The organism is Aquabacterium sp. (assembly GCF_050725395.1).
Taxonomy (GTDB): domain Bacteria; phylum Pseudomonadota; class Gammaproteobacteria; order Burkholderiales; family Burkholderiaceae_C; genus Aquabacterium.
In genome coordinates, this window is the sequence record NZ_JBOHHL010000012.1 from 1 (window position 1) to 54,792 (window position 54,792).

Here is a 54,792-nt window from a genome sequence, read left to right on the forward strand (position 1 = left end):
GGATCAGACCGCCGCGCACGGCGTATTCGCCGGGCGAGACCACCTGGCTGACATGCGTGTAGCCGGCCAGCGTCAACTGCGACTTCAAGGCCGCTTCGTTGAGCTTCTGCTTCTGCTTGAAGTGGAAGGTGTAGGCCGCCAGGAAGGATGGGGGCGCCAGCCGCGTCAGCGCGGTGGTGGCGGGCAGCAGCACCACGTCCACCCCGGTGCCCGAGCCCACGCCTTGCTGCACGCGCCACAAGGTGGCCAGCCGCTCCGAGATCAGATCCTGGTGCGGCGAGAAGGTGTCGTAGGGCAGCGTTTCCCAGTCCGGGAAGATGGCGCAGCGCAGGTCGGGCGCGAAAAACGCGATTTCGTCCATCAGCCTTTGCGTGTCGGCTGGGTCGGCGGCGATCAGGGCGGTGACCTGGCCCTCGGCCTTGCGGGCCTGGGCGAACTGGGCCACCAGCAGGGCGTCGGCCGATCCCAATGGGCGGGGCACGGTGTAGCGTTTGCCAACGGCGATGGACGGGAGCGGAAGCGAGGGCAACATGGGCGGCGCAAGAATGGCAAAGCGCCCGGCGGCGGGCTGCGGCCGGGCGTGATCTGAAGGAAAGCCGATTGTAGGTGGGCGACAATCTGGCATGCTCGACGCCCCGCCTTTGACCCCATTGAACTTCTCCGCCCACGGTTTTCAGCCACGTTGTTTTGCCTTGGTGCCCTGCGCTGGCATTGGCGCGCGTGCTGGCGTGGGCGGGCCCAAGCAATACCACCCGGTGGCGGGGAAGGCGGTGGTGGCGCACACCCTGGCGTCCTTGGCGTCGGTCTCCAGGTTGGCCGCGACCTTGGTCGTGCTGTCGCCCGACGATGCGGTGTTTGAGCGGCATGTGCCAGCGTTCACTGGCGACAGCGCCTGGGTGGCCCGTGTGGGTGGCGCTTCGCGCGCGGAAAGCGTGGCCCATGGCCTGGACGAGCTGCTGGCCAGAGGTGCCGATCCGCACGATTGGGTGCTGGTCCACGATGCCGCCCGCTGCCTGATTCAGCCCGGGTGGATCGATCGCCTGATCGATGAATGCCAGGACGATGAGGTGGGCGGCTTGCTGGCCTTGCCCGTGGCCGATACCTTGAAGGCCGCGGTGCCGGGCTCAGCCGGTGAGGCGCGTGTTCAATCCACGGTGGACCGTGCCGCCAAGTGGTCGGCTCAAACGCCGCAGATGTTCCGCTTGGGTTTGCTGCGGCCTGCCTTGATCGCTGCCTTGAGCGATCCGGCCAGGGCGGCGGCCATCACGGACGAAGCCAGTGCCGTCGAGGCCTTCGGCCATTCGCCTCGGCTGGTGCTGGGCGACTTCGAGAACTTCAAGCTCACTTGGCCGGGCGATTTCGCGCTGGCCGAGCGGCTTTTGTCGACGCGTCCGGCAGGTTGACCGAAGGCTGGGCCGTTTCCTTGAGGGCCGCGGCCACGAGAGGTTTGACCCAATCGGGCGTGTCTGCCAAAGAGGCTTGCGTGGGGGCAAGCACGCGTGCTGGTGCCGCCGGGTTGGCGGCGCGGGCGCTTTGCCAATGCAGCACCAGGCGAGGCTGTGGTGCCAGGCCGGCATTGGGGTCCGCTTCCGCTGTGTTGTCGTACACCCGCAGCTCGGTCAGGTGGGGCAGCAGCTGGATCAACTGCAGGCGGCTTTGGTCGAAGCGCCGGCGGATGTCGGCCTCGGGGATGTCGTGCCCGCCCTTGGCCACCCGCGCCTTGACCCGGGCGATGTGGTGGTCGGCCGTGAGCAGGCCCACGTACCAGATGCGCACCTCGAAACCTTGCTGGGCGGCTTCTTCCAGCAATCGCGTGAAGCTGCGTCCGCCCAGCGTGGTCTCGAAGTTGTAGTCCAGCCCTTGGGTGATGGCCTGTTGCAGCAGGCGCTTGCCCTCGTGCCAAGCGGCGCTGTTGGCCTGTGTGGCGCTCAGGTGCGGCTGCGCGCGACGGATGGCCGCGGCCGCTTCGTCGGGATTGAAATAGTGGCCCCCGCGGCGGCGGATGTTGGCGCCACCAATGCTGCTCTTGCCGGCACCGTTGGTGCCCGCCAGGACAAAAATACGGGGAACGTGGGCAACTGATGCCACGGCGTGGTCTCTCTCTGGGTATTTTTATGAAGCAGCGGCACGGCATGTTCCGTGGGCTGGGTGCGCCTCAGGCGCCGTTCGGGTGGGCGATGTAAGCCACTGCCGCCTGGCCCAGTTCTTCGGGCGGGGCGTCGAAAGCGTCCATCAGGGCATCGCGCGAGGCCGAGGTCTGCATGCGCTGCAAAAGGTGATCGAATTCTTGCGTCAAGCTGTCCAGCGGCTGGTGTTGTCCGTCCAGCAGGGCCTGGTAGGCGTCCATCGACAGCACCACGGCGGTGGGGCGGTCGCGCTTGGTGATGGCCACCATGCCCTGGCTGAAGGCCGTGTCCAGCACAAGCCCAAAGCTGTTTTTAGCCTCGGTGGCTGAAAACTCGGGGACTTCCACCTGTTCGCCGCGGTGGTTGCGCAAGGTCAGTGCGGTCATGTTGGACGCTTTCTGCGATCAATCTGGCGATCGGTGTGGCTATTTTAGCCATTTCGTCCAGAATGTCCAGTTCTTAAAGCCAGAATGGCCAATCCGCCCAGGGCATACAGGGCCAGGCTGGAGGGCTCGGGCACGCTTGAAACCCAGCTCACCTGCTGGCCAGAGCTCGCCATGGTCGAATTGATCCAGGTTTTGTAGCTGGCCACCTGGGTGAAGGCGGAGCCTTCGGAAGCCCCCGTGGTGTCGTTGGTCAATGCCGCCGAGGCGATGCCCAGCAGCACGGCGCCAGCGCTGTCCGTCACCGCGCCCTTGAACAAGGCACTGCCGCTGTCGCCGCTTTGCAAGTAGGCCTGGCCATTGGTGACCAGCCAGTTCACCGTGGAAGTGACGCCATGACTGGTGTTCGTGGAGACGGCCGCGGAAGCGGTCGTGGTGGCATAGCCATTGGGGATCTGGTTCTGCGCCGTGGCCATGGTGAGGGTGCCCAGGGCCGCGATCTGGCTGGACTTGACCACCAGGTCATTCAAGATGGGGGTGGCCGTGTCGAGCGCGCTGCTCAGGTGCACCAGGGCGATGTCGTTGTTGGGAAACGCCGCGCTCGAGAAGGTGTACACCGCATCGACCAGCGACGAACCGTCCAGCGTGCTGAAGCTGCTGGACCCCAGCGACAAGCCACTGGCCACGTGGGCGGCAGTCAGGACCCAGTTGTCCGCGACGAGCACCCCCGAGGCACTGCCCAGCGCTCCGACCGCGCTGAAGCTGCTGGTGTTCGTGCCATTGACGATCGCATGAGCGGGCAAGGCGCCACACAGTGCGACCGCCACGGCGCATGACGCCAGCAAAGGGCGGGAAAGGGCTGGGCGGTGGTGTTTCATGGGCATGTCTGATCGGGTTGGTTCGTGAGATTTTCCTCAGGCGCGCTGCCTGGACGGGCACGCGTTATCCCGCAGTTGATCACAGCTTTACCCTTCTTCACCACGAGACTTCTTGCTCCGGGGTGGCCTTGATGCGGTGGATCGACAGGTCGGCACCATCAAATTCTTCTTCCTGGGACAACCTCAAGCCCAAGACCTTGTTCAGCACGCCATAGACCACGAAGCTGCTCAGCAATGCAAAACCCACGATCAGCACGGTGCCCAGCACCTGGGCCCCCAAGTGGACCCCGCCAATGCCGCCCAGGCTGTGTTGCCCGAAGATGCCTGCCGCGATGCCGCCCCAGGCGCCGCACAGGCCATGCAGCGGCCACACACCCAGCACGTCGTCGATCTTCCACTTGTTCTGGGTCAGCGTGAACATGAACACGAAGATGGCGCCGGCGATGGCGCCCACGGCCAGGGCGCCCGCGGGGTGCATGATGTCCGAGCCTGCGCACACGGCCACCAGGCCCGCCAGTGGGCCGTTGTAGACGAAGCCCGGGTCGTTCTTGCCCAGCAAGGCCGCCACCAGCGTGCCGCCCACCAGGGCCATCAACGAGTTCACGGCCACCAGGCCCGAGATCTTGTCGATGGTTTGCGCGCTCATCACGTTGAAGCCGAACCAGCCCACCGCCAAAATCCATGAACCGAGCGCCAGGAAAGGGATGCTGGAAGGCGGGTGGGCAGACATCCCGCCATCTTTGCGGTAGCGGTTGCGCCGCGCACCCAGGATCAACACCGCCGGCAAGGCCAGCCAGCCCCCGAAGGCGTGCACCACCACCGAGCCGGCGAAGTCGTGCATCTGACCACCCGTGACCTGTTCCAGCCACGTCTGAAAGCCGAACTTGTTGGCCCAGACGGCGCCTTCGCACAGGGGGTAGAACAGCCCCACGATCACGGCCGTGGCCAGCATTTGTGGGTGGAATTTGGCCCGTTCGGCAATGCCGCCCGAGATGATGGCGGGGATGGCCGCCGCGAAGGTCAACAAGAAAAAGAACTTGACCAGTTCGTAGCCATTCTTCTGGGCCAGAACATCGGCGCCGCTGTAAAAATCAACACCGTAAGCCACGGTGTAGCCCACGAAGAAGTAGGCGATGGTGGACACGCAAAAGTCCACCAGGATTTTGACCAGGGCATTGACCTGGTTCTTGCCACGGACCGTGCCCAGTTCCAGAAATGCGAATCCGGCGTGCATGGCCAGGACCATGACCGCGCCCAGCAGGATGAACAGCGCATCCGTGCCTTGTTTCAATGACTCCATGAAGCGTCCAAAAACTGAATGAATTGAAGAACAAAAACCGCACCGATTTGGGGTCGAGTGCGGCGCTTTGATGAAAACCGCACCAATAAAAGCAATTTATGGGCCAGTTTTGGGCGTCAATGGGCCGATGTTGTGCGTCATGCGTGCCCTGTATTGGGGCTTTCAAGCGACGTCAGGCTGAAAGTTGCACACTGATGGTGCGTTCTGAGCCAGGTGCGGATGGGTTCAAAATAGAGCTTGCTTGGCGGCAAGGCCAGTCAGAGGAGCACCATGACGATTCGAGTTGGAGAAGGTTGGGACACGCACGCGCTGGTCACAGGGCGGCCGCTGGTCCTGGGTGGCGTCACCATCGAGCACACGCACGGGCTGCTGGGGCATTCCGACGCCGACGCCCTGCTGCATGCCATCACCGATGCTGTCTTGGGCGGGGCGGGCCTGGGCGACATTGGCCGTCACTTCCCCGACACCGATCCCACTTTCAAAGGGGCGGATTCCATGGTGTTGCTGCAAGAAGCCGTGCGCCGCGTGCGGCAGGCCGGGTGGGAGGTGGGCAATGTGGACAGCACCATCGTGGCTCAAGCGCCCAAGATGGCGCCTCACATCCCGGCCATGCGTGAACGGATCGCGGTGGCCCTGGGCGTGGGCATCGACGCGGTCAATGTGAAGGCCAAGACCGCCGAGAACATGGGGCCGGTGGGCGAGGGCCGGGCCATCGAGGCCCGGGCCGTCTGCCTGCTCTTGAAAAGAGCCTGACCAGGCATGCCTTGACTGGGATCAAGGCGCCCGTTTCAGCCGGATGTGCGCGACCAGGCCCCCCCCGGGCGCGTTGCCCAGGTCCAACTGGCCACCCATGCGTTGAAGCGCTTTCTCGACAATGGCCAAGCCCAGGCCGGCTCCGGTGGCGGCCGTGCGGGCGGCATCACCCCGGAAAAAGGGCGTGGTCAGCTGGGCCAGTTTTTCAACGGCCACCCCGGGTCCATGGTCGCGCACCGTCAACAGCACCCACGACCCTGAACGCGTGTAGCTGACCTCCACGTTCGCCACGCCCGTGTAGGTGTTGCGGCCATAGCGGCGCGCGTTCTCGAACAGGTTGGTCAACACGCGGCCCAGTTCGGTCTCATCGGCCATCACCTTGGTGTCGATGGGCAGCTTGGCCCCGATGCGGATGCGTTTGGTGTCGCGGAACTGGCTGATCGCCTTGTCCACCACCGAGGACACATGCACCGGCACCAGCGTCACGTCGCCGGGGCGCGCGTAGTCCATGAACTTGTCGATGATGGCGTCGAGCTGGTCGATGTCGGCCGCGATGTTGCGCTTGGCCTCCTCGTCGACCACGCTCATCTCGGCCTCCAGTCGGATGCGGGCCAGCGGCGTGCGCAGGTCGTGCGAAATACCGGCCAGCATCACCGCGCGGTCTTCTTCCACCTTGGCCAGTTCGCGCGCCATGCGGTTGAAGCCCTGGTTCACCTCGCGGATCTCTCGGGTGATCATGGACTCGTCCAGCACCGAGTCGTATTCACCCTCGCGGATGCGGCTGGCCGCGAACGACAGCTCTTTCAGCGGCTGGTTGATCAGGCGCGCGATGGCGGCCGATCCCAGGATGGTCGCGATGAAGGCGATGCCCACCCAGATGAACCAGGTGCGCCCCGTCATGGGTTCGACGCGCGCGGTGTCCGCCTGCAGCCAGTAGTTGTCCCGCTCGATCTGGAAGCCCACCCACAGGCCCGGCACGTGGTTCACGCTGCTGGCGACCACCGTGGTGGGGCCCAGGCGCGAGCGCAGTTCCTTGCCAATGGCATTGGTGAAGCGGTTGACCTCAAACGGTTCGAACTGGTCGGCCGGCTCCCGCGCCCTGAGCATGATCGACTCCTGCTCGGACATCGTCTTGATCAAGGTGACGCGGTTGATGCTGTCGGCATAGTGCAAGGCGGCGCGCGACAGGTTCACCAGGCTGGCGATCTGCTGCGCGGCTTGCACCGTGCGGGGCTCGAACTCCAGGGCCTTGAAGGTCTGGACCCAGGCCACGATGCCTGCGGTCAACAACAGGCTCAGAAGGATGAATGTTCGCCAGAAGAGGCTGAGTGCAAAACGGTTTCTACGCATGCGCCACCATCAAGCCCCACCGTCCGGCACGAACACATAGCCCACGCCCCACACCGTCTGGATGTAGCGGGGCTGTGAGGGATCGGGCTCGATCATCTTGCGCAAGCGCGAGATCTGCACGTCCAGGCTGCGGTCGAAGGGCTCGAACTCGCGGCCGCGGGCCAGTTGGGCCAGCTTGTCGCGCGAGAGGGGCTGGCGAGGATGGCGCACCAGCGCCTTGAGCATGGAGAACTCGCCGGTGGTCAAGGCCAGGGGTTCGCCTTCCTTGCTCAGGCGGCGCAGGGCCAGGTCGAACTCGAAGGGGCCGAACAGCACGGTCTGCGCTTCCTTGGCGGGCGCACCGGGTGCCTCTGGAGCGGGGCGGCGGCGCAGCACGGCGTGGATGCGGGCCAGCAGTTCGCGCGGGTTGAAGGGCTTGGGCATGTAGTCGTCGGCGCCCACTTCCAGGCCCACGATGCGGTCCACGTCTTCGACCTTGGCGGTCAGCATGATGATGGGCGTGCTGTCGTTGGCGGCGCGCAGGCGGCGGCAGATCGACAGGCCATCTTCGCCGGGCAGCATCAGGTCGAGCACGATCAAGTCCACGGTTTCACGCGTGAGCAGGCGGTTGAGCGCCTTGGCGTCTTCGGCCAGCAGAACCTCGAAGCCTTCCTGGCTGAGGTAGCGACGCAGCAAATCGCGGATGCGGGCGTCGTCGTCAACCACCAGGATGCGATCTGGGCGCTGGGTATTGGCAGTGGTGGTCATCCGTCTCTCCTCGAATTTGTAACAAGCCGGATTGTGCGCACTTTGCACGCTCAAAAAACGGTGCTCTGACCCCTTGTTACAAATCTTGCGCTCTTGGTCCAAGGGCGTCAAGTGGGTCTTCGGGCGACCCTGAAGCCCTGAGTGTCAGCGGGGGCGGCCATTGGCGCGTTAGATTGGCTCACCCCGAGATCGGCATGGCCGGTCATCTGATTCAAAAAACCGTTGCCAGGAGTCCTCATGTCACGTTATTCGGCCCCCATGTTGTTGAGCGCGGCCTACTTGGCCGCCAGCGTTTCCCTCGTTCACGCGGAGCCTTTGCGCGCCAATGTCGTGAGCTTTCAGGCCACGGCCACGCAAGAAGTCACCCAGGACCTGCTCGCGGTGACCTTGCAAGCCAACCGAGAAGGTGCCCAGGCGGCCGAGGTGCAAGCTGGCCTCAAGCAGACTCTGGATGCCGCCCTGTCCGAGGCCAAGCGCTCGGCTCAACCTGGCGCGATGGAAGTCCGCACGGGCTACTTCTCAGTCAATCCACGCTATGGCAACAACGGCCGCATCAATGGCTGGCAAGGCACGGCACAACTGGTGCTGGAGGGCACCGACACCACGCGCATTTCCCAGACCGCGGGCAAGCTCAACCAGCTCAACATCGTGAACGTCAGCTATGGCTTGTCGCGCGCCTTGCGTGAGCAGCACGAGTCGGCATTGACCGCCGAGGCCATCAACCGCTTCCGCAGCCGGGCTGGCGAGTTGAGCAAGAACTTCGGTTTCACCCATTACTCGCTGGGCGAGGTCAATGTGCAAACGGGCGATCCAGGCTTCCAGGGGCGCCCGATGATGATGGCCATGCGTGCCAAGGCGGCCGATGCTGAAGCCGCCTTGCCGGTCGAACCCGGCAAGGGCGTGCTCACCGTGACGGTGTCGGGTCAGGTGATCTTGAGCCAGTGACCGGCGTGGCGGCCTCGGGCGTGGCCTCGTCGCGCCACTGGCCGCCCTTGAGCGTCTGGTGCGGCCGGAAGTGCGTCTTGTAGGCCATCTTGCGGCTCTGCTCGATCCAGTAGCCCAGGTAGACGTGGGGCAGGTTCAGTTGCTGGGCCTGGTCGATTTGCCAGAGCACGCTGTAGGTGCCGTAGCTCTTGTTGGCCTCGGGCTCGTAGAAGGTGTAGACCGCCGACAGGCCATCATTGAGGATGTCCAGGATGGACACCATCTTGAGCGCCCCCTGGGCCTGGCCTTCGCGCGGGGGCTCGCGGAATTCCACCAGCCGTGAATTGACGCGGCTTTGCAGCAGGAACTGGGTGTACTGGTCAACCGAGTCGTGGTCCATGCCGCCTCCTTTGTGCCGGCCGGCCTGGTAACGCAGGTAGAGCTGGTAGTGCTCGGGGGTGAAGCACAGGCGCAGCACGCGGGCTTCGAGGCCCTGGTGGGCCTTCCAAGCGCGCAACTGGCTGCGGCTGGCGGCAAAGCGCTCGACCGGAATCCTGAGGGGCACGCAAGCCTGGCAACCGTCGCAATAAGGGCGGTAGGTGAACATGCCGCTGCGCCGAAAACCATTGGCCACCAAGCCCGAATAAACATCCGCGTTGATCAGGTGGCTGGGCGTGGCCACCTGCGACCGTGCCACCTTGCCGTCCAGGTAGCTGCACGGGTAGGGGGCCGTGGCGTAGAACTGCAAGGAAGCCAGGGGGAGGTCTTTGAGGTGCGTCACGCTGCCAAATCCAGGTGGGACCAGAATGATTCATCATAGGCCCAAACCGCAGGTCCTTCGAGGTCGACGGCCCCCCTCAAATGGGCTTCGAATTCCGCACGTGGCAGGGTGCGCCCGCCCAGCGAGGCCAGGTGGCCCGTGCGTTGCTGGCAGTCGATCAACTGGATGCCGTGAGCCCGACAAAAACACACCAGCGCGGCCAGCGCGATCTTGGACGCATCGACCCGCCGGGTGAACATGGACTCGCCGTAGAACATTTTGCCCAGGCCAATGCCGTACAGGCCGCCCACCAGCTCACCATCCACCCAGGTTTCGAAGGAATGCACGCACCCCTCGGCATGCCAGTGCTTGTAAGCCAGTTGCATGGCGGGGACGATCCAGGTGCCGTTCTGGCCGTGTCGTGGCGCATTGGCGCAGGACTCGATGACTTGGTCGAACGCACTGTCGATGCGGATTTCGCAGCCCGGGGTGCGGCGGAATTTCTGGATCGTCTTGCGCAGCGACCGGTTCAATTTGAACTCGTCCACCGGCAACACCATGCGGGGATCGGGCGTCCACCAGAGGATGGGCTGGCCTTCGCTGAACCAGGGGAAGATGCCGTGGCGGTAGGCCGCGGTCAGGCGTGCCACGCTCAAGTCACCACCGGCGGCAAGCAGCCCGGGGGCATCGCTGTGGGGCGCCCAGGCCTGGGCGGTGTCGGGGAATGAATCGAGTGCGTTAAGCCAAGTGATCATGGTCTCCGAGCATACGCAATCCATGGCCCAGTCGAAAAAAAGCCCGATGGCGAACCACCGGGCTTAAGGGTACCTTGAACGAATTTCAGGAGGTACCGAGGAGACAACCTTTCGGCGAGAACCGCTGTGGTGCAACGGTGTCTCTCGCATCGGGCGCTGAAAGCCAGGCACAAGGGCGCGGGCTTTCAGCTTGCCGTCAAAAGATCAGGCAGCCTTGCGGGGCTTGGCCGTGGCAGCCTGGGTGGCCTTGACCGCGGTGTTGGAAATGGCCTGGAAGTTGGCTTCAGCCACGTCGGCGGCTTGCTTGGCAGCCTTGTGCACTGAGTCGAACGCGTTGTTGGCGGCGGCCACGGCCGACTTCACCAGCACGACGGCGTTTTCAGTGCCAGCGGGTGCGTTCTTCACGGCGTTGTCCACGACGGACATGAATTTCTTTTGGGCTTCGGACAGTTGGCCTTCGGCCACCTTGCTGACTTCGGCGCTCGTGCTGGAGGCGATGTCGTACAGGTGACGGCTGTAGGCGGCGACTTTTTCGGCCGAGGGCTGCAGCAGGCTGGTGTTCAGGGCCAGCAGCTCCTGAGCATCTTTCACGGACAGCGCGGCCTTGGTGTGCTCGGACACTTCATCCAGCGTGGCCTTGGCCACTTGCAGGTTCAGTTCCACCAGCTTTTCCACGCCTTCGAACGCCTTTTGGCTCAGGTCGAACAGGGTAGAGATGTTAGCCTTGTGGTTAGCCAAGAGTTGTTCAGCGGTCAGCATGTCATATCTCCGTAAGAGTGATGGGTTAAGTCGCTGCGCTTGGGTACTAGAACTGCATTGTTGCGCTGCAACATGATCGCAAGTATAGGCATCTTTAAGATCAATGCAAGCACTTTTTTGTGCGGTGCAGCAAAAGCGGTGCAAAACAGCCTGCTGTTGCCCAAATTACAGAGTCGCCACGGCAATGACCTACACTTGCCGACCTCGAATACCATCACTCCTGATCGATTCATCATGAGCCTGCTGCAAGTCCCTCCTGGCGCCAAGGCGCCCGACGCGTTCAACGTCATCATCGAAATCCCGGCCAATTCGGACCCGGTCAAATACGAAGTCGACCATGAAACCGGTGCGGTTTTTGTCGATCGCTTCATGGGCACCGCCATGCACTATCCGTGCAACTACGGCTACGTCCCGCAAACCCTGGCCGACGATGGCGATCCGGTCGACGTCCTGGTGGTGACGCCGTTCCCCCTGCCTCCGGGTGTGGTGGTGGCCTGCCGTCCCCTGGGCATCTTGAAGATGGACGACGAAGCTGGCGGCGACTCCAAGCTGGTGGCCGTGCCGACCGAAAAGATCCTGCCGATGTACAAGAAGGTCCAGACCCTGGAAGACCTGCCTGAATTGCTGCTGGCACAGATCAAGCACTTCTTCGAGCACTACAAGGATCTGGAGCCCGGCAAGTGGGTCAAAGTCATTGGCTGGGCTGGCATCGAAGACGCCAAGACCGAAGTCACGCAAGGCATCGCCAACTACAACAAGAAGCACGCCTGAATTTTCTTGAATCACGCGATCGCATGAAAAAACCGCCAGGCCTGCAAGGGCCGTGGCGGTTTTTTTTGGCCAGCAGGCTTTACTCGACGCGCTGGATCACCTTGGCCAGGGTTGAAGCGATCTGGTCGATCTGGCTGTCGTTGATGATCAATGGCGGCGAAATGGCGATGTTGTCGCCCGCCGCCCGCACCAGCACGCCCTCTTCGAAGCAAGCCAGGAAGGTCTCGAAGGCGCGGCGCCCGGGGGCCGCGCCCGCCCTGGGGGCGAACTCGATGGCCACCACCGCGCCCGTGTTCCGGATGTCCACCACGTTGGGCAGGCCCTTCAGCGCGTGGAAGGCTTCTTCGAATTTGCCGTGCAATTGCGCGCCCCGCGTGAGCAGGCCTTCTTCCTCATAGGTGTCGAGCGTGCCGTGGGCGGCGGCGCAGGCCATGGGGTGGGCCGAGTAGGTGTAGCCATGCGGCAACTCGATGGCGGCTGGGGGGCCTTGCATGAAGGTGTCGTGGATGCCTTGTTTGGCGAACACGGCGCCCATGGGGATCACGCCATTGGTGATGCCTTTGGCCGCGGTCAGCAGGTCGGGCGTGACGCCGTAGTGCTGGGCCGCGAAAGGCGAGCCCAGTCGGCCAAAGCCGGAGATGACCTCGTCGAAGATCAGCAGGATGCCGTGCTTGTCGCAGAGGTCGCGCAGGCGCTGCAGGTAGCCCTTGGGGGGCAGCAGCACGCCCGTCGACCCGGCCATCGGCTCCACGATGACGGCGGCGATGGTAGAGGCATCGTGCAAGGTGACCAGGCGTTCCAAATCGTCGGCCAGTTCGGCACCGTGCTCCGGTTGCCCTTTGGTGAAAGCGTTGCGGGCCAGGTCGTGGGTGTGTCGCAGGTGATCCACGCCCGTGACCAGGTTGCCGAAGAGCTTTCGGTTGGGCCCCAGGCCGCCAACCGCCGTGCCTGCGAAGTTCACGCCGTGGTAGCCGCGTTCGCGTCCGATCAAGCGGGTGCGGTGGCCTTCGCCGCGAAGCCGGTGGTAAGCCAGTGCAATTTTCAAGGCGGTGTCGACCGCTTCGGAGCCCGAGTTGGTGAAGAACACCCTGTTGAGGCCTTCGGGCGTCAGCTTGACCAGGCGCTCCGCCAGCGAAAATGCCAGCGGGTGGCCCATCTGGAACGGCGGTGCGTAGTCCAGTTCCGACGCTTGCCGGGCGATGGCTTCGACGATGCGCGGCCGGGCGTGGCCGGCGTTGACACACCACAGCCCCGACGTGCCGTCCAGGATCTCGCGCCCTTCGGGCGTCCAGTAATGCATGCCATTGGCCTTGGCCAGCATGCGTGGCGACTGCTTGAATTCACGGTTGGCCGTGAAGGGCATCCAGAAGGCGTCCATGTTGGGATTCACGTCGTTGGGCTCCATGTGTTTTGAGTTCACCCTACATCATTGGGTGCATTTTTGACATTTGTACGCCCAAGCAACCCTCAAACGCCATCGAACGTGGAAAAATTTGAGTCTTATATAAGACATAAGTCTTGGATTTTTGGTGGAACTCTGTAGAATCCCGGGTTTTCCTAGTACCTCACCAACCTCCCCCGGAGATGTCATGACGAAACTCACCCGCGAACAACAGATCGCCGCCCTGGAAAAAGACTGGGCTGAAAACCCCCGCTGGAAGCTGGTCAAGCGCGGCTACTCCGCTGCTGACGTCGTGCGTCTGCGCGGCAGCCTGCAGCCTGAGTACACCCTGGCCAAGAACGGCGCTGAAAAGCTGTGGGAAAAAGTCAACGGCGGTGCCAAGAAGGGTTACGTCAACGCCTTCGGCGCCATCACCGCCGGTCAAGCCATGCAGCAAGCCAAGGCTGGCCTGGAAGCCGTGTACCTGTCGGGCTGGCAAGTCGCCGCCGACGGCAACACGTCGGAAACCATGTACCCCGACCAATCGCTGTACGCCTACGACTCGGTGCCCACCATGGTTCGCCGCATCAACAACACGTTCAAGCGCGCTGACGAAATCCAGTGGGGCCGTGGCATCAACCCCGGTGACGAAGGCTTCGTGGACTACTTCCTGCCGATCGTTGCTGACGCTGAAGCCGGTTTCGGTGGCGTTCTGAACGCTTTCGAACTGATGAAGAACATGATCGCTTCGGGCGCTGCTGGCGTTCACTTCGAAGACCAACTGGCTGCCGTGAAGAAGTGCGGCCACATGGGCGGCAAGGTGCTGGTTCCCACGCGTGAAGCCGTTGAAAAGCTGATCGCGGCCCGTTTCGCTGCCGACGTGATGGGCGTGCCCACCATCGTTCTGGCCCGCACCGACGCTGAAGCAGCCAACCTGCTGACCAGCGACTGCGATGCCAACGACCAACCTTTCGTCACCGGCGAACGCACCCAAGAAGGCTTCTACCGCGTCAAGAACGGTCTGGAGCAAGCCATCAGCCGTGGCGTTGCCTACGCTCCCTACGCCGACCTGGTGTGGTGCGAAACCGGCGTGCCCGACATCGGCTTCGCCCGTGAATTCGCGCAAGCTGTGCACGCTGCCTGCCCCGGCAAGCTGCTGTCGTACAACTGCTCGCCTTCGTTCAACTGGAAGAAGAACCTCAACGACAAGCAAATCGCTTCGTTCCAAGAGGACCTGTCTGCCCTGGGCTACAAGTACCAGTTCATCACGCTGGCTGGTATCCACATCAACTGGTACAACACGTTCCAGTTCGCCCACTCCTACGCCAACGGCGAAGGCATGAAGCACTACACCGAAATGGTTCAAGAACCCGAATTCGCTGCGCGCGAAAAGGGCTACACCTTCGTGTCGCACCAACAAGAAGTCGGCGCTGGCTACTTCGACGACGTGACCACCGTGATCCAAGGTGGTTCGTCTTCCGTGAAGGCCCTGACCGGCTCGACCGAAGAAGAACAGTTCCACTGAGTCGAACCTTCGATTCAGGTGTGATCAAAAGCCCCTGGCGCAAGCCCGGGGCTTTTTTCATGCGCCCTTCATGCGGAAAGGGTTAAAATCAAACGCAACCCGATTCATCAGCAAGAGCGAGAAAGGCAAGCACGGTTATGACACCGCGAACGACGACCACCACCACAACGACCTCCACCGAGGTCTAAAGGGCTGGCCGCTGCTTCGATTGCTTCTTCGCATCTGAGACCAAAAAGCGCGGCTCCCACCGCGCTTTTTTCATGGGCTCGCGCTCTTGCTGGCGCCCCACAAAACCTCGACAGGCATCACCATGATTTCCATCCAGCTTCCCGACGGTTCGAAACGAGAATTCCCAGGTCCGGTCACGATCGCCGACGTGGCCGCGTCCATTGGCGCGGGCTTGGCCAAGGCCGCCTTGGCTGGCCGTGTGGGGCAGGGCGACGCCGCCCGCGTGGTGGACACCAGCTATCTCATGGACGCTGACACTTCGTTGGCCATCATCACCGACAAGGACTCGGCTGGTCTGGATGTGATTCGTCACTCCACGGCCCACTTGCTGGCTTATGCCGTCAAAGAGTTGTTCCCCGAAGCGCAAGTCACCATCGGCCCGACGATCGAGAACGGCTTCTATTACGACTTCGCCTACAAGCGCCCCTTCACTCCGGATGACCTGATCGCCATTGAGAAGAAGATGGGCGACCTGGCCAAGAAGGACGAGAAGGTAGAGCGCCGCGTGTTGCCGCGCGATGAAGCCGTGGCTTACTTCAAGAGCCTGGGCGAGCACTACAAGGCCGAGATCATCGAGAGCATCCCGGCCGACCAGGACGTGTCGCTCTACTCTGAAGGCGCCTTCACCGACCTGTGCCGCGGTCCCCATGTGCCCAGCACCGGCAAGCTCAAGCACTTCCAGCTGATGAAGGTGGCTGGTGCTTACTGGCGTGGCGACCACCGCAACGAGCAGCTGCAACGCATTTATGGCACGGCTTGGGCGACCAAGGACGACCTGCAAAAGTACCTGACCCTGCTGGAGGAAGCAGAAAAGCGCGACCACCGCAAGCTGGGCCGCGAACTGGACCTGTTCCACATCGACGACCATGCGCCGGGCGTTGTGTTCTGGCACCCCAACGGCTGGACGGTGTGGCAGGCGGTTGAGCAGTACATGCGCCAGGTCTACCGCGACAACGGCTACAACGAGGTGAAGGGCCCGCAGATCCTGGACAAGACGCTGTGGGAGAAGACCGGCCACTGGGACAAGTACCGCGAGAACATGTTCACCACCGAATCGGAAAAGCGTGATTACGCGCTCAAGCCGATGAACTGCCCTGGCCACATCCTGATCTTCAACCAGGGCATCAAGAGCTACCGCGACCTGCCCGTGCGCTACGGCGAGTTCGGCCAATGCCACCGCAATGAGCCCACCGGCGGCCTGCACGGCATCATGCGCGTGCGCGGCTTCACACAGGACGATGGCCACATTTTCTGCACCGAAGACCAGATCCTGCAGGAGTGCGTGGACTTCACGGCCTTGCTGCAGAAGGTGTACCAGGACTTTGGCTTCACCGACATCATCTACAAGGTGGCCACGCGCCCCGAGGCCCGCATCGGCAGCGATGAAGTCTGGGACAAAGCCGAACAAGCCCTGATCGAAAGCCTGCGCGCCACCGGCAGCGAGTTCGAGATCGCGCCGGGTGAGGGCGCCTTCTACGGCCCGAAGATCGAATACACCCTGAAAGACGCCCTGGGCCGCCACTGGCAGTGCGGCACCATCCAGGTCGACTTCTCGATGCCGCAGCGCTTGAATGCCGAGTACGTCACGGACATCAGCGAGCGCCAGCACCCCGTGATGCTGCACCGCGCCATCCTGGGCAGCCTGGAGCGTTTCATTGGGATTTTGATCGAACAGCACGCCGGCGCGCTGCCGGTTTGGCTGGCGCCGACCCAGGTTGTGGTGCTCAACATCACCGATTCGCAGGCCGAATATGTCAAAGAGGTGACCAAAACATTGCAGAAACAAGGACTTAGGGTCAAATTGGATTTGCGAAACGAGAAAATCACCTATAAAATCCGCGAGCATTCGCTACAGAAGGTGCCTTACATCCTCGTTGTCGGTGACAAAGAGAAGGATGCTGGCGCCGTCGCCGTGCGCGCCCGGGGCAATCAAGACCTCGGTGTGATGTCGCTAGACAGCTTCTCCCAGAGGATTGCTCAAGACATCGCCAGCAAGGCTTGAGGTGAAGCGTGGGTGTTTTCAGCCCACGCCAGCTTCGCTTTCCGGGACGCGTGTTTCATTGTTGACTGGTGCGGGCTCAAGTGAGTTCGTGGCCTGAAGGAATTCGAGATCGCTAACTTTTTTGACCGCCGGACGCCCAATGTTGAGCGCAAGCACCGGCTGAATCGTGAGATCACTGCGCTGGAAGTCCGCCTGAACGGGGTTGAGAACGAGCCCTTGGGCATCGTCAGCATCCAGGACGCTTTGCGCATGTCTGCGGAAGCCGATGTGGACTTGGTGGAAATTGCCGCAGCGGCCGAGCCGCCGGTCTGTCGTCTGATGGACTACGGCAAGTTCAAGTACCAGGAGCAGAAGAAGGCTCACGACGCCAAGCTCAAGCAGAAGGTCATCGAAGTCAAGGAAGTGAAGTTCCGTCCGGGCACCGATGAAGGCGACTACCAGATCAAGATGCGCAATCTGCGCAAGTTCCTGGAAGACGGCGACAAGGGCAAAGTGACCTTGCGCTATCGGGGCCGAGAAATCACCCACCAGGACATCGGGATGCGCCTGCTGGAGCGTGTGCGCGACGAACTGGCCGATGTGTCGGTGGTCGAGAACATGCCCAAGCTGGAAGGACGCCAGATGATCATGATCCTGGGTCCGAAGAAGAAGAAGTGATTGTTTTGAAGAGATGACATCTCCCGGGCAACCGGGGGTGTTGGCCCTGGAGATGGTTTGGTCGCCGTCTCCGTGGGCTCAAAGTGCCTGCAGGCCATCAAGACGCGGAGAAGTTCGCGGCGCCTGTCAGGAACAACTTAAAAGGAGCAGAACATGCCCAAAATGAAGACCAAGAGCAGTGCGAAAAAGCGTTTTCGCGTGCGTCCGGGTGGCACCGTCAAGCGCGGTTCCGCCTTCAAGCGCCACATCCTGACCAAGAAGTCCACGAAGACCAAGCGCCAACTGCGCGGCGTCTCCAACGTGCATGAAACCAACATGGGCTCTGTCGCACAGATGTTGCCCGGGTTTGGTATCTGATTTCTAGTCCCGATTCATCGCCTGAAGGAGTCCATCCATGCCTCGCGTCAAACGTGGTGTAACAGCCCGCGCTCGTCACAAAAAAGTCCTCGCCCTTGCCAAGGGTTTCCGCGGTCGCCGCAAGAACGTTTTCCGCATTGCCAAGCAAGCGGTCATGAAGGCAGGCCAATACGCCTACCGTGACCGCCGTGCGAAGAAGCGCGTGTTCCGTCGCTTGTGGATTGCTCGCATCAACGCCGGTAGCCGTGCACTGGGCCTGACTTACAGCAAGCTCATCGCCGGCATCAAGAAGGCGTCGATCGAGATCGACCGCAAAGTGCTGGCTGACCTCGCCGTCAACGACCCTGCTGCTTTCGCCAGCATCGTTGAAAAGGCCAAGGCTCAACTGGCCGCTTGACAGCCTTGCACAGCACACCATGCTGAAACGGTCTGGCTGAGGTAGCTCCGCCAGACTTTCACAAAGGCCTGACCCTCTGGTGTCCGGCCTTTTTTTTCGACACGCGACGACATGAACGACCTCGAATCACTGGTTCAAACCGCCGCCGAGGCATTTGCCGCTGCTGCCACGCCCGCCGATCTGGAGAACGCCAAAGCGCGGTTCCTGGGCAAGACCGGCAGCCTGACCGAACTGCTCAAAGGCATGGGCGCCCTGAGCGTTGAAGAGAAGAAGACGCGCGGCGCCGCGATCAACCAAGCCAAGCAGCAGGTGGAATCGGCCCTGACCGCGCGCCGCCAGGCCTTAGCCGACGACGAATTGGCCCTGCAATTGCGTGCCGAAAGCCTGGACGTGAGCCTGCCCGGCCGCCGCCGTGGCGAAGGTGGCCTGCACCCGGTGTCGCTGACGCTGGAGCGCATGGAGGCCATCTTTGGCTCGATGGGTTTTGCCGTGGCCGATGGCCCGGAAATCGAGACGGACTGGTTCAACTTCACGGCCCTGAACACGCCGGAAGACCACCCCGCGCGCTCGATGCACGACACCTTCTACGTGGAAGGCGGCCACCTGCTGCGCACGCACACCAGCCCGATGCAGGTGCGTTACGCAGTGCAGCACGTGAAGCAGCACGCCGAGGCCGTGGGCCGTGGCGAACGCATCCCCGAGATCCGCGTGATCGCGCCGGGCCGCACCTACCGTGTGGACAGTGATGCCACGCACTCGCCCATGTTCCACCAGTGCGAAGGCCTGTGGATTGGCGAAGCCGTGAGCTTCACCGACCTGAAAGCGGTGTTCGCCGACTTCTTCAAGAGCTTCTTCGAAACCGACGACCTGGACATCCGCTTCCGGCCCTCGTTCTTCCCCTTCACCGAGCCTTCGGCCGAGGTGGACATTGCTTTCGCCAGTGGCCCCTTGAAGGGCCGTTGGCTGGAGGTGGGGGGTTCAGGCCAGGTGCACCCCAACGTGGTCCGCAACTTTGGCCTCGATCCTGAAAAGTACATCGGCTTTGCCTTCGGCCTGGGGCCGGATCGCCTGACGATGCTGCGCTATGGGGTCAACGACCTGCGCCTGTTCTACGAAGGTGATCTGCGCTTCCTGTCGCAGTTCCAGTGAAGCCTGAAGACCTCATCGCACCCGGAGCCGAATCCATGACCACCAACGTCGCTACTTCCATCCAGGCCTGGGCCGCCAACGCCGCCGGGCAGCCGCTTGAGCCTTTCAATTACGAGCCAGGGCCGCTGGGTCTGGAAGAGGTCGAGATCCAGGTCGAGCACTGCGGCCTGTGCCATTCCGACCTGTCCTTGATCGACAACGAGTGGGGCATCGCGCCTTACCCGATGGTGGGTGGCCATGAAGTGATCGGGCGCGTCGTGGCCTTGGGCTCGTCGGCCAAGGGACTGAAGCTGGGCCAACGCGTGGGCCTGGGCTGGAACGCTTCGAGCTGCCTGCACTGCAACCCTTGCTTGAGTGGTCTGCAGCAACTGTGCCGCAAAGCCCAGCCCACCATCATTGGCCACCACGGAGGCTTCGCCGAGCGCGTGCGGGCTCACTGGGTGTGGGTCGCGCCGATCCCGGAAGGGCTGGACGCCAGCAAGGCCGGCCCCTTGCTGTGCGGCGGTGTGACGGTGTTCTCGCCCTTCCTGACCTATGACATCAAGCCGACAAGCCGCGTCGGGGTGGTGGGCATCGGGGGACTGGGTCACCTGGCGCTGAAGTTCGCACGGGCGTGGGGCTGCGAAGTGACCGCGTTCACATCGTCTGAATCCAAGCGTGACGAAGCCTTGCAGCTGGGCGCGCACCGCGTGGTGTCCAGCGTCGATCCGGCTTCGATGAAGCAAATCGCGGGTCAGCTGGACCTGGTGCTGGTCACCGTCAACGTCATGCTGAACTGGAAGGCGATCATGGGCACGTTGGCGCCCAACGGCCGACTGCACCTGGTGGGGGTGCAGACCGAGGCCATGCCCGTGGACACCCGCAGCCTGATGAACGCGCAGCGCAGCGTGTCGGCCTCGCCGACGGGGTCGCGCACCGACATCGACGCCATGCTGGCTTTCGCCGCACGCCATGGCATCGCGCCGCAGACTGAACACTTCCCGATGAGCCGCATCAACGAAGCGCTGGACCACCTGCGCGCTGGCAAGGCCCGTTACCGCGTGGTGCTGGATGCCGATTTCGCGCAAGCTTGATTTCAAAGATTTCCCAAGGATCCCTATGCAATTTCCCGAGTCCTGGCTGCGTTCGTTTTGCAACCCCGACCTGAACACCCAGCAACTGGCCGATCTGTTGACGATGGCCGGCCTGGAGGTGGAAGAGCAGCAGCCGGTGGCGCCTGCCTTCAGCGGTGTGGTGGTGGGGCTGGTGCTGGAAGTGGCCAAGCACCCGGATGCCGACCGCCTGAACGTGTGCAAGGTGGACGCGGGCACCGGCGAGGCGCTGCAGATCGTGTGCGGCGCGGCCAATGTGGCGCCCGGCATCAAGGTGCCTTGCGCCACCGTGGGTGCCGAACTGCCGCCCGGTGCCGATGGCAAGCCTTTCAAGATCAAGCTGGGCAAGCTGCGTGGCGTGGAAAGCCAGGGCATGCTGTGCTCTGCGCGTGAGTTGGGCGTTGCCGAAGAGGCTTCGGGCCTGCACATCCTGCCCGATGACGCCCCGGTGGGCACCAGCATCCGCGACTACCTCAAGCTGGATGACACGCTGCTGACCCTCAAGCTCACGCCCAACCTGGCGCATTGCCTGAGCGTGCAAGGCGTGGCGCGCGAGGTCGCGGCCCTGACGGGGGCGCACCTGAACAAACCCGTCATCAAGCACGTGGCCCCCACCATCGATGACCGCGTGCCGGTCAAGGTGCTGGCCCCCGATTTGTGCGGACGTTTTGCTGGCCGGGTCATCAAGGGCGTGAATCCTCAGGCGCCGACGCCCGCGTGGATGGTGGACCGCCTGGCCCGTTGCGGCCAACGCTCGGTGTCGGCCCTGGTCGACATCTCCAACTATGTGATGTTCGAGCTGGGCCAGCCTTCCCACGTGTTCGACCTGGACAAGGTGCATGGCGGCCTGACGGTGCGCTGGGGCCAGGCGGGCGAGACGCTCAAGCTGCTCAATGGCCAGACCGTGACGCTGGACGAGCACGTGGGCGTGATCGCCGACGACCAGCAGCTGGAATCGCTGGCGGGCGTGATGGGCGGTGACTCGACTTCGGTGGGCGATGACACGCGCAACATTTACCTGGAAGCCGCCTTCTGGTGGCCCAAGGCCATCGCTGGCCGTGCCCGCCGCTACAACTTCTCGACCGATGCCTCGCACCGCTACGAGCGCGGTGTGGACCCGGCGCCCACGGTGGAGGCCATCGAGCACATCACGCGCCTGATCCTGGACATCTGCGGTGGCCAGGCCGGCCCGGTGGACGACCAGGTGGTCAAGGCCGTGGAGCGTCCCCCCGTCACCCTGCGCCTGTCGCGCGCACAGAAAGTCATCGGCATGCCCGTGACCCTGGCCCAGTGCCAGGAGGTGTTCACGCGCCTGGACCTGCACTACAGCACGCAGGCGGCCAAGGGGGGCGATACCCACTTGGTGGTCAATCCGCCGAGCTGGCGATTCGACTTGCAGATCGAGGAAGATCTGATCGAAGAAGTGGTGCGCGTGATCGGCTTCGACCAGTTGCCCAAGCGTCCCCCCATCGCGCCCATCGAGGCCCAGGTGCTGCCCGAGGCCAAGCGGAGCCTGTTCGCCGTGCGCCGCGCGGTGGCTGGCCGTGGTTACCAAGAGACCATCAATTTCAGCTTCGTGGAAGAACGCTGGGAGCGTGAGCTGGCGGGCAACCAGGATCCCATCCGCGTGCTCAACCCCATCGCCAGCCCCTTGAGCGTGATGCGCTCCAGCCTGGTCGGCGGACTGCTCGAAGTGCTGCGCACCAATCTGTCACGCAAGGCCGACCGCGTGCGCATTTTCGAAGTCGGCCGCGTGTTCAAGCGCGATGCCTCGGTGGTCAATTCGGACCAGACCGTGGCGGGCATCGACCAGCCCGTTCGAGTCACCGGCCTCGCGCATGGTTCGGCGGACGCTCAGCAATGGGGCACGCCATCGCGCGCTGTCGATTTCTTCGATGTCAAGGGCGATGTGGAGGCTTTGCTGGCGCCGCGCCAGCCGCGTTTCATGGCCGCCGAACACCCGGCCTTCCACCCTGGCCGTTGTGCCCGTGTGGAGCTGGATGGCCAGACCGTGGGTTTCGTGGGCGAGTTGCACCCCAAGTGGCGCCAGGGCTATGAGCTGCCCCAAGCGCCGGTGCTGTTCGAGCTGGATGCCGCCGTGTTGACCCAGCGTCTGGTGCCATCCTTCCAGTCCGTGCCGCGGCTGCAATCCGTCTACCGCGACTTGGCCCTGGTGGTGAACGACAGCATCACGCACGAGGCCTTGATGGCCGCGATCACCGAAGCGCCTTCGGAAGGCTTGGTGCGCGGTGCACGTTTGTTCGACATTTACAAACCCAAGGCGGCCGTGGCGGGCATGGCCGAGAACGAACGCAGCCTGGCCGTGCGCATCGAGCTGCGCGACGACGAACAGACCTTGACCGACGAACGCATCGAAGCATCCCTCAAGGGGGTGCTGGAGTCCCTGTCGCAGCGCGTCAGCGCACGCGTGCGATCATGAGCCCCGGGAGAGGACTTCGACCATGAATGACAAGATCACCGAAGTGACCGTGCTGTTGCCGACCTTGGAAACGCCGACGCTGACCAAGGCCGACCTGTCGGAAATGCTGTTCGACCGGCTGGGCCTGAACAAGCGCGAATCCAAGGACATGGTCGAGGCCTTTTTCGAGCTGGTGCACGAAACCCTGGACCAGGGCCAGGATGTGAAGCTGTCGGGCTTTGGCAACTTCCAGATCCGTCGCAAGGCACCGCGTCCGGGGCGCAATCCGCGCACGGGCGAAGCCATTCCCATCGCAGAGCGCCACGTGGTGACCTTCCATGCCAGCCAGAAGCTGAAAAGCATGGTGCAAGGAGACTCACCCATCGAGGACGAGTTGGAGTAAAGTCTCAGGCCCTTCTCCGATCTTGTTGATTTAGATCGGGAATTCTCAGTATTGGGTGCCTCTTGACGACCACGGACAGCGCTTTGCCGCCAATTCCCGCCAAACGCTACTTCACCATCGGTGAGGTCAGCGAGTTGTGCCTCGTCAAGCCCTATGTGCTGCGCTATTGGGAGCAGGAGTTCGTCCAGCTCAAGCCCATGAAGCGGCGCGGCAACCGGCGCTATTACCAGCACCACGAGGTGCTGCTGATCCGCCGCATCCGCGAACTGCTGTATGACCAGGGCTTCACCATCAGCGGAGCGCGCAACCGCCTGTCCGAGTTGGGGGCGCGGGGCGCCTTGCCCAAGCTGGATCCCGCCTTGCTGGGCGAGGAGGCCGAACCTCACGAAGACCACGACGCGACCACGGCGGAACGGCTGGTGGCCCCGCAGCAGGCCGCCGTGGCCTTGCAACAGGTGGGCTCGCGGGCCGTGAATACCGCTCAGCGCGTGGCGCACGTGTCGCCGGAATCCACCTGGTTGGGTCCCGATGTGCGCGAGATCCAGAATGCCAACCCGCAGGTGGTGCAACAACTGCGCGAGGCCTTGTTGTCGATCCGCGAATTGTTGGAATGATCAAAAACCGTGGTATAGTCTAAGTCTTCGGGGCGTAGCGCAGCCTGGTAGCGCACTTGCATGGGGTGCAAGGGGTCGTGAGTTCGAATCCCACCGTCCCGACCAAGCATCACGAGGGTTAGTAGGTTAGCGCCTACTAACCCTTTCGTGTTTCTGGGCCCCGCTGCAGCCGCCGTTTCCGTGAGTTATCCCCGGCTCCTGTGGACAACCTTGTTGGCAACCTCGGGGTAAAGCCGGATCCCCCTGGGAAATGCTTTCTGTGCTGCGAAATGAGGCAGTTCGATGACATCCACATGAGACTGATCGCGCCATCCAAAGCTGAAACGGCGCTGTTGCCGCCTTTCCCCGAACTGACGCTGGAACGCATCCTGGTGCCGCGCAGCCAGGCCGAGTTCGCCCAGGCGTTCGACGAGATCCTGGCGGCGGGCCAGGTGGGCTTCGACACCGAGTCCAAGCCCACTTTCAATTTTGGCGAGGTGAGCGATGGGCCGCACGTGGTGCAGTTTGCGCTGACCGACAAGGCTTTCATTTTCCAGCCGCACCGGGCCGAAGGTCATGCCTTTCTGGCCGAGTTGCTGCGGTCGGACAAAGTGCTCAAAGTCGGGTTCGGATTGCAATCGGACCGCGGCCAGATCCAGGCCAAGCTGGGTGTCAAGCTCGAAGCGGTGCTCGACCTGAACAGCATCTTCCGCAAGATGGGTTACAACAACTCGATGGGTGTGCGCGCGGCGGTGGGCGTCGTGTTCGGTGAGCACTTCCACAAGTCGAAGAAGACGACGACCTCGAACTGGGCCGCGGCCCAATTGTCCGACAAGCAGTTGCTCTACGCGGCCAATGACGCCTACGCCGCGCTCAAGGTGTTGGAGGCCTTGAAAGTGACAAACCCCGACCTGCTGTAGCGGATCGGGGTCTTTGGGCCGGCGCCTGGTATTTACACGGCGGCCCGGGCGGGCATGTGCTGCTCGACTTGGTCGAGCACCGCTTCGGGCTCTTGAGCTTCGGCGTCGCCCTCATGGTTCAGCTGGCGGCGCAAGCGGTCCTTGTCCAGATCGCCGGTCAGGTTGGCGACCACGATGGTGGCCACGCCATTGCCCACCATGTTGGTCAGCGCACGCGCTTCCGACATGAAGCGGTCGATGCCCAGGATCAGTGCCAGGCCCGCGACCGGCACATGGCCCACGGCCGACAGGGTGGCCGCCAGCACGATGAACCCGCTGCCCGTGACACCCGCCGCGCCCTTGGAGGTGAGCAGCAGCACCGCCAGCAGGGTGAGTTGCTGGGTCAGGGTCATGGGCGTGTTCGTGGCCTGTGCGACGAACACCGCGGCCATCGTCAGGTAGATCGAGGTGCCATCCAGGTTGAAGGAGTAGCCCGTGGGGATCACCAGGCCGACGACCGACTTCTTGGCGCCCAGGTTTTCCATCTTCACCATCATGCGCGGCAGCACCGATTCGGACGACGAGGTGCCCAGCACGATCAGCAGTTCTTCCTTGACGTACTTGACGAATTTCCAGATCGAGAAGCCGTTGAGACGGGTGATGATGCCCAGCACGACGAAGATGAAGATCAGGCAGGTGAGGTAGAAGGTGCCCATCAGCTTGCCCAGCGACAGCAGCGAGCCCGCGCCGTACTTGCCAATGGTGAAGGCCATGGCGCCGAAGGCGCCGATGGGGGCCAGCTTCATGATGGTGCCGACGATGCTGAACAGCACGTGCGAGGACTTCTCGATGAAGTCGAACACCAGCGTGCCCCGGCCGCCGAATTTGTGCAGCGCGAAGCCGAACAACAGGGCGAACAGGAGCACCTGCAGGATCTCGCCCTTGGCGAAGGCATCGAAGACCGTGGACGGGATGATGTTCATCACGAATTCGGTGGTGCTTTGCATCTTGCCCGGGCCGGTGTAGGCCGAGATGCCCTTGGTGTCGAGCGAGGCAGGATCGATGTTCATGCCCGCGCCCGGCTGCACCAGGTTGACGATGACCAGGCCGATGATCAGCGAGATGGTGCTGACGACCTCGAAATACAGCAGCGCGATGCCACCGGTCTTGCCGACCTTCTTCATGTCTTCCATGCCGGCGATGCCGACCACCACCGTGCAGAAGATGATGGGCGCGATCAGCATCTTGATCAACTTGATGAAGCCATCGCCCAGCGGTTTCATGGACTCGCCGACGGAAGGGTAGAAATGCCCTAGCAGCACGCCGATCACGATGGCCGTGATGACCTGGAGGTAGAGCGACTTGTAGAAAGGTGGTTTGGACATGCCCATCTCCTGTTGAACGGCGGGGGATCACAGGAAAGTATGCCGATTTGCGTCCCTCGTGCAGTACGTAGATCCCACAGACATGAGCAGGGTCATGAAAACGTCAGGGTTACTACCTGACGTACGCCTGCGTGAGGGCCGCAGGCGCGGTCTGGCGGCCGACCAGGCCACCCACTGCGAGCAAGGCCAGCAGGTAGGGCAGCATGATCAACAGGGCGCTGGGCACGTGGATGCCGAGTGCTGGCAGTTGGAACTGCAAGGCCGTCGCTGCGCCGAACAGCAGGCACGCGCCCGCCGTGCGCCACACCTTCCAATTGCCGAAGATGACCGCGGCAATGGCCAGGTAGCCCGCGCCATTGGTCATGCCTTCGGTGAAAGTGTGGATGTCCCCGATCGACAAGAAGCAGCCGGCCAGGGCCGACATCATCCCGGTGAAGAGGACCACGCCATAGCGCACCGCGGTGACCGACAAGCCTGACTTGTCGACCGCCCGCGGTTGCACGCCAGAGGCGTGGATGGCCAGCCCCAGGGCGGTGTGGCGCAGCACCCAGGCCACCACCAGCAAGGCCAGCACGGCCACGTAGAGCAGCCAGGCTTGTTTGAAAACTTGCTGGCCCCACAAGGGGATGTCGGCCAGGAAAGGTGGCGCCCATTTGTCAAGGCCTGGGATGGACTCGCGCGAACGGCTGCCGAAGATCTCGCGGTAGGCCAGGGTGGTCGCGCCCAAGGCGAGGATGTTGATGCCGATGCCGGTGACGATCTGGTTGGCGCGCAGTGTGATGCTGAGCACCGCTTGCAAGAGCGCCACGGGAATCACGGCGACCATGCCGATCAGCAAACCCAGGCCCGGTGAGCCGGTGGCCCAGGAGCCGACGGCGCCCGCGAAGGCGCCCGTCAACATCATGCCTTCGACACTCATGTTGAGCACGCCGGCGCGTTCGCTGACCAACTCGCCCGTGGCGGACAGCAGCAAGGGCGCGGCCAGGCGCAGGGTGGAGCCGACGAACACCGCGGCCATCTCTTCGGTCATTTCGAACGCTCCTTGCGGTCCATTCGGCGCGCTGCACCAGCCAGCGTGACGATGATGATGCCTTGGATCACCACCACCAACGCGGTCGGCACATTGGCCACCATTTCCATGTTGATGCCACCCGACCTGAGGAAGCCGAACAGCAGGCTGCCGGCAATGACGCCGGTGACAGAGCCGCGTGCCAACAGGCCCACGACCAGGCCGTCGAAGCCGTAGCCGGACGAGAAACCGGCCTTGAGCGAGTACTGCTCGCCTTGCAGCATCACGGCGCCGGCCAGGCCGCCCAAAGCGCCGGCCGTGAACAGGGCGCCGATGACGGAGGCCGAGATGGCGATGCCTGCGCGTTTTGCGGCCTGCGGGTTCAGGCCCACGGCGCGCAGGCGCACGCCCAGCACCGTGTGGTTCAAGACCACGGCCACGACGAGGGCCAGCACCAGTGCCACCGGCAGTCCGAGGTGCAGGGGCACCGAAGCATCGTCCAGCAGCCAGGGCAGCTTGGTCGGTTCGGGGATTTCCAGCGATTCGGGCAAGGTGGTGGCGTTGCTCATGGGTTGCCGGAGCAGGGCGTCCGATTGCACGCAGCCATAGACCATCCACACGGCGATGAAGGACAAGAGCAAGGTGCTGATGACTTCGTTGGTGCCGGCCTTGGCCTTGAGGGCGCCGGCCAGGCCGCCCCACAGTCCGCCCGCGATGCACGCGGCCAAAGCGGGCAGCATGAAGGCCAGGCCATGCGGCAACTGGCCGACCCCACCATACAGGCTGACTGCCGTGGCGACGATGCCACCGATGGCGATCTGGCCTTCACCGCCCACGTTGGTGAGGTTGGCGCGTTGCGCCAGCACGAAGCCCAGCCCCACCAGTGCGAAGACCAGGCTGCGGTTGATGGACGCGGCGCAGGCATAGGGCGAGCCCCAGGCGCCATCGGCAAAGGCCTCGACCGCGTCTTTGACGGGCACGCCCAGGCTGGCGATCAGGGCCAGGCCGATGAGCATGGCGCCTGCGACGGCGGCCAGCGAGATCCACATGGCGGGGCGCGTGATCGTGTCCAGCATGGTTCTGGATGAAGTCATGGTGTCGGTGGTGTTGTTCATGGCGCGTGTCCTGCCATCCAGGCGCCGATGCGGTCGCGTTGTGTTGGGTCGGCCGGGCATTCGCCCATGATCCGGCCGCGGTAGATGACGACCACGCGGTCGGCCACGTTGATGAGCTCATCAAGCTCGGACGAGATCAGCAGCACGCCGACGCCGCGGTCGCAGGCGGCGCGGATGTGGCCATAGACGGCTTCGACCGCGCCCACGTCCAGGCCGCGGGTGGGTTGTGCGGCCATCAAAAAGGACAGCTTGTCATGGGTGAGTTCGCGACCCAGCACCGCCTTCTGCTGGTTGCCGCCGGACAAGCTGCTGAACGCCACGTCGGGACTGGCGGCGCGCACGTCGAAGCGCTTCATGATGTCTTGCGCGGCCTGGCGCATGGCCCGGCGGTCGAGCAGGCCGAAGCGCTTGAAGCGGCTCAGGCGGTCGATGAAAAGGTTCTCGGCCACGCTCATCTCGACCACGCAGCCCACCGCATGGCGGTCTTCCGGGACGATGCCGACACCAGCGGCGGTGATGTCGCGCGGGGCCTTGCCGATGAGTGGCTGGCCTTGCACGAAAAAGCGGCCTTCGCTGGCGGATTGCATGCCCGACAGAACGGACGCCAGTTCGCTTTGGCCATTGCCTTCGACGCCGGCCACGGCCACGATCTCGCCGGGTTCGACGATGAGGGTGAAGTTGTCCAGGCGGGTGACGCCGTCGGCATCGCGCACGGTCAGGCCATCGACCATCAGGGCGGGCTCGGGTTTGGGGGTGCCTTCTTTGTCTTGAAGTCCGGGGGCAGTCTTTTTTGAAGCAACGGCGCCGCCCAGCGAGCCCACGTCGCGCTGGATCATGGCGCGCACCAGGGCATCCAGGTCCTGCGCCGGGTTCTCGGACCGTGCGGCGATGCGGCCACCTCGCAGCACCGTGGCGCGCTTGGCGATCTGCTTGATCTCGGCCAGCTTGTGCGTCACCAGCACCACGCCGCAGCCCTGGTCGGCCACGCGCTGGCACACGTCCAGCAACGACGCGATCTCGTTGGGCAGGAGCACGGCGGTGGGCTCGTCCAGCACCAGCACGCGCGGTTCGCGCATCAGGCACTTGACGATTTCCACACGCTGGCGCTCGCCCACCGACAAGTCCTGGATGCGCGCATGCGGCGACAGGCTCAGGCCATATTGGCGCGACAAGGCATCGACCCGGTCGGCACATTCACGCCTTCGCAAGACGCCCCGCGCCTGGCCCAGCAGCAGGTTGTCGACCACGCTGAGGTCCGGCACCAGGCTGAAGTGCTGGTGCACCATGGCCACGCGCTGCGCCAAGGCATCGGCGGGACCGCTGGGCTTGTACTCGCGGCCGTCCAGCATCATGCGGCCTTCGTCCGGCGGGTAGACGCCGAAGACCAGGTTGCACAAGGTGGACTTGCCCGCGCCGTTCTCGCCCAGCAGGCAGTGGACCTCGCCGGGCGCGATGTCCAGCGAGACATCGGCCAGGGCCTGCAGGTTGCCAAAGCGCTTGCCCATGCCCCTCAGGCTGAGCAGCGGCGTGGGGGCCTCGCGGCCGGGTACTTCTGGGGACAACATCACGTCAGCCTTCCAGCACCTTGATCTTGCCGCTCAAGATGTCCTTCTTGATCTCTTCGATCTTGGCTTTGATCTGCGGCGTGGCGTTGCAGGCCACCATGTCCGACGCCTTGGGGCCCATGGCCAGCCCGAAGGGCTTGTAGCCGGCCTTCCAAGTGCCGCCAAGCATCTCGTTGATCGCGTACTCGACCTGGAAACCCACCCCGGTGATGCTGTAGGCCGGGTAGAGAGGATCGGTGCCGCAGCGGTCGGTGTAGCTGCCGATGATGTGCGTTCCCTTTTCCTTGGCCGCTTGCTCCATGCCGCGCAGGCCCAGGTTCAGGATGTGGTAGTGGACATCGGCGCCTTGCGCGATGGCGGCCAGCGTGGCTTCCTTGGATTTGGCCACGTCGTCGAAGTCACCCGTGTAGTTCTCGACATACTTGATCTTGGGATTGATGTAAGCCGCGCCCTTGCCGAACTCCTTGCCCGCGTTGACGATGGAGGGGATCTCCATGCCGCCCACATAGCTCACCGCGCCGGTCTTGGAGAGCATGGCCGCGGTGGCGCCCGCCACGAAGGCGATCTCGGCCTGCTTGACGTCGTAGCCGGCCACATTGGGCAAGGTGTCGCCCTTGCTGCCGCCCACGATCGAGAACTTCGTCTTGGGGAAGCGCTTGGCCACTTTCATCAAGGCCGCTTGCGTCTGCCCGCCGACACCGATCACCAGCTGGTTCTTGGTGGCCAGGTTGGTCAGGGCCTGTTCCATGTCGGCGTAGTTGATGTTCTCGATCATCTGCACCTTGACCTTGTCGCCGTGCTTCTTTTGCGCGGCGGTCAAGCCATCGTAGCCGGATTCCATCCAGCCCTTGTCGGACTTGGAGCCGGGGATGAGGATGCCGATGCGCGTGGCGTCGGCGGCCCGGGCGGTGGAGGTGAAGACCACGCCGGACAGTGTGGCGGCCAGGACCAGGGCGCCAGCGGAAAAAGCGCGGCGGGGAAGGAGGGTGGACAACATTGGCATTCCTTTCGCTTAGGTGATGGGGTGTCGTTGTAATTAATCAATTACTACATTCGCGCTACCCTCGATTGCAATATCAATGCCACAGACCTTGCTTGCCCTTGCTGCCCCAGCCAAACCCAGTGTTCATGCGCCTTGCCGCGCAGGCAGGGGTGTGGTTTTGCTGCACGAAGGCCTTGGTGCAAACCGGTGCATGGCGCCCCGGTTTGAGGCAAGAGGCACCGAGGTTGGGCGGTCGGCAGGCCCATTCACCACCCGATTGACTGGAGAGAATTCACATGAGCACTGACGAAACCTTTGGCGCCTTGGGCGTGTCCGCGAACTACCACTGGCGGGCCACGCCTGGCGAGGTCGACATGGCCATGCCGGCGCCCACGCCCATCCCTTTGCGCCTGAAGGCCGAGCCCCAAAACGTGGTGCTGGACCTGAAGCGCACGGCCATCGTCATCATTGACATGCAGAACGACTTCTGCGCGCCCGGCGGCTGGGTCGACTGCATCGGCGCTGATTACCGCAGCGACCGCGCGCCCATCGCCCCTTTGCAGAAGCTCTTGCCGGCTTTGCGAGATGCCAATGTGCCCGTGATCTGGGTGAACTGGGGCAATCGCGCCGACCTCGCCAACATGCCACCCAACCAGATCCACCTGTACAGGCCCAAAGGCGAAGGCCTCGGCCTGGGCGACCCTTTGCCGGGCAGCGGCGCGCCCGTGCTGCAGAAGGACTCGTGGGCCGCCGCCGTGGTCGATGAACTGGCCCCATTGCCTGGGGATTTGATGGTGGACAAGCACCGCATCAGCGGTTTCTGGGACACGCCCCTCGACAGCATCCTGCGCAACCTGGGCACCAAGTCCATCCTCTTCGCGGGCGTGAACACCGACCAGTGCGTGCTGCACTCTTTGACCGACGCCAACTTTCTTGGCTATGGCTGCGTGCTGCTGGAGGACTGCTGCGCCACCAGTTCGCCCGCCTTTTGCACCGAGGCCACGATCTGGAACGTCAAGAAGTGCTTCGGCTTCGTCAGCGATTCGCAGCGGGTGCTCGACGCGCTGGCGGCGCAAGGTTGAGGCCATGGCGCTGGATGCCGATGAGATGGACGACCACGGCGCCTTCGTGCCGGGTTCACGGGCGACTTGCCCACCTTCAGGCCGGGGCCTGCTGAGTGGTTTGCGCTTCGCGGTCAAGGACCTGATCGACGTGGCCGGTGTGGTCACGACCGGTGGCAACCCGGATTGGGCCGCCACCCATGGCCCGGCGCCGCGTGACGCGCCTGTGGTGTCTGCCTTGCTGAACGCGGGCGCCGAATTGGTGGGCAAAACGGTGACCGACGAATTGGCTTTCAGCCTGGAGGGTGAGAACGCCTTCCACGGCACGCCGCGCAACCCCCATGCGGCCGACCGCTTGCCGGGTGGTTCGTCCAGTGGCTCGGCCGTGGCGGTGGCCGCAGGACTGGTGGACTTCGCGCTGGGCACCGACACAGGCGGCTCGGTGCGCGTGCCAGCGTCGTTCTGCGGTGTGTTCGGCTTCAGGCCCACGCATGGCCGCGTGTCACTGGAAGGCGTGCTGCCTTTCGCGCCCAGCTATGACACGGTGGGTTGGTTCGCGCGCAATGGCGCCATGCTGCAAAAGGTGGGGCAGGTGTTGCTGGGCAGCGGCATTGCAAACGCTGAACAAGCCCGCTGGCATTTGCACTTGGTGCAGGATGCCTTTGACATGGCCGATGCTGGTTGCAGCGCGGCGCTGATGCCCTTGGCAAAAGCGCTGGGTGCTCAAGACACGGTGCAGGTTTTCAAAGGCGCGGCCCGCGATTGGTTGACCGCCTACCAAGTCCTGCAAGGCGATGAGATCCGGCAAAACCTTGGAGCGTGGATCGCGCAGCATCGACCCACCTTCGGCCCCTCCATCCATCCACGCTTCGACAGCATTGCGCACCTCGACCCGCAGGACGTGAAGCGCTGGCAAGCCTGGCGCCACCAACAAACACAAAGCCTGTGCAGCGCATTGGCGGCTGCTGGCGATGCCGATGGCGTACTGCACGCCTTGGTGCTGCCCACCACGCCGGGCGTGGCTCTGCGCAAGGACACGCCGCCCGAAGACATCGGCCGCTTCTACGGCACCGCTTTGGCGCTCAATGCCTTGGCTGGCCACACCGGCCTGCCTCAAGTCACCTTGCCCATGGGTCAACATGGTGGCTTGCCCTTGGGGCTGTCCATCATCGGCCCGCCCCACAGCGATGAAGCCCTGCTGGCCCTGGCCGCCAATTTGCCAGCCTCGTTCAACACCACTTGCTGACAAACCACCCATGTCCCCCTCCAAATCCAAAGCTGAGATCGAAGAAGCCCCTGCCAAACGCGCCAAGCGCGACCCGGCCAAGACCCGCGCCAGCATCCTGAAAGCCGCGGTGGCCGAGTTCGCCGCCAAGGGCTACAGCGGTGCGCGCACCGACCAGATCGCCAAGCGTGCCAAGTCGAACATCCGCATGCTGTACCACTACTTCGGCGGCAAGGACGCCTTGTATGTCTGCGTGCTGGAAGAGGTGCTGGCCAAGCTGCGCGCTGAAGAGCTTCAACTTGACTTCACGGACACCGAACCGCTGGAAGGCGTGCTGCAGATGTTCGATTTCATCGACCACCACTTCGCCAAGCACCCCGAGCTGCGCAATCTGCTGGCTTTCGAGAACTTGAACCGAGCCCTGCACCTGAAGCGCTCCGCCCGCATCCCCGAGATGGCCACGCCCGTGCTGGGCCTGCTCGGCAAGCTGGTCCAGCGAGGCGAGGCCGATGGCGTGTTCAGGCCCGGGGTGGATCCGCTGCAGCTCTACATCACCATGGTCAGCCTGGCCTACTACAGCAAGTCGCACGGCTACACGCTGTCGCGCATCTTCGAGACGGATCTGCTCTCGCCCGCCTGGCAGCAACGCCAGCACGCACACACCCGCCAGTTGCTGACCGCCTTCCTGACCGCGTCCACGGTCAAGGCCCCAAGCTCAAATGCCACCAGAAAGACCAAGCCATGAGGGACTTCTCACTGCCCGGCCGCTCGCCGGTCTACGCCACGCAAGCCGCCGTGGCCACCTCGCACCACCTGGCCTCGCAGACGGCACTTGAGGTGCTCAAGTCTGGCGGCAATGCGGTGGACGCGGCCATCGCCGCCGTGGCGCTGCTGGGCTTGCTCGAGCCCCAGATGACTGGTGTTGGCGGCGATTGCTTCGCGCTCTACCTGCCCGCTGGCGCCAGCCAGCCCATCGCCTTGAACGGCTCCGGTCGCGCACCCCAAGCCGCGCACGCCGACTGGTACCACCAGCGGGGCATTGACCGCATCGATCCCTACAGCGCCCATTCGGTGACCATGCCTGGCGCAGTGGCCGCCTGGTGCCGCCTGCTGGAAGACCATGGCACGCGCGGCATCGGCGAACTGCTGCAGCCCGCCATCCGGTACGCCGAACAAGGCGTGCCCGTCGCTCCTCGCGTGGCCTTCGACTGGGCGCGCGATGCCCACCTCATCAAGGACCCGGTCAGCGCTGAGCTCTTCCTGGACCAGGGCAGGGCGCCCACCGCTGGCACCGTGCACCGCCAACCCCGCATGGCCGACACCTTGCGTGCCATCGCTTCCCAAGGCGCCAAAGGTTTCTACGAAGGCTGGGTCGCGCAGGACATGGTCGATACCCTGCGAGGCTTGGGCGGCTTGCACACGTTGGAAGACTTCGCCACCACGCAGCCTTGCGACGTCACGCCGATCCGCACCTGCTACCGTGGCCACGACGTCTACGAGTGCCCCCCCAACGGCCAAGGCCTGGGCGTGCTGATGATGCTCAACGTGTTGAGTGGCTTCGACCTGTCGGAACACGCCGGCATGGCCGAGGCCGACCGCATCCACCTGCTGGCCGAGGTCAGCAAGTTGGCCTATGCCCACCGCGACGCCTTGTTCGCCGACACCGACCACGCACACGTGCCGGTCGAGCACCTGCTGTCCGAAGCCTGGGCGCGGCGCCAGCGCAAGGCCATCCGGCTGGATGCTTGCCACACGCCGTCCATCTGGCCAGGCCCTTGGCCTGAAGCCGCCGAGCACAAGGACACGGTCTACCTGTGCGTGGTGGACCGCGATGGCAACGCCATCTCGCTGATCAACTCCATTTTTCATCCCTTTGGCAGCACGCTGACCGCCCCCAAAAGCGGCGTGCTGTTGCAGAACCGTGGCGCGGGCTTCAGCCTGCAAGCGGACCACCCCAATCTGATCGCTCCGGGCAAGCGGCCCTTGCACACCATCATCCCTGGCCTGTTGATGAAAGATGGCCAACTGGCCGCGCCCTTTGGTGTGATGGGCGGGCAGTACCAAGCCAGCGGCCATGTGGCCTTGCTGTCCAACCTGCTGGACCGCGGCATGAACCCGCAAGCCGCGCTGGACGCGCCGCGCAGCTTCTCATTCGGAGGCGAGCTGGATCTGGAGTCAGGCTACGCGCCCAGCGTGGATGCCGAGATGGCCTTGCGCGGCCACCGGGTCGTGCGCTTGAAGCAGCCCATCGGCGGCGGCCAACTCATCTGGCGCGACAAGGCGAAGGGCGTGCTGGTGGCGGGCTCCGACCCGCGCAAGGACGGCTGCGCGCTGGGTTACTGAGGCGAGGATGCGGTGGGCGCCTGGGCGGCGGCCGCTGCACCCAGCTCGCGCTCAACCCGTGCAGCGTATTTGCGCGCCATCAGCGAACACACGAAGAGCTGAAGCTGGTGGTAGAACATGATCGGCAGCACCAACACACCGAGCGCCGGATCCCCGCCGAACAGCAGCCGTGCCATCGGCACACCCGAGGCCAGCGTCTTCTTCGATCCGCAGAACACGGCCACGATCTCGTCCTCGACCGGGAAGCCCATGGCCTTGGCCACGCGCTTGGTGAACCACAGCATGGGGAAGAGGAACGAGGCCGCGCCGACCAGCGTGATGGCGATCAGGCTCAAGCCATGTTTGGTCCACAGGCCATCGGCCACCGAGTCGCTGAACGAGCACCACACCAGCAGCAGGATCACACCCTTGTCCACCAGCGTGGTCTTGGGCTTGATGCTTTTGAAGAAATTGCCCAGCCAAGGGCGCAGCAACTGGCCCAGCACGAAGGGCAGCAAAAGCATGCGCGCCACCTTCAGCATGGTGTCGCCCAGGTCCATGCCCTGGCCGGTGCCGCCATGACTGCCAAACACCAGGCTGGCCAGCAGTGGCGTCAGGAACACGCCCAGCAAGGTCGACAAGGTGGCGTTCAGGATGGCGGCCGCCACGTTGCCCCGCGCCAGCCCCGTCATCGTGACCGATGAGGACACCGTGGAGGGCAGCACCGCCAGGTAGAAAAAGCCAAGGAGCAGGTCGTGCGGGATGTAGGGGCCGAGGCCCAGGCTCAGCAGCCACCACCACAGGGGGAAGGCCACGAAGGTGCACACCTGCACCACCAGGTGCAGGCGCCAGCGCGAGGCGCCTTGCTTGAGGCTGTCGGTCGACAGGCCCATGCCGTGCAGGAAGAACACGGTGAAAATGCCGACGTTGCCCACCTGGTCCAGGTGCAGCGTGCCCCCGGTCTTGCCTAGGTGGGGCACCAGCGAGGCCAGCAACACGGCGGCGATCATGCCGACGAGGAAGCCGTCGACGGCGCCGCTTTGCATTTTGGGGTGGCGTAGCATCATCATGGTCAGGTCAACACGCAAGAAACAAACAGCAAGGACGCAAGGTTAGTGCCTTCTGCCTTGAACCCATGCACCGGATGAGACAGACCGTGCCGCCAAGCAGACAAGCGACCCCCACCACCATCGAGCCCGGACCCTTGCCCCGGGGCGCGCCACCACGCGTCGAGCGGGCCACGCCCCGCATGGCGGAACTGCCCCGGCCGGTGATGGGGCGGGTCGAATCCTTGCCGGCTGGCTCCTGGGCACGGGCGCACGTGCATCCCTGGGCGCAGTTGTCCTACGCGGTGGAAGGCGTGTTGCTGGTGCGCACCGCCACCGGCAGCTACCTGGCCCCGCCCGAGCGCGCCGTGTGGGTGCCCGCCGGCCTGGAACACGAAGTGACGACCACCGCGCGGGCCGAGATGCGCAGCCTGTACGTGCAGCCCTCGGCCGCGCAAATCGGCGATGCCGCCACCCCCCGCATCTTTCAGATCACCCCACTGGTGCGCGAACTCATCATCGCGACCTGCGCCCTGCCCGTGAACTACGAGGAGGCGGGCAGCGCGGGCCGCCTGGTGGCCGTGCTGCTGGACCAGTTGGCCACGCTGACGCCGGTGGCCCTGGATTTGCCCTGGCCTTCGGACGCCCGCCTGCTGCGCGTGAGCCTGGCCCTGCAGGCCGACCCGTCCGACCAGCGCACCTTGGCCGAATGGGGCAAGGAAGTGGGCCTGAGCGAACGGTCTTTGGCGCGCCTGTACCGCGAGCAAACCGGCTTGTCGCTGGGCGACTGGCGTCGTCGCCTTCGACTGTTGTTGTCGCTCACGCCGCTGGCGGCGGGCGAGAAGGTGTCCAGCGTGGCGCGCGACAGCGGCTACAGCGCCGTGTCTGCTTTCATCGCGGCCTTCAGCCAGGAATTCGGGCAGACGCCCACCCAGATGTTCAACCGGTGAAAGATCTCTTCATGAATGCCATCCAGACCGGCGAGCTGCCCCCATTGGCCTTGCTGCGCCATTACCAGGTTCAACGTGCGTTCACCGACTGCTATTTTGTCGATGTGCCCGGCGTCGTCGGCCACGCCCGTTTCGTCGAAGCCTTCTACACCACGCCGGTCTTCAAGGTCGAGCGCTTCATCTTGCGCTGGCTGGCCCGCAAGCCTTCGTCCGATCAACAAGCCCGCGAATTGGCCACCGGCGCCCGCGACCGTTTTGCGGCCTGGACGGTGGAGGCGCGCGCCGCCGACCAGTTGCTGATGCGTGACTTCATGGGCCGAACGCGTTCCTGGTTGATGTGCGCGGAGTCGCCCCAGGCCGGGCCCACGCGCACGCGGCTGTACTTCGGGTCGGCCGTGGTGCCTCACCATGCCAGCGCCTCCGGGCAGGGGCGCCTCAACGGATTGTTCCGCGCGCTCATGGGTTTCCACAGGCTGTACTCCAGGGTGCTGTTGCGCGCGGCCGTGTCAAGATTGCAGGCCAATCCGCCCATTTCAGGAGAGCCCACATGACCACCTACCAAGGAAGCTGCCACTGCGGCCGCGTGAAGTTCGAAGCCGAAGGCGAGATCAAGTCCGCCCTGTCCTGCAACTGTTCCATTTGCCAGCGCAAGGGATCCCTGTTGTGGTTCGTGCCGCGCGCTTCGCTGCGCTTGCTCACGCCCGAAGAGCACCTCAGCACTTACGTGTTCAACAAGCACGTCATCCAGCACCACTTCTGCGCCAACTGCGGTATCCACCCTTATGGCGAAGCGCCAGCGCCTTCAGGCGAGGCCACCGCGGCCATCAACCTCCGCTGCATCGAAGGCATTGACCTGGCGGCCATTCCCGTCACCCACTACGACGGCCGGTCTAAGTGAAGGCGATGGGCCATCGTCACTGAGCACGCTGCAGTGGTGCTCAGGGCTTGCGCCAGACGCTGGCCAGCCAGGGTTGCTGCTCGCGCGGCAGTCCTTCGGGGCGGTAGTAATGCGTCAGCTCGGTGAAGCCGGCAGCCAGCAGGTGCCCGCGCCAGGCGGGGAGGTCGTGGTAAGCACCATAGCGGCCACCGCTCCAGCCCTCCTGGCCCTGGCCGCGCGGGTTGGAGCTGAACAGCACGCCGCCGGATTTGAGCGTGGCGTGCAGCTGCCGAAGCACGCGGGGCAGTTCCTGGCCGGGCACGTGGAAGAGCGAGGCATTGGCGAACACACCGTCGAAGTGCTGGGGCGGCAGGTCGAGCGCCAGAAAGCTTTGGTGCCAGACCTCGCAGCCGCTGTGGGCATGGGCCATGTGGGCGAAGCGCTCGGCGCCTTCCAGGCCGACGGGATGGTGGCCCAGTTCGGCGAAGGTCTTGAGGTCGCGTCCGGGGCCGCAGCCGAAGTCGAGGATGGTGAAAGGCGCGGGGGCCTCGATGTGGGCGAGGAGTGCGTCGATGTTCTGGCGGACGTCGTGGTCCCGGGTGCCCTGCCAAAATTGTTCGGCCTGCTGGTTGTAGTGGTCCAGCGTGGACATGGCGATGTGGGTGAGGTCGTCGGGGTTCAGAGGCATGGTGGTGGGATGATGGCAGAACCTGTCATTTTTTGAGCCGGTCAAAACACCATGAGCACCAACCCATTCACCCCGCCGACCGCAGAGGTTTCCGATGTCCAGATCCCTGGAGAGACCCGGTACGTTGGTTTCTGGCCACGGGTCGGTGCCGCCCTGATCGACACCTTCTTCCTCATCCTGGTCACCTTTCCGCTGTTGATCGCCATCTATGGCTGGACCTATTTCCACGAGGATTCGAAGCATGGTTTGTACGCGGGCCCGGCCGATGCCCTCATCAACTGGATTCTGCCCGCCTTGATCTCCATCGGATTCTGGCTGACCAAGCAGGCCACGCCCGGAAAGATGATCGTCTCGGCGAAAGTCGTCGATGCCAAGACCGGCGGGAAACTGTCGGTGGGTCAATCGATTGGCCGCTACCTGGGCTACTTCGTTTCGATGCTTCCACTCGGGCTGGGTATTTTTTGGGTGGCTTTTGACAAGCGTAAGCAGGGCTGGCACGACAAACTGGCCGGAACCGTCGTCGTTCGGCGCTAAAAAGCTGGCCAAAGAAGGCTTGATCAGGCCTGGTCGAGCGCCAGTTCGCGCGCCAGGTGCCCGTACACGGTCGAGACCCTTCGCAGGTGTCTCGATTCGGTGTGGGTGAGCAGCCACAGCTCGGTGCGGCAATCTTCCAGTTCTTCCGTGACCTGAACCAGTTCCTGCCGCCCCTGCGCCAGGAACAAAGGCAGGATGCCCACGCCCATGTTCAGGGACACCAGTTCCATCACCGTGAGGATGCTGGTGACCCGGTAGGTGGGGGCCACCTTTGGCAGGCAGCGCTTGCGCCACAGCACCGACGGGTGTTCGGGCAGGACATCGTCCACCGCGATCCAGGGGGCCTGGCTGGCTTTGACCTGGTCGAGGCTGCGCCAGGCGCTTTGGCGGGCCGCGAAGAGCGCCAGCTTGAGCACACCCACCTGCTTGCCCACCAGGTGGGGTGGCGGCCGTTTGGTGGCGCGCACGGCGATGTCGGTGTCGCGGCGGGTGAGGTTGGCCAGTTCATGGCCCGCGTGCAGCTCGAAGCTCAGGCGGGGATGCAGTTGTCGGAGCGGCTTCAAGGCCGGCGCCAGCAGGCCGTGCAGGAGACTGTCGGTGGTGGTGATGCGCACGGTGCCCGACACGTCTTCCGGTTGCAGTTGCGCCGCCGAGCGCGCTGATTCAAGTTCAACCTCGACCTGTTCGGCATGGCGAGCCAGGGCCTGCGCCAGCTCGAGCGGCTGGTAGCCCATGCGTGAGCGCTCGAACAGGCGCTGTCCCAGACCGCGCTCGATGCGCTGGATCGCGCGGAACACCGTGGAGGCATCCACCGCCAAGCGCTCACCCGCGTCTTGAAGGGTGCCCCCGCGCACCAGCGCCAGCACGAGTTCAAGGTCGGCCGCGCTGAGCTTGTATTGCGTTTGTGCATTCATGTTTTGCCACATTGCCAATATTCATTGCATTGTGGAAATCATAAGATGGCGCCATGACTTCACCAAACATCTTCACCCTCATCAGCCATCCCTTGTGCCCGTATGTGCAGCGCGCGGCCATCGTGCTGCTGGAAAAAGGCGTGCCCTTTGAACGCAAGGACATCGACCTGGCGAACAAGCCGGATTGGTTCTTGACATTGTCGCCATTGGGCAAGACGCCAGTGCTGCTGGTGGGCGATCAAGCGATCTTCGAGTCGGCCGTGATCTGCGAATACCTGGACGAGACCTTGCCGCCACGCCTGCATCCCGAAGAGGCGCTGAAGCGTGCGCAGCACCGGGCCTGGATGGAGTTCGGCTCGGCGACCCTCGCCACCATCTGGGCGTTCTACACGGCGCAAGACGAAGCGATCTTGCAAGCCAAGGCGGCCGAACTGCGCGCCAAGTTCAAGCTGGTGGAGGCCGCCCTGGGCGATGGGCCTTACTTTGCGGGCCCCGAGTTTTCCATCGTCGACGCGGTGTTCGGACCGGTGTTCCGCTACTTTGACGTGTTCGATCGACTGGGGGATTTCGCGGTCTTTGAGCAGACGCCGAAGGTGAAGGCCTGGCGTCAGCAGTTGAGGAGCAGGGCCTCGGTGCAAAAGGCGGTCAGGGCCGACTATGCAGACTTGCTGGAGGCATTCTTGCTGAAACAAAAGTCGGCTTTGTCTTGGCGCATCACATCGGGCTCCGCCTGACTTGGCTCAGCGGTTCACCTCTGCCATGTGCCGGCAGATTGGCCGACGATGTAAGGGTGCAGCGCGATGCCCATGACCAGTGGTTGTTGGCGCGAAATCCTCGGCATTCGGCGAGCAGATCCGGCGTGTGGCGGCTTTCAGAAATCCAGGGTGACAGCCAGCCGGTGGGCGCAACACCGTTGCGCTCGCGCATGAGTCGGGCGCAGTCGTTCAACAAGGCGCGCTCGTCGTGTGCGCCAATCAGTTCATCGCCCCGGTCCACGCAAGCCTGGACCAGTTACGGGCAGTGATCGTACAAGGCCATGTTGATCAGGGTGCCGCTGGGCAGGCCGAGTTGGTCGAACATTTCAAGACAGCGCCAGGCGCCAACGCGGTTGCCGTATCGAAGTGGTGCGCGTCCTCGGCTTATAGTCCCTCCGTCCTCCCTTGCCCCCGTCATCATGCCCAGCACGCTCGCCACGCCAGCCCCTTTGTCCAGCACCAAAAGCAGGGCGGTGAAAGTGGGCGCCGGCCTGTTGGTCTTCGCGGTCATCTGGACGGTGTTGCTGGGTTGGTGGTTGCCCCGGTGGGCCCGTGGTCAGGTGGAATCGGTCGCCACGCAAACCTTGGGCACGCCGGTGACGCTGGCTGAACTGACGGTGCAGCCCTGGACGCTCACCGTGGGCTTGAAGGGCCTGAAGGTAGGCCCGCCCAAGTCCGAATTGCTGCACCTGCCCGAAGCGCAAATTCAGTTGTCGCTCGAATCGCTCTGGCGCCTGACGCCGGTGGTGCGGCGCGTGACCCTGGAGAAGCCCGAGCTGTGGATTGAGCGCCAATCCGCCGAGCGCTTCAACTTCAGCGACATCGCCAAGCGCCTGCAATCGCCGCCGTCGCCAACGCCCAAAGATCCCGCGCGCTTCGCGGTCTACAACATCCGCGTCAACCACGGCCTGGTGCGTTACTCGGACCGCGTGCTGCAGCAAGAGCACCGCGTCGAGGCCTTGAACATCGGTGTGCCTTTCGTCTCCAACCTGCCCAGCTTCGTCAGCGTGGACGTGCAGCCCCTGCTGGAAGCCCGGGTCGATGGCAGCGCCTTGCGCGTCAGCGGCCGCACCTTGCCCTTCACCGAAGGTTTGCGTTCCACGGTCGACCTGAACTGGCGCGACGTTGACCTGGCCCAGTGGATGCGGGCCGCCAAACCCTTCATGCCGCCCGATGTGTCGCTCGAACTGGCCAAGGGCCGGCTCGACACCCACCTGACGGTGAGCTTCGAAGAACGCAAGCCGCCGGCTGTGCCTAGCCTGGAGATCAAGGGGGGGCTCAAGGTGTCTGGCCTCGACGTGGGTTGGCCGGCCGGTGGCGTGCACGGACGTTGGGCGGCGCTGGAGGTGGAGGGCATCGATGCCTCGCCGCTGGTGCGCAAGGTCGCGGTGGCCAGCGTGGCGCTGTTGGGCCTGGAGGTCGATGCCAAGGACCGCCCGCTGGCGGCCAAACCCGCGGTGGCTTCACCTGCCGAGGCCTCCAAACAAGAGACGCCTTGGTCCTGGTCCATCGGCAAGGTGCGCGTGGCCGCCACCAGCATCCAGGCCGAAGCGCCCGGCGGCGCAGCCTTGCCCAAGCTGGGCCCCGTCACACTGAGTGTCGATGGCCTGAACGCCAATGCCAAAGCCGCGCCCGCGGCCTTGAGCTTGGCGGCCACCGATGCCCACGGCGGGCAGATCAAGGTCAGCGGCGTGGTCACGCCCATGCTGCCGCAGGCCACCTTGAACGTGTCGGCCAGCAAGCTGCAGCCGGCGCCCTGGTTGGCCGCGCTGGGCAAGGCGGTGCCTTTGCCCTTGCAGGTGCTGGCCGGCGAACTGGCCTTGAACACCAACCTGAGCTACGGCAACGACAAGCTGTCTTTGTCCAAAGGCCAACTGCAATTGACCGGGCTGAAGACCAAGACCCTCCAAGCCAAGCTGGCCGACCATGTGAATCTGGCGGGGCTGGACGTGCAAGGCCTGGAGGCGCAAGTCGGCCTGGCACCCACTGCCATGGGCTTGCAATCGCTGGCCTTGGCATCGGTCACGCTGGACCAATTGGACGCGCAAGCCACGCGTGATGCAGAAGGCCGTTGGGGCATGCAGCCCAAACCGATCCCGTCCAATGCCAACACGGCCAAGCAAGAACCGCAAGCCAAGCCCGAAAACATGCCCGCCATCAAGGTGGGCGAAGTGCGATGCAAGGCCTGCAAGGTGCTGGTCGATGACCAGACCGTGTCGCCCGCTGCCCGCTTGTCCCTCCACCAGGCCGAACTGGGCCTGAAGAACCTGTCCAGCGACCTGGGCCAGGTCATGGGTTTTGACCTGAGCGGCCTGGGCCAAAGCAATGGCCGCCTCAAGCTCAGCGGTGAGGTGCGGGTGCAGCCCCTGATGGTGCGCTCGCAACTGGCCATCGCCAACCTGGACCTGCGTGGCGTGCAGCCCTATGTGGCGCCCTATCTGAACGTGGCCCTGGTGTCGGCCAAGGCCAGCATGAACGGCAAGCTGGAGGTGGCCGCGGCCACGGGCCAAGGCGCTGGGCAAGACACGCAAGCCGTGAATGCACGCTACCAGGGGCGCTTGGCCCTGAGCGACCTCCGCACGCAGGACAGCGTCAACCAGGCCGACTTCCTGCGCTGGCGCGCCCTGTCCCTCGATGGCTTGGACGTGAACTGGAAGGCCGGCGCCCTCAACGCCGACCTGGGCCGGATCGCGCTCGATGATTTCTATGGCCGGCTCATCATCAACCCCAATGGCAAGCTCAACCTGAGCGAGTTGGTCAAGCACGAAGCCGGGGCCGAGTCCAGATCACTGACCACGCCGCAAGACACCACGCAGCCAGCCCCCCGGGCGGCCGCCCCAGTGGCAGCGGCGGCCATGCCCGCATCGGCTGCCAGTGCGGTGGCCTCATCACCGGCCCTGGCCGGGATGAACCTGCGTTGGCAAGGCATCAAGCTGAGCAAAGGCCGGATCGATTTCACCGACAATTTCATCAAGCCCAACTACTCGGCCCGGCTCACGCAGGTCGAGGGCGATGTGTCGGCCGTGGCCTCCAGCAAACCCGAGCCCGCGACGGTCAAGATCTCGGGCAACGTGGACGACAGCGCCCCCTTGCTCATCACGGGCCAACTGCACCCGCTCGGTCCGCGCCTGTACACCGACATCCAGGGCTCGGCCAAGGGCATCGAGCTGACGCGCCTGACGCCTTACGCAGGCCGCTACGCCGGCTACGCGATCGAGAAAGGCACGCTGTCGGTCACCGTGCATTACAAGGTCGACAACGGCAAGCTCGAAGCGCAAAACCAGATCTTCCTGGACCAGCTCACTTTCGGCGACAAGGTGGACAGCCCCGATGCCACCAGCCTGCCGGTGCAGTTCGCGGTGTCCTTGCTGAAAAACAACCGGGGCGAGATCGACGTCAGCCTGCCGGTGTCGGGCTCACTCGACGATCCGGAGTTTTCGGTCGGTGGCATCGTGTGGCGCGTCATCGTCAACCTGGTGACCAAGGCCGTGACGGCGCCTTTCTCACTGTTGGCGGGAGGTGGGCAGGATGAACTGGGATTCGTGCCCTTCGCGCCGGGCGACGACGACCTCAGCGACGCGGCCCGCCAGCGCCTGGACACGCTGGTCTCCAAACTCAAGGACCGGCCCCAGGTCAAGCTGGAAGCCACGGGGCGTGCCGACCCAGCCTTGGACGAAGAAGGCCTGCGCCAGCGCCACGTGCTGCGCCTGATGCGCCAAGCCAAGGCCAAGGCGACCGAGCAGTCCTTCGCGTCCACCGTCATCTCACCGGAGGAGCGCGACCAATGGCTGAGCGCCGCCTACCAATCGGCCGACATCAAGAAGCCCCGCAACCTGGTGGGCCTGGCCAAGACCTTGCCGCCTGCCGAGATGGAGGCCTTGCTCAAGGCTTCCGCACCGGTGGACGCCGCTGGCCTGCTGACCCTGGCCAACCGGCGTGGCGACCGGGTCAAGGCCTACCTGGTTTCCAAGCTCTCGCCCGAGCGGGTGTTGCTGACGGCTTCCAAGGTGAGCACCGACCAGTTGCCAGACGACAAGGGCCCGACCACGCGGGTGCAGTTCGCCCTGAAGTGACCTGAAAGCTCAGCGCTTCTTGGCGCTGGTCGTTTTCAGGCGCTTCTTGATCCCGTTGTCGAACTCCTGCTGAAGCACCACCGGGAAGGCCGCGGTGATCGAACCCACGGCCAGCGGCCGCAAGCGCTCGAACACGGCGTGCAATTGCGCGATCTGCTTGGCATCGATGGCGGCCGAGGGCGTTGTCGCATCGGCGGGCGTGTCCTTGGTCATCCGCTGGATGAGGTCCAGGAACAACTGCTCGACATAGATCTTGGCGATCGCCCGCGTGTGCCGGATCAACTCGTCCTGCAGGTCGAGCACCGTGTCAAGCGACACGCCCAGTTCCGCCAATTGGACGCCGATGCGTTCCAGGGAAGGGCTGAGCATCTCCACCTCGTCGCCTTCGATGGGGCGGTACAGGCCATTCTTCGCCAGGCGTGCCTTTTGTTCCGGGCTGGCCGTGGCGCCCCAATGGGCGGCCATGTCGTTCATGGCCTTGCGTTGCGCGGGTTCGACCGTGAAAAAACTCTTGGAAAACAAATGCGTGACCAGCGAGTACTCGGACCACGCGCCGTCCGGCGTGTTGGCCAGCATGTCGCCAATGGCCTCCAGGCCAAAGCCTTGCTGCCGAAGGTCGCGGATCAGTTCCAGCTTGCCCAGGTGCTCCTGCCCGTACAAGCCCAGCCGACCTTGCAGGCGGGGAGGGGGCAGCAAGCCGGCCGTCTGGTATGCCCGGATGTTGCGGACGCTCACGCCGGTCTGGTTGGCCAGGTCCTCCACCGTCATGTCCGTGGACTCGGTGGGGCGGCGGCGGGACCGTGAATTTTGGGCAGTGGGAGCGCGCATTGCTGGGTAACGGGATTCGGTAAACAGGATGATACCTATGCAATGTTGCATTGACGATGTAACATACTGGATGTCGTATTTGTGCGGCAGTTCGTGTCTTTCCCTCGAGGGTTCGTGAATGAAGGCAGTTGGTTCGGTAGCGTTGGCCTTGGGCCTGTGGGTGGCGTCAGCGCTGCCATCTCTGGCGGTGGCCGCCCAGGTCGTGGGTGGCGTCACCTTCGATGACCGCTGCGAGGTGGCGGGCAAATCGCTGGTGCTCAATGGCGCCGGTCTGCGCACGAAGCTCATCATCAAGGTCTACGCGGTGGGGCTTTATTTGCCCGGGCGTGAGCAGAATCCTGGCGCCGTGCTGGCCCAACAGGGGCCCAAGAGCGTGCACATCACCATGTTGCGCGACGTGCGTGGCAGTGACCTGTCCGAGGCCCTGGTGAAGGGCATGGTGGCCAACCTCAGTCCGAAAGAACTGATGGCCATGCAGTCGCGCCTCGACGATCTGCACACGGCGCTGATGTCGGCGGGCGATGCCAAGAAGGGCGATGTGATCCAGCTGGATTACTTGCCGGGGACCGGTGCGCACCTCACCTTGGCGGGCAAGCCCTTGAGCAAGGACATCCCCGGTGAAGATTTCTACCAGGGCTTGCTGAAGATCTGGATTGGCGAGAAGGTGTCCGACAAGGGCCTCAAGTCGGAGCTGCTGGGGCAGGCCCGCTGAAGCTCAGCACTTGATGCCCATGTGCAGGGCGACCACGCCGCCCGTCATGTTGTGCACATCCACGTGGCCAAAGCCCGCGGTCTTCATCAGGCCCTTGAGCGTGGCCTGGTCGGGGTGCATGCGGATCGATTCGGCCAGGTACTTGTAGCTGGCCGCATCACCGGCCACCAACTGGCCCAGCTTGGGCAGCACGTTGAAAGAATACCAGTCGTAGGCTTTTTCCAGCGGCTTGGCCACCTTCGAGAACTCCAGCACCAGCAGGCGGCCGCCCGGCTTGAGCACGCGGCACATTTCGGCCAGGGCCAGGTCCTTGTGGGTCATGTTGCGCAGGCCGAAGGCCACGCTCACGATGTCGAAGGTGCCGGTGGGAAAGGGCAGTTTCTCGGCATCGCAGATGGTGGTGGGCAGCACCACGCCTTCGTTGTGCAAGCGGTCACGGCCGGTGCTGAGCATGGCCTCGTTGATGTCGGTGTGCACCACGGTGCCGGCCGGGCCCACGCGCTTGGCGAAGGCCTGGGCCAAATCGCCCGTGCCGCCCGCGATGTCCAGCACCTTGTGGCCCTCTTTGGCGCCACTGGCGGCGATGGTGTACGCCTTCCACAAACGGTGCAGGCCCATCGACATCAGGTCGTTCATGACGTCGTACTTGTTGGCCACCGAATCGAAGACGCCGCGCACGCGCGTGGCCTTTTGTGATTCGTCAACCGTCTCGAAACCGAAGTGTGTGGAACTCATGGGTGGGATCTTACCAAGCTGCGGGCGCAGGCGGCGGCGCTGGCCCACGCCCACTGGAAGTTGTAGCCACCCAGCCAGCCGGTCACGTCCACCACTTCGCCGATGAAATGCAAGCCCGGCACCTTCTTGCTTTCCATGGTTTGCGAGCTGAGCTCCTGCGTGCTCACGCCGCCGGCCGTGACTTCGGCCTTGGCATAGCCCTCGGTGCCCTTGGGGGTGATGGACCAGGCATTGGCGGATTGGCCCAGGGCTTCCAGGTCGCGGTCTTTCACCTCGGCCAGGGGCGCGTCGGCGCGCAAGGCGGGTGTTTGCAAGGCCGCCTGCGCCAGCCAGGTCTGGGCCAGGCGCTGGGGCACGCCTTCGGGCAGGACCTGCGCCCAGGCGGACGACAGCTGTTTGCGCGAGCCCGTCTTGGCCTGCTTCAAGGCCTCGGCCAGGCTGCCTTGCGGTGCGATGTCGATGGTCAGGGCCTGGCCAGGGCGCCAGTGGCTGGAGATCTGCAGCACGGCCGGGCCGCTCAAGCCGCGGTGGGTCAGCAACAGGTCTTCCAAAAAATGAACGTCGATGATCTGCTTGCGCTTGCCCGCCGACTCGACCTGCACCGACACGTCCACCGGCAATGCGATGCCCGACAGCGCCGACCAGGGGGCCCATTCGGCGGCATCGAAGGTCAGCGGCACCAGGGCAGGGCGCAGCGGAACGATGGAGTGCCCCAACTGCTGCGCCAGCCGCTGGCCAAAGTCGGTCGCGCCGATCTTGGGAATCGACAGGCCGCCAGTGGCGATGACCACCTGGTGGGCATGCACGGTGCCCTGGTCGGTGTCCAGCTCGAAGCGGTGCCCGTCACCGCCCTGGGCGGGCCGCACTTGCTTGACGCCACAAGGCTGCCAGCGCGTGACGCCGCCGGCCTCGCATTCTTTCAACAGCATCTGGATGATGTCGTCGGCCCGGCGGTCGCAGAACAATTGGCCTTTGTGCTTTTCGTGCCAGGCTATGCCGTGGCGTTCCACCAAGCCCATGAAATCTTGCGGCGAGTAGCCCGCCAGGGCCGAGCGGCAGAAATGCGGGTTCTCGCTCAAGAAATTGGCGGGTGTCACTTCCTTGTTGGTGAAGTTGCAGCGGCCACCGCCCGAGATGCGGATTTTCTCGGCCACCTTCTCGGCATGGTCGATCACCAGGACCGCCAAACCACGCTGGCCGGCGATGCCGGCGCAAAACAAACCGGCCGCGCCCGCGCCGATCACCACCACGTCAAATTGCTGCATGGGCGGGATTGTCGCAGCCCGCCAGCTGTGGGTCAGTGGGTGCTGATGCCGAAGGGGCGTGTTCTGGTGAACACGGCTTCGCCGTCACCGTCGTCTTCGGCGGCCACGGCGCGGCTGCGGCCCTGGCGTTTGGCCTCGAACAGGGCCTGGTCGGCGCGGTGCGTGGCTTCGGGCAGGGACTCGCCCGGCATGATCTGCACCACGCCAAAGCTCAGGCTCAAAGGCGCCTGCTGCAGCGATAGGCGCTCGGTGTCGACGTGGCGCACCATGCGGTCGGCCACGTGCAAGGCGTCGTTCACGCTGGTTTCGGGCAGCAAGGCGATGAATTCGTCGCCGCCGATTCGGCCCAGCAAGTCGCGGCTGCGCAGCATCTTGCGCGCGCTGCCGGCCACCAGCTTCAGCGCTTCATCGCCGGCCCCGTGGCCGAACTCGTCGTTGATCTGCTTGAAATGGTCGATGTCGAACAGCATCAGCGAGGCACTGCCAGGCGCGCACAGGCGCATGGTCTGGCTGGCGATCTCGTTGAAGTGGCGGCGGTTGGGCACCTGGGTGAGCATGTCGAAATCGGCCAGCACGCGCAGTTGGCGGTGGGATTCCCGCAGGTCGTGCTCCGTGCGCTCGTAGGTCAGCAGCAGACACATGTAGACCGAGAACATCACGCCGATCACCAGGCCCAGCATGGACGAGGGCAGCTGGATCAGGCTGGTGTCGTGCACGACCATGCCCCAAGACGCCATGCCCGTCAGCATGCGCGGTACCTGGAATAGCGCGCCGCCCAGCAGGAAGAAAAGGATGACCTTGAGGTAGACGCTTTGCCGCCAGTCGCGGATGCAACTCACGATCCAGGCGCAATACAGGTAGCCGCAGATGTTGACCAGGCTGAACACGGCCACGCGCGAGCCTACGTCTTCCGGGTTGGCCAACCACACCCACATCCAGCCCGAAAAGCCGATGAACAGCAGGAAATAGTCGACCCAGGGCTCGGTGGGCAGGTTGCTGCGCACGTAAAAGCGCCGCATGCCGCCCAGCATGGTCAGTGGCCATTGCAGCGACAGCAGCACTGAAATCGGCAGCATGACGGGGTGTGCGTCTTTGAACAACAGTGATACCGCGCTGATGGTGTTGCCCCATTGCGCAATCGTCCACCACCAGTAGCCGCGGTAGGTGCGCTGCGTCACGCCGACCAGGGTCATGATGCCCGAGGCGGTGAGCAGGACCAGGCCCAGGACCAGGGCCAGGGTGGGGGTGTGAAGGGGCTCTAGGTGGAACATCGGTGAACGGCTTTAAGCGACAATCTCGGGGGCGCGAGCCACACCCGATGATGTATGACTTTTGGGGGATCGTGGTGCCCTTAGTTACCCCAGCACCCACCCTTAAGGGGGGTATTGCGGACGCGCAATGATGACGTATTTAACGAAGCAGGAGACCAGCGATGGCCATGGACGTGGTGGATTTTGAGATCAAGGGCGCAGAGATGCAGTTCGTCGAGGTCGAACTCGACCCCGGCGAGGCCGCGATCGGCGAGGCCGGCAGCATGATGTTCATGGACGCGGGCATCGAGATGGACACCATTTTCGGCGATGGCTCGGCTCAGCAAGGCGGCATCTTCGGCAAGCTGTTGGGCGCCGGCAAGCGCCTGATCACGGGCGAATCCCTGTTCACCACCATTTTCACCAACCAGGCTTCGGGCAAAAAACGCGTTGCATTTGCCGCGCCGTATCCAGGCAAGATCCTGCCCATGGATTTGAGCCAACTGGGTGGCACACTCATTTGCCAGAAGGACTCTTTCCTTTGTGCGGCGCGGGGCGTGTCGCTGGGCATCGCCTTGCAAAAACGCTTGGGCACCGGTTTTTTCGGTGGCGAAGGTTTCATCATGCAAAAGCTGGAAGGCGATGGCCTGGCCTTCGTCCACGCGGGGGGCACGGTGGTGCGCCGCGACCTCAAGCCTGGTGAAACCCTGATGATCGACACTGGCTGCGTGGTCGCCTACACCAGTGGGGTCGATTTCGACATCCAGTACGTGGGCAAGATCAAGACGGCCCTGTTCGGTGGTGAAGGCTTGTTCCTGGCCAAGGTGAGCGGACCCGGCCAAGTCTGGCTGCAAAGCCTGCCGTTCTCGCGCCTGGCCTCGCGCATCTTTGCCGCGGCGCCGCAAAACCGTGGCGGCGGTGGGCGCGAGGAAGGTTCGCTGCTGGGTGGATTCGGCGCAGGCGGCTTGCTCGGCTCGGTATTGGGGGGCAGCGACGACTAATTGTCGCGATCGACCGGTGTACGCGCCGCGTACACTGGCTGGCTTGATCCCAGGTGACCCAATTGACGAAGTTTCTCCAACAACGCGCATCGCTCTGGATGCACGCGGCCATTCTGCTGACGACTCTGTGCGGCGCCAGCGCGGGCGCGCACCCCATCTTCGCCCTCAATTCGCTCGACGCGAACGTCAGCATCATCGATCCCGTGACCTTCAAGGAGGTCCGGCGCGTGCCCACCGGCAAGGAGCCGCACCACCTGTACCTCTCGCCCGACGAGAAGTCCCTGATCGTGGCCAACGCCCTGAGCGATTCCCTGACCTTGCTGGATCCCAAGACAGGAGAGGTCCAGCGCGTGATCGAGAACATCGCCGACCCCTACCAGCTGCGTTTCTCGCCCGACATGAAGTGGTTCGTGACCACGGCCAACCGCCTCAACCACGTGGACATCTACCGTGTCACCACGCGGCCGGGCGGCAGCTTTGATTTGACGCTGGCCAAGCGCATCGCCACCGCCAAGACGCCCAGCCACCTGAACATCGACAGCAAGAGCACCGTGGTCTACGCCACCATGCAGGACAGCGACGAGCTCATCGCCATCGACCTGGCCACGCAGACGCCGCGCTACAAGGTGCCCGTGGGCAAGATGCCCGCCGACATCTTCATCACCCCGGACGACAAGCACATCCTCATCGGCCTGACGGGCGACGCCTTTGCCGAGGTCTACGATGTGGCGGGCGCCAAGCCCGTGCTGGTCAAGCGCATCGCCACCGGGGCGGGCGCCCACGCTTTCCGCGCCTGGGGCGACAAGCGCCACGTGCTGCTGAGCAACCGCGCGGCCAATACCATCAGCCGCATCGACCTGCAGACCTTCAGCGTGGTTGACACCTACCCCGCGCCCGGGGGGCCTGACTGCATGGATTTGTCGGCCGACACGAAAACCATCCTGGTGACCTCGCGCTGGGCCCGCAAGGTGACCTTCATCGACACCACCGCCAAGAAGGTGGTCCGGCAGGTGAAGGTGGGCCGATCGCCCCACGGCGTGTGGACCCTGGACCACGCGCCCATGCGCTGAGGCGGGTGTCGACATGAAGCCCTGGCTGTCCCTGCTTTCGCGCCGTGCCTGGTTGGCCTGCGCGGTCACCTTGGGCAGCACCGCTGCCCTGGCAGATGAGGCCTGCCGCCAGCCTGTCTACCTGACCATCGACACCGGCCACATGGGCGTGGCACCTTTGATCATCGACGTGCTCAAGCGTCAGCAGGTCAAGGCCACTTTTTTCCTGGCCAACGAGCGCACCCAGCCTGTGGAAGGCAAGGCCGCCGGCAGCACGCTGGACGACCAGTGGGCGCCCTGGTGGAAGGCCCTGGCCGCGGAGGGGCACGACTTCGGATCCCACACCTGGGACCACCTGATCTGGCGTGCCGACGAGCCGAAAGGCTTTCGCTTTCAGGCCACCGCCGGGGCCCGCACCGGCCAGAAGGTGCAGCTGAGCGCCGCGGAATACTGCGAAGAGCTGGCCAAGCCCGCGCGCCGGTTCGAGGCGATGACCGGCCAGTCCATGCGCGCCTTGTTCCGAGCCCCTGGTGGCAAAACCTCGCCCGCCCTGCTCAAGGCCGCCAAGACCTGCGGCTGGACGCACGTGCCCTGGGCGCCAGCCGGCTTCCTGGGCGATGAGCTGTCCAGCGATCACTACCCCAACAAGGTTCTGCTGGACCGTGCTTTGGGCGACGTGCGCAGCGGCGATGTCTTGCTGATGCACCTGGGCATCTGGTCGCGCCAGGACCCCTGGGCGCCAGCGGTGCTCGAGCCCCTGATCGTCGGCCTCAAGGCCAAGGGCCTGTGCTTCGCCACGCTGCGCGAGCACCCCCGGTACGCCAAGGTGGGCCCCGCTCCGCGCTGAGGCATCGCCATGGTCGATTTGAGCTTCCTGCCCAACTTGAGCGATGCCTTCGGCAATGCCCAGCAGTGGCTGTTCGAAACCATCGTGCAGCCGGCGGTCTACGGCCTGGGCATGGGCAACCTGCTGGAAGACGCCTACGAAGCCACCGGCTGGGTCATGGTCGGCCTGGTCCAGTTGCTGGTGATGCTTTGCCTGCTCGCACCCTTGCAGCGCTGGCGGCCAGTCGAGCCCGTGCGCGACCGCGCGGCCGTGCGCGTGGACATGGTCTACACCTTCATCCACCGCCTGGGCCTGTTCCGCCTGCTGATGTTCTTCTCCGCCGAGCCCTTGCTGGACGAAGTCTTCGGCTCCGCCCGGGTGCATGGCATCGACGGCCTCCAGCTCGATTCTTTGATCGCCAACTGGTGGCCTGGGGTCAGCGACACGGCCGTGGCCAGCTTCATCCTGTACCTGCTGGTGTTCGACCTGGTGGATTACTGGATCCACCGCGGGCAGCATGGCCTGGACCGCTGGTGGGCCCTGCATTCGCTGCACCACAGTCAGCGTCAGATGACGATGTGGAGCGACAACCGCAACCACCTGCTGGACGACCTGCTGCGCGACACCATCATCGCCTTCACGGCGCGCGCCATCGGTGTGCCGCCCGGCCAGTTCATCGCCGTCGTCGCCTTCACGCAGTTGATGGAAAGCCTGGCGCACGCCAACGCGCGGCTCACCTTCGGTTGGCTGGGCGAGCGCCTGCTGGTCAGCCCGCGTTTTCACCGCGTCCACCACGGCATCGGGGTGGGGCACGAGGGGCCGACGATCGGGAGCCTGGGCGGCTGCAACTTCGCCGTGCTCTTCCCGGTCTGGGACATCCTCTTCGGCACCGCCCGCATCGACGCGCGGCCGGATGCGCCCATGGAACCCACCGGCATCCGCGATCAATTGCCCGAGTTCGGCGGCAAGGACTATGGGCGTGGCTTCTGGGCCCAGCAATGGCTGGGCTTGAAAAGACTGGTGCGCGGCACCTGAATCCCAGCTTGGGTATCCTGTCGTCATGCAAAAGACGATCGATGCTTTCTGGCGCGCAGCGGCCTACTGCCTGCACCCCCGTGTGATCTGGCTGTCGCTGCTGCCTTTGGTGGCCGCGGCGGTGCTGTCGGTGGGGCTGGCCCATTTCTACTGGGAGCCAGCCGTGACCGGCGTGCGGCAGATCCTCGACGGCTGGGCCATCAGCCAGACCCTGCTCAGCTGGCTCGACACCGTGGGCGCGGCGGGTTTCCGGGCCGTCATCGCGCCGCTGATCGTGGTCGTGCTGGCCGTGCCCTTGCTGGTGGTGCTTTCGTTGCTGCTGGTGGCCACGTTGATGATGCCTGCGCTGGTCCGCCTGGTGGTGCAGCGGCGCTTCGCGGGTCTGGAAGTGCGCCATGAGGCACCCTGGTGGACGTCCCTGGGCTGGTCGCTGGGGGCGACGCTGATCGCCGTGCTGGTGATGATGGTCAGCCTGCCGCTGTGGCTCATCCCGCCCTTCGGGCTGATCCTGCCGCCCATCATCTGGGGCTGGCTCACTTACCGGGTGATGGCTTTCGACGCGCTGGCCGGACACGCCACCGCCCAGGAGCGGACCACCTTGCTGCAGGACCACCGCCTGCCCCTGCTGGTGATGGGCGTGATCTCGGGTTACCTGGGGGCCGCGCCTTCCGCCTTGTGGGCGGTGCTGGGCGCGTTCTCGGTGGTGGTGGCGCCCTTGCTCATCGTGGCTTCGGTGTGGGTCTACACCCTCGTGTTTGCTTTTTCCTCCTTGTGGTTCAGCCATTACCTGCTGACCGCCTTGCGCGACCTGCGCGCGGTCGAGCCGGGCCCCGAGCTCGTCGTGCTGGAGCGCGTCGCATGATCGGCATCATCATCATTGGCGACGAGATCCTCAGCGGTCGTCGCGAAGACAAGCACCTGGTCAAGGCCATCGAGTTGCTCAACGAACGCGGTCTGCGCCTGTCGTGGGCGCGCTACGTGGG

At 64.2% G+C, this 54,792-nt stretch carries 54 protein-coding genes, 1 tRNA gene and 2 pseudogenes (1 of these 57 only partly in view); 33 read left to right on the forward strand and 24 right to left on the reverse strand.

Going from position 1 to position 54,792, the window contains the following annotated elements; genetic code table 11:
- Positions 1 to 532: pseudogene (locus ACREB4_RS09605) on the reverse strand (transcription-repair coupling factor); the annotation flags it as partial.
- Positions 533 to 623: 91 nt separating this feature from the next.
- Here ACREB4_RS09605 and ispD point away from each other — a divergent pair.
- The gene (ispD, locus tag ACREB4_RS09610; protein ID WP_431587994.1) at positions 624 to 1,403 is read left to right on the forward strand and encodes a 2-C-methyl-D-erythritol 4-phosphate cytidylyltransferase; all 780 of its coding nucleotides are present in this window, start codon (positions 624 to 626) and stop codon (positions 1,401 to 1,403) included.
- On the opposite strand, the gene ACREB4_RS09615 is transcribed toward ispD, so the two are convergent.
- From ACREB4_RS09615 to ACREB4_RS09630, 4 genes are all read right to left on the reverse strand, one after another.
- On the reverse strand, positions 1,342 to 2,088 hold the full coding sequence (locus ACREB4_RS09615) for a zeta toxin family protein (RefSeq protein ID WP_431587995.1): 747 nt from the start codon (positions 2,086 to 2,088) through the stop codon (positions 1,342 to 1,344). The two genes, ispD and ACREB4_RS09615, sit on opposite strands and share 62 nt — an antisense overlap.
- A 67-nt stretch (positions 2,089 to 2,155) precedes the next feature.
- On the reverse strand, positions 2,156 to 2,512 hold the full coding sequence (locus ACREB4_RS09620) for a type II toxin-antitoxin system Phd/YefM family antitoxin (protein ID WP_431587996.1): 357 nt from the start codon (positions 2,510 to 2,512) through the stop codon (positions 2,156 to 2,158).
- Between the two features lie 44 nt (positions 2,513 to 2,556).
- A complete protein-coding gene (locus ACREB4_RS09625) occupies positions 2,557 to 3,387 on the reverse strand; it encodes a trypsin-like serine protease (RefSeq protein WP_431587997.1) in 831 nt (276 codons plus the stop codon).
- A 97-nt stretch (positions 3,388 to 3,484) separates the two neighbouring features.
- A complete protein-coding gene (locus ACREB4_RS09630; protein WP_431587998.1) occupies positions 3,485 to 4,687 on the reverse strand; it encodes an ammonium transporter in 1,203 nt (400 codons plus the stop codon).
- A 270-nt stretch (positions 4,688 to 4,957) separates the two neighbouring features.
- On the opposite strand from ACREB4_RS09630, the gene ispF reads away from it, so the two are divergent.
- Positions 4,958 to 5,440: a 2-C-methyl-D-erythritol 2,4-cyclodiphosphate synthase gene (ispF, locus tag ACREB4_RS09635; protein WP_431587999.1), complete on the forward strand. Its 483-nt coding sequence runs from the start codon at positions 4,958 to 4,960 to the stop codon at positions 5,438 to 5,440.
- 21 nt (positions 5,441 to 5,461) lie between these two features.
- Here ispF and ACREB4_RS09640 read toward each other — a convergent pair whose 3' ends face one another.
- Together ACREB4_RS09640 and ompR are read right to left on the reverse strand one after the other, a co-directional pair.
- Positions 5,462 to 6,790, reverse strand: a complete 1,329-nt coding sequence (locus ACREB4_RS09640; protein ID WP_431588000.1) for a sensor histidine kinase — start codon at positions 6,788 to 6,790, stop codon at positions 5,462 to 5,464.
- Between the two features lie 9 nt (positions 6,791 to 6,799).
- A complete protein-coding gene (ompR, locus tag ACREB4_RS09645; protein ID WP_431588001.1) occupies positions 6,800 to 7,537 on the reverse strand; it encodes a two-component system response regulator OmpR in 738 nt (245 codons plus the stop codon).
- Positions 7,538 to 7,774: 237 nt separating this feature from the next.
- On the opposite strand from ompR, the gene ACREB4_RS09650 reads away from it, so the two are divergent.
- Complete coding sequence (locus tag ACREB4_RS09650; protein WP_431588002.1) at positions 7,775 to 8,482, forward strand: SIMPL domain-containing protein; 708 nt, start codon at positions 7,775 to 7,777, stop codon at positions 8,480 to 8,482.
- Here ACREB4_RS09650 and ACREB4_RS09655 read toward each other — a convergent pair.
- The 3 genes from ACREB4_RS09655 to phaP form a co-directional block, all read right to left on the reverse strand.
- Positions 8,442 to 9,242, reverse strand: coding sequence for an arginyltransferase (locus ACREB4_RS09655; protein ID WP_431588003.1), 801 nt, complete (start codon positions 9,240 to 9,242; stop codon positions 8,442 to 8,444). The genes ACREB4_RS09650 and ACREB4_RS09655 overlap by 41 nt on opposite strands.
- The gene (aat, locus tag ACREB4_RS09660) at positions 9,239 to 9,976 is read right to left on the reverse strand and encodes a leucyl/phenylalanyl-tRNA--protein transferase (RefSeq protein ID WP_431588004.1); all 738 of its coding nucleotides are present in this window, start codon (positions 9,974 to 9,976) and stop codon (positions 9,239 to 9,241) included. The genes ACREB4_RS09655 and aat overlap by 4 nt, the downstream gene beginning before the upstream one ends.
- A gap of 204 nt (positions 9,977 to 10,180) precedes the next feature.
- A complete protein-coding gene (gene phaP / locus ACREB4_RS09665; protein ID WP_431588005.1) occupies positions 10,181 to 10,735 on the reverse strand; it encodes a TIGR01841 family phasin in 555 nt (184 codons plus the stop codon).
- A 234-nt stretch (positions 10,736 to 10,969) separates the two neighbouring features.
- On the opposite strand from phaP, the gene ppa reads away from it, so the two are divergent.
- The gene (gene ppa, locus ACREB4_RS09670) at positions 10,970 to 11,506 is read left to right on the forward strand and encodes an inorganic diphosphatase (protein WP_431588006.1); all 537 of its coding nucleotides are present in this window, start codon (positions 10,970 to 10,972) and stop codon (positions 11,504 to 11,506) included.
- A gap of 79 nt (positions 11,507 to 11,585) precedes the next feature.
- Here ppa and ACREB4_RS09675 read toward each other — a convergent pair whose 3' ends face one another.
- Positions 11,586 to 12,911 carry an aspartate aminotransferase family protein gene (locus tag ACREB4_RS09675; protein WP_431588091.1) on the reverse strand — a complete coding sequence of 442 codons (1,326 nt, stop codon included), beginning with the start codon at positions 12,909 to 12,911 and terminating at the stop codon, positions 11,586 to 11,588.
- 184 nt (positions 12,912 to 13,095) lie between these two features.
- On the opposite strand from ACREB4_RS09675, the gene aceA reads away from it, so the two are divergent.
- The 12 genes from aceA to ACREB4_RS09735 all read left to right on the forward strand — a co-directional run bounded on the left by aceA (position 13,096) and on the right by ACREB4_RS09735 (position 24,628).
- Positions 13,096 to 14,412: an isocitrate lyase gene (gene aceA, locus ACREB4_RS09680; RefSeq protein ID WP_431588007.1), complete on the forward strand. Its 1,317-nt coding sequence runs from the start codon at positions 13,096 to 13,098 to the stop codon at positions 14,410 to 14,412.
- 310 nt (positions 14,413 to 14,722) lie between these two features.
- Complete coding sequence (thrS, locus tag ACREB4_RS09685; protein ID WP_431588008.1) at positions 14,723 to 16,642, forward strand: threonine--tRNA ligase; 1,920 nt, start codon at positions 14,723 to 14,725, stop codon at positions 16,640 to 16,642.
- 93 nt (positions 16,643 to 16,735) lie between these two features.
- Positions 16,736 to 17,299, forward strand: a complete 564-nt coding sequence (gene infC / locus ACREB4_RS09690; RefSeq protein ID WP_431588092.1) for a translation initiation factor IF-3 — start codon at positions 16,736 to 16,738, stop codon at positions 17,297 to 17,299.
- 153 nt (positions 17,300 to 17,452) lie between these two features.
- Positions 17,453 to 17,656, forward strand: a complete 204-nt coding sequence (gene rpmI, locus ACREB4_RS09695; RefSeq protein ID WP_431588009.1) for a large ribosomal subunit protein bL35 — start codon at positions 17,453 to 17,455, stop codon at positions 17,654 to 17,656.
- A gap of 37 nt (positions 17,657 to 17,693) precedes the next feature.
- Positions 17,694 to 18,053, forward strand: a complete 360-nt coding sequence (gene rplT, locus ACREB4_RS09700; protein WP_431588010.1) for a 50S ribosomal protein L20 — start codon at positions 17,694 to 17,696, stop codon at positions 18,051 to 18,053.
- A 111-nt stretch (positions 18,054 to 18,164) separates the two neighbouring features.
- Positions 18,165 to 19,202: a phenylalanine--tRNA ligase subunit alpha gene (gene pheS, locus ACREB4_RS09705; RefSeq protein ID WP_431588011.1), complete on the forward strand. Its 1,038-nt coding sequence runs from the start codon at positions 18,165 to 18,167 to the stop codon at positions 19,200 to 19,202.
- 35 nt (positions 19,203 to 19,237) lie between these two features.
- A complete protein-coding gene (ahr, locus tag ACREB4_RS09710; RefSeq protein ID WP_431588012.1) occupies positions 19,238 to 20,275 on the forward strand; it encodes an NADPH-dependent aldehyde reductase Ahr in 1,038 nt (345 codons plus the stop codon).
- A 25-nt stretch (positions 20,276 to 20,300) separates the two neighbouring features.
- Entirely contained in the window at positions 20,301 to 22,733 is a 2,433-nt protein-coding gene (pheT, locus tag ACREB4_RS09715; protein ID WP_431588013.1) for a phenylalanine--tRNA ligase subunit beta, read from the forward strand.
- 22 nt (positions 22,734 to 22,755) lie between these two features.
- Positions 22,756 to 23,115, forward strand: coding sequence for an integration host factor subunit alpha (locus ACREB4_RS09720; RefSeq protein WP_431588014.1), 360 nt, complete (start codon positions 22,756 to 22,758; stop codon positions 23,113 to 23,115).
- Between the two features lie 62 nt (positions 23,116 to 23,177).
- Complete coding sequence (locus ACREB4_RS09725) at positions 23,178 to 23,729, forward strand: MerR family transcriptional regulator (RefSeq protein ID WP_431588015.1); 552 nt, start codon at positions 23,178 to 23,180, stop codon at positions 23,727 to 23,729.
- Positions 23,730 to 23,757: 28 nt separating this feature from the next.
- Positions 23,758 to 23,834: transfer RNA gene (locus ACREB4_RS09730), tRNA-Pro, on the forward strand.
- 188 nt (positions 23,835 to 24,022) lie between these two features.
- The gene (locus ACREB4_RS09735; RefSeq protein WP_431588016.1) at positions 24,023 to 24,628 is read left to right on the forward strand and encodes a 3'-5' exonuclease; all 606 of its coding nucleotides are present in this window, start codon (positions 24,023 to 24,025) and stop codon (positions 24,626 to 24,628) included.
- 32 nt (positions 24,629 to 24,660) lie between these two features.
- On the opposite strand, the gene ACREB4_RS09740 is transcribed toward ACREB4_RS09735, so the two are convergent.
- From ACREB4_RS09740 to ACREB4_RS09760, 5 genes are all read right to left on the reverse strand, one after another.
- Complete coding sequence (locus ACREB4_RS09740) at positions 24,661 to 25,992, reverse strand: dicarboxylate/amino acid:cation symporter (RefSeq protein WP_431588017.1); 1,332 nt, start codon at positions 25,990 to 25,992, stop codon at positions 24,661 to 24,663.
- Between the two features lie 112 nt (positions 25,993 to 26,104).
- Positions 26,105 to 27,022 (reverse strand): ABC transporter permease, encoded by a 918-nt coding sequence (locus tag ACREB4_RS09745; protein WP_431588018.1) that lies wholly within the window; start codon positions 27,020 to 27,022, stop codon positions 26,105 to 26,107.
- The gene (locus ACREB4_RS09750; RefSeq protein WP_431588093.1) at positions 27,019 to 28,077 is read right to left on the reverse strand and encodes an ABC transporter permease; all 1,059 of its coding nucleotides are present in this window, start codon (positions 28,075 to 28,077) and stop codon (positions 27,019 to 27,021) included. Before ACREB4_RS09750 ends, ACREB4_RS09745 begins: the two co-directional genes overlap by 4 nt.
- Positions 28,078 to 28,112: 35 nt before the next feature.
- Positions 28,113 to 29,681 carry an ABC transporter ATP-binding protein gene (locus tag ACREB4_RS09755; protein WP_431588019.1) on the reverse strand — a complete coding sequence of 523 codons (1,569 nt, stop codon included), beginning with the start codon at positions 29,679 to 29,681 and terminating at the stop codon, positions 28,113 to 28,115.
- Between the two features lie 4 nt (positions 29,682 to 29,685).
- Entirely contained in the window at positions 29,686 to 30,678 is a 993-nt protein-coding gene (locus tag ACREB4_RS09760; RefSeq protein ID WP_431588020.1) for a BMP family protein, read from the reverse strand.
- 281 nt (positions 30,679 to 30,959) lie between these two features.
- On the opposite strand from ACREB4_RS09760, the gene ACREB4_RS09765 reads away from it, so the two are divergent.
- Genes ACREB4_RS09765 through ACREB4_RS09780 form a run of 4 tightly spaced genes read left to right on the forward strand, consistent with a single transcriptional unit; the run spans position 30,960 to position 35,292 of the window.
- Positions 30,960 to 31,745 carry a cysteine hydrolase family protein gene (locus ACREB4_RS09765; RefSeq protein WP_431588021.1) on the forward strand — a complete coding sequence of 262 codons (786 nt, stop codon included), beginning with the start codon at positions 30,960 to 30,962 and terminating at the stop codon, positions 31,743 to 31,745.
- A 4-nt stretch (positions 31,746 to 31,749) separates the two neighbouring features.
- Positions 31,750 to 32,970, forward strand: a complete 1,221-nt coding sequence (locus ACREB4_RS09770) for an amidase (RefSeq protein WP_431588022.1) — start codon at positions 31,750 to 31,752, stop codon at positions 32,968 to 32,970.
- A gap of 10 nt (positions 32,971 to 32,980) precedes the next feature.
- On the forward strand, positions 32,981 to 33,694 hold the full coding sequence (locus ACREB4_RS09775) for a TetR/AcrR family transcriptional regulator (protein ID WP_431588023.1): 714 nt from the start codon (positions 32,981 to 32,983) through the stop codon (positions 33,692 to 33,694).
- Positions 33,691 to 35,292 carry a gamma-glutamyltransferase family protein gene (locus tag ACREB4_RS09780; RefSeq protein WP_431588024.1) on the forward strand — a complete coding sequence of 534 codons (1,602 nt, stop codon included), beginning with the start codon at positions 33,691 to 33,693 and terminating at the stop codon, positions 35,290 to 35,292. The genes ACREB4_RS09775 and ACREB4_RS09780 overlap by 4 nt, the downstream gene beginning before the upstream one ends.
- Here the strand turns inward: ACREB4_RS09780 and ACREB4_RS09785 are convergent.
- Positions 35,286 to 36,341 carry a bile acid:sodium symporter family protein gene (locus ACREB4_RS09785; RefSeq protein ID WP_431588025.1) on the reverse strand — a complete coding sequence of 352 codons (1,056 nt, stop codon included), beginning with the start codon at positions 36,339 to 36,341 and terminating at the stop codon, positions 35,286 to 35,288. The two genes, ACREB4_RS09780 and ACREB4_RS09785, sit on opposite strands and share 7 nt — an antisense overlap.
- An 86-nt stretch (positions 36,342 to 36,427) precedes the next feature.
- Between ACREB4_RS09785 and ACREB4_RS09790 the strand changes: the two genes are divergently transcribed.
- Genes ACREB4_RS09790 through ACREB4_RS09800 form a run of 3 tightly spaced genes read left to right on the forward strand, consistent with a single transcriptional unit; the run spans position 36,428 to position 38,165 of the window.
- Positions 36,428 to 37,267 carry an AraC family transcriptional regulator gene (locus ACREB4_RS09790; protein ID WP_431588026.1) on the forward strand — a complete coding sequence of 280 codons (840 nt, stop codon included), beginning with the start codon at positions 36,428 to 36,430 and terminating at the stop codon, positions 37,265 to 37,267.
- Between the two features lie 11 nt (positions 37,268 to 37,278).
- Entirely contained in the window at positions 37,279 to 37,818 is a 540-nt protein-coding gene (locus ACREB4_RS09795) for a hypothetical protein (RefSeq protein WP_431588027.1), read from the forward strand.
- Positions 37,815 to 38,165, forward strand: a complete 351-nt coding sequence (locus ACREB4_RS09800) for a GFA family protein (protein WP_431588028.1) — start codon at positions 37,815 to 37,817, stop codon at positions 38,163 to 38,165. Before ACREB4_RS09795 ends, ACREB4_RS09800 begins: the two co-directional genes overlap by 4 nt.
- A 40-nt stretch (positions 38,166 to 38,205) precedes the next feature.
- On the opposite strand, the gene ACREB4_RS09805 is transcribed toward ACREB4_RS09800, so the two are convergent.
- Positions 38,206 to 38,832 (reverse strand): class I SAM-dependent methyltransferase, encoded by a 627-nt coding sequence (locus ACREB4_RS09805; protein ID WP_431588029.1) that lies wholly within the window; start codon positions 38,830 to 38,832, stop codon positions 38,206 to 38,208.
- A 51-nt stretch (positions 38,833 to 38,883) separates the two neighbouring features.
- Here ACREB4_RS09805 and ACREB4_RS09810 point away from each other — a divergent pair, with 51 nt between their 5' ends.
- Positions 38,884 to 39,366 (forward strand): RDD family protein, encoded by a 483-nt coding sequence (locus ACREB4_RS09810; RefSeq protein ID WP_431588030.1) that lies wholly within the window; start codon positions 38,884 to 38,886, stop codon positions 39,364 to 39,366.
- A 23-nt stretch (positions 39,367 to 39,389) separates the two neighbouring features.
- Here ACREB4_RS09810 and ACREB4_RS09815 read toward each other — a convergent pair whose 3' ends face one another.
- Positions 39,390 to 40,280 carry a LysR family transcriptional regulator gene (locus ACREB4_RS09815; RefSeq protein ID WP_431588031.1) on the reverse strand — a complete coding sequence of 297 codons (891 nt, stop codon included), beginning with the start codon at positions 40,278 to 40,280 and terminating at the stop codon, positions 39,390 to 39,392.
- 53 nt (positions 40,281 to 40,333) lie between these two features.
- Between ACREB4_RS09815 and ACREB4_RS09820 the strand changes: the two genes are divergently transcribed.
- On the forward strand, positions 40,334 to 41,014 hold the full coding sequence (locus ACREB4_RS09820) for a glutathione S-transferase family protein (RefSeq protein WP_431588032.1): 681 nt from the start codon (positions 40,334 to 40,336) through the stop codon (positions 41,012 to 41,014).
- A 76-nt stretch (positions 41,015 to 41,090) separates the two neighbouring features.
- Here the strand turns inward: ACREB4_RS09820 and ACREB4_RS09825 are convergent.
- Positions 41,091 to 41,396 (reverse strand): annotated as a pseudogene (locus ACREB4_RS09825) (polysaccharide deacetylase); the annotation flags it as partial.
- Between the two features lie 58 nt (positions 41,397 to 41,454).
- Between ACREB4_RS09825 and ACREB4_RS09830 the strand changes: the two are divergent.
- On the forward strand, positions 41,455 to 45,108 hold the full coding sequence (locus ACREB4_RS09830) for a DUF748 domain-containing protein (RefSeq protein WP_431588033.1): 3,654 nt from the start codon (positions 41,455 to 41,457) through the stop codon (positions 45,106 to 45,108).
- Between the two features lie 9 nt (positions 45,109 to 45,117).
- Here ACREB4_RS09830 and ACREB4_RS09835 read toward each other — a convergent pair whose 3' ends face one another.
- Positions 45,118 to 45,876, reverse strand: a complete 759-nt coding sequence (locus ACREB4_RS09835; protein ID WP_431588034.1) for a MerR family transcriptional regulator — start codon at positions 45,874 to 45,876, stop codon at positions 45,118 to 45,120.
- A gap of 178 nt (positions 45,877 to 46,054) precedes the next feature.
- Here ACREB4_RS09835 and ACREB4_RS09840 point away from each other — a divergent pair, with 178 nt between their 5' ends.
- Complete coding sequence (locus tag ACREB4_RS09840) at positions 46,055 to 46,648, forward strand: chalcone isomerase family protein (RefSeq protein WP_431588035.1); 594 nt, start codon at positions 46,055 to 46,057, stop codon at positions 46,646 to 46,648.
- Between the two features lie 3 nt (positions 46,649 to 46,651).
- Here the strand turns inward: ACREB4_RS09840 and ubiE are convergent, their stop codons facing one another.
- Genes ubiE through ACREB4_RS09855 form a run of 3 tightly spaced genes read right to left on the reverse strand, consistent with a single transcriptional unit; the run spans position 46,652 to position 49,919 of the window.
- Positions 46,652 to 47,383, reverse strand: coding sequence for a class I SAM-dependent methyltransferase (gene ubiE / locus ACREB4_RS09845; RefSeq protein WP_431588036.1), 732 nt, complete (start codon positions 47,381 to 47,383; stop codon positions 46,652 to 46,654).
- The gene (locus ACREB4_RS09850) at positions 47,380 to 48,648 is read right to left on the reverse strand and encodes an NAD(P)/FAD-dependent oxidoreductase (protein WP_431588037.1); all 1,269 of its coding nucleotides are present in this window, start codon (positions 48,646 to 48,648) and stop codon (positions 47,380 to 47,382) included. Before ACREB4_RS09850 ends, ubiE begins: the two co-directional genes overlap by 4 nt.
- A gap of 32 nt (positions 48,649 to 48,680) precedes the next feature.
- Entirely contained in the window at positions 48,681 to 49,919 is a 1,239-nt protein-coding gene (locus tag ACREB4_RS09855) for a GGDEF domain-containing protein (RefSeq protein ID WP_431588038.1), read from the reverse strand.
- Positions 49,920 to 50,080: 161 nt separating this feature from the next.
- Between ACREB4_RS09855 and ACREB4_RS09860 the strand changes: the two genes are divergently transcribed.
- From ACREB4_RS09860 to ACREB4_RS09885, 6 genes are all read left to right on the forward strand, one after another.
- Positions 50,081 to 50,899, forward strand: coding sequence for a TIGR00266 family protein (locus tag ACREB4_RS09860; RefSeq protein ID WP_431588039.1), 819 nt, complete (start codon positions 50,081 to 50,083; stop codon positions 50,897 to 50,899).
- 98 nt (positions 50,900 to 50,997) lie between these two features.
- On the forward strand, positions 50,998 to 51,969 hold the full coding sequence (locus ACREB4_RS09865; protein WP_431588094.1) for a YncE family protein: 972 nt from the start codon (positions 50,998 to 51,000) through the stop codon (positions 51,967 to 51,969).
- Positions 51,970 to 51,982: 13 nt separating this feature from the next.
- Complete coding sequence (locus tag ACREB4_RS09870; protein WP_431588040.1) at positions 51,983 to 52,795, forward strand: polysaccharide deacetylase family protein; 813 nt, start codon at positions 51,983 to 51,985, stop codon at positions 52,793 to 52,795.
- A gap of 9 nt (positions 52,796 to 52,804) precedes the next feature.
- Positions 52,805 to 53,809, forward strand: a complete 1,005-nt coding sequence (locus ACREB4_RS09875) for a sterol desaturase family protein (protein WP_431588041.1) — start codon at positions 52,805 to 52,807, stop codon at positions 53,807 to 53,809.
- A gap of 25 nt (positions 53,810 to 53,834) precedes the next feature.
- Positions 53,835 to 54,671 carry an EI24 domain-containing protein gene (locus tag ACREB4_RS09880; RefSeq protein ID WP_431588042.1) on the forward strand — a complete coding sequence of 279 codons (837 nt, stop codon included), beginning with the start codon at positions 53,835 to 53,837 and terminating at the stop codon, positions 54,669 to 54,671.
- On the forward strand, positions 54,668 to 54,792 hold the start of the coding sequence (locus ACREB4_RS09885; RefSeq protein ID WP_431588043.1) for a competence/damage-inducible protein A. 670 nt of this gene lie beyond the right edge of the window; 125 of the gene's 795 nt are visible here — the first part of the coding sequence; it begins with the start codon at positions 54,668 to 54,670; its stop codon lies beyond the right edge, outside the window. The genes ACREB4_RS09880 and ACREB4_RS09885 overlap by 4 nt, the downstream gene beginning before the upstream one ends.

Excerpts from the sequence above, each read along its gene's own strand:
- ispD (WP_431587994.1), top strand. The coding sequence starts at position 624 with ATGCTCGACGCCCCGCCTTTGACCCCATTGAACTTCTCCGCCCACGGT.
- ACREB4_RS09620 (WP_431587996.1), bottom strand. The coding sequence starts at position 2,512 with ATGACCGCACTGACCTTGCGCAACCACCGCGGCGAACAGGTGGAAGTC.
- ACREB4_RS09625 (WP_431587997.1), bottom strand. The coding sequence starts at position 3,387 with ATGAAACACCACCGCCCAGCCCTTTCCCGCCCTTTGCTGGCGTCATGC.
- ACREB4_RS09630 (WP_431587998.1), bottom strand. The coding sequence starts at position 4,687 with ATGGAGTCATTGAAACAAGGCACGGATGCGCTGTTCATCCTGCTGGGC.
- ispF (WP_431587999.1), top strand. The coding sequence starts at position 4,958 with ATGACGATTCGAGTTGGAGAAGGTTGGGACACGCACGCGCTGGTCACA.
- ACREB4_RS09640 (WP_431588000.1), bottom strand. The coding sequence starts at position 6,790 with ATGCGTAGAAACCGTTTTGCACTCAGCCTCTTCTGGCGAACATTCATC.
- ompR (WP_431588001.1), bottom strand. The coding sequence starts at position 7,537 with ATGACCACCACTGCCAATACCCAGCGCCCAGATCGCATCCTGGTGGTT.
- ACREB4_RS09650 (WP_431588002.1), top strand. The coding sequence starts at position 7,775 with ATGTCACGTTATTCGGCCCCCATGTTGTTGAGCGCGGCCTACTTGGCC.
- aat (WP_431588004.1), bottom strand. The coding sequence starts at position 9,976 with ATGATCACTTGGCTTAACGCACTCGATTCATTCCCCGACACCGCCCAG.
- phaP (WP_431588005.1), bottom strand. The coding sequence starts at position 10,735 with ATGCTGACCGCTGAACAACTCTTGGCTAACCACAAGGCTAACATCTCT.
- ppa (WP_431588006.1), top strand. The coding sequence starts at position 10,970 with ATGAGCCTGCTGCAAGTCCCTCCTGGCGCCAAGGCGCCCGACGCGTTC.
- ACREB4_RS09675 (WP_431588091.1), bottom strand. The coding sequence starts at position 12,911 with ATGGAGCCCAACGACGTGAATCCCAACATGGACGCCTTCTGGATGCCC.
- aceA (WP_431588007.1), top strand. The coding sequence starts at position 13,096 with ATGACGAAACTCACCCGCGAACAACAGATCGCCGCCCTGGAAAAAGAC.
- thrS (WP_431588008.1), top strand. The coding sequence starts at position 14,723 with ATGATTTCCATCCAGCTTCCCGACGGTTCGAAACGAGAATTCCCAGGT.
- rpmI (WP_431588009.1), top strand. The coding sequence starts at position 17,453 with ATGCCCAAAATGAAGACCAAGAGCAGTGCGAAAAAGCGTTTTCGCGTG.
- rplT (WP_431588010.1), top strand. The coding sequence starts at position 17,694 with ATGCCTCGCGTCAAACGTGGTGTAACAGCCCGCGCTCGTCACAAAAAA.
- pheS (WP_431588011.1), top strand. The coding sequence starts at position 18,165 with ATGAACGACCTCGAATCACTGGTTCAAACCGCCGCCGAGGCATTTGCC.
- ahr (WP_431588012.1), top strand. The coding sequence starts at position 19,238 with ATGACCACCAACGTCGCTACTTCCATCCAGGCCTGGGCCGCCAACGCC.
- pheT (WP_431588013.1), top strand. The coding sequence starts at position 20,301 with ATGCAATTTCCCGAGTCCTGGCTGCGTTCGTTTTGCAACCCCGACCTG.
- ACREB4_RS09720 (WP_431588014.1), top strand. The coding sequence starts at position 22,756 with ATGAATGACAAGATCACCGAAGTGACCGTGCTGTTGCCGACCTTGGAA.
- ACREB4_RS09735 (WP_431588016.1), top strand. The coding sequence starts at position 24,023 with ATGAGACTGATCGCGCCATCCAAAGCTGAAACGGCGCTGTTGCCGCCT.
- ACREB4_RS09740 (WP_431588017.1), bottom strand. The coding sequence starts at position 25,992 with ATGTCCAAACCACCTTTCTACAAGTCGCTCTACCTCCAGGTCATCACG.
- ACREB4_RS09745 (WP_431588018.1), bottom strand. The coding sequence starts at position 27,022 with ATGACCGAAGAGATGGCCGCGGTGTTCGTCGGCTCCACCCTGCGCCTG.
- ACREB4_RS09750 (WP_431588093.1), bottom strand. The coding sequence starts at position 28,077 with ATGCTGGACACGATCACGCGCCCCGCCATGTGGATCTCGCTGGCCGCC.
- ACREB4_RS09755 (WP_431588019.1), bottom strand. The coding sequence starts at position 29,681 with ATGTTGTCCCCAGAAGTACCCGGCCGCGAGGCCCCCACGCCGCTGCTC.
- ACREB4_RS09760 (WP_431588020.1), bottom strand. The coding sequence starts at position 30,678 with ATGTTGTCCACCCTCCTTCCCCGCCGCGCTTTTTCCGCTGGCGCCCTG.
- ACREB4_RS09765 (WP_431588021.1), top strand. The coding sequence starts at position 30,960 with ATGAGCACTGACGAAACCTTTGGCGCCTTGGGCGTGTCCGCGAACTAC.
- ACREB4_RS09770 (WP_431588022.1), top strand. The coding sequence starts at position 31,750 with ATGGCGCTGGATGCCGATGAGATGGACGACCACGGCGCCTTCGTGCCG.
- ACREB4_RS09775 (WP_431588023.1), top strand. The coding sequence starts at position 32,981 with ATGTCCCCCTCCAAATCCAAAGCTGAGATCGAAGAAGCCCCTGCCAAA.
- ACREB4_RS09780 (WP_431588024.1), top strand. The coding sequence starts at position 33,691 with ATGAGGGACTTCTCACTGCCCGGCCGCTCGCCGGTCTACGCCACGCAA.
- ACREB4_RS09785 (WP_431588025.1), bottom strand. The coding sequence starts at position 36,341 with ATGATGATGCTACGCCACCCCAAAATGCAAAGCGGCGCCGTCGACGGC.
- ACREB4_RS09795 (WP_431588027.1), top strand. The coding sequence starts at position 37,279 with ATGAATGCCATCCAGACCGGCGAGCTGCCCCCATTGGCCTTGCTGCGC.
- ACREB4_RS09800 (WP_431588028.1), top strand. The coding sequence starts at position 37,815 with ATGACCACCTACCAAGGAAGCTGCCACTGCGGCCGCGTGAAGTTCGAA.
- ACREB4_RS09805 (WP_431588029.1), bottom strand. The coding sequence starts at position 38,832 with ATGCCTCTGAACCCCGACGACCTCACCCACATCGCCATGTCCACGCTG.
- ACREB4_RS09810 (WP_431588030.1), top strand. The coding sequence starts at position 38,884 with ATGAGCACCAACCCATTCACCCCGCCGACCGCAGAGGTTTCCGATGTC.
- ACREB4_RS09815 (WP_431588031.1), bottom strand. The coding sequence starts at position 40,280 with ATGAATGCACAAACGCAATACAAGCTCAGCGCGGCCGACCTTGAACTC.
- ACREB4_RS09820 (WP_431588032.1), top strand. The coding sequence starts at position 40,334 with ATGACTTCACCAAACATCTTCACCCTCATCAGCCATCCCTTGTGCCCG.
- ACREB4_RS09830 (WP_431588033.1), top strand. The coding sequence starts at position 41,455 with ATGCCCAGCACGCTCGCCACGCCAGCCCCTTTGTCCAGCACCAAAAGC.
- ACREB4_RS09835 (WP_431588034.1), bottom strand. The coding sequence starts at position 45,876 with ATGACGGTGGAGGACCTGGCCAACCAGACCGGCGTGAGCGTCCGCAAC.
- ACREB4_RS09840 (WP_431588035.1), top strand. The coding sequence starts at position 46,055 with ATGAAGGCAGTTGGTTCGGTAGCGTTGGCCTTGGGCCTGTGGGTGGCG.
- ubiE (WP_431588036.1), bottom strand. The coding sequence starts at position 47,383 with ATGAGTTCCACACACTTCGGTTTCGAGACGGTTGACGAATCACAAAAG.
- ACREB4_RS09850 (WP_431588037.1), bottom strand. The coding sequence starts at position 48,648 with ATGCAGCAATTTGACGTGGTGGTGATCGGCGCGGGCGCGGCCGGTTTG.
- ACREB4_RS09855 (WP_431588038.1), bottom strand. The coding sequence starts at position 49,919 with ATGTTCCACCTAGAGCCCCTTCACACCCCCACCCTGGCCCTGGTCCTG.
- ACREB4_RS09860 (WP_431588039.1), top strand. The coding sequence starts at position 50,081 with ATGGCCATGGACGTGGTGGATTTTGAGATCAAGGGCGCAGAGATGCAG.
- ACREB4_RS09865 (WP_431588094.1), top strand. The coding sequence starts at position 50,998 with ATGCACGCGGCCATTCTGCTGACGACTCTGTGCGGCGCCAGCGCGGGC.
- ACREB4_RS09870 (WP_431588040.1), top strand. The coding sequence starts at position 51,983 with ATGAAGCCCTGGCTGTCCCTGCTTTCGCGCCGTGCCTGGTTGGCCTGC.
- ACREB4_RS09875 (WP_431588041.1), top strand. The coding sequence starts at position 52,805 with ATGGTCGATTTGAGCTTCCTGCCCAACTTGAGCGATGCCTTCGGCAAT.
- ACREB4_RS09880 (WP_431588042.1), top strand. The coding sequence starts at position 53,835 with ATGCAAAAGACGATCGATGCTTTCTGGCGCGCAGCGGCCTACTGCCTG.